This is a genomic window from Pseudomonas sp. PF05 (assembly GCF_056521845.1).
Genome location: NZ_JBWLPW010000006.1, coordinates 115,343 through 170,576, shown reverse-complemented (window position 1 = coordinate 170,576; position 55,234 = coordinate 115,343). Strand labels below are relative to the sequence as shown.

At 58.7% G+C, this 55,234-nt stretch carries 57 protein-coding genes, 2 tRNA genes and 3 pseudogenes (2 of these 62 cut by a window edge); 38 read left to right on the top strand and 24 right to left on the bottom strand.

The features are described 5' to 3' along the window. On the bottom strand, positions 1-1,156 hold the 5' portion of the coding sequence (thiI, locus tag AC09SL_RS12655) for a tRNA uracil 4-sulfurtransferase ThiI (protein ID WP_058546243.1). It extends 299 nt beyond the left edge of the window; 1,156 of the gene's 1,455 nt are visible here — the first part of the coding sequence; it begins with the start codon at positions 1,154-1,156; the stop codon falls past the left edge of the window. A 328-nt stretch (positions 1,157-1,484) separates the two neighbouring features. On the opposite strand from thiI, the gene glnA reads away from it, so the two are divergent. The 6 genes from glnA to ntrC all read left to right on the top strand — a co-directional run bounded on the left by glnA (position 1,485) and on the right by ntrC (position 7,668). Beyond that, complete coding sequence (gene glnA / locus AC09SL_RS12650) at positions 1,485-2,891, top strand: type I glutamate--ammonia ligase (RefSeq protein ID WP_057449143.1); 1,407 nt, start codon at positions 1,485-1,487, stop codon at positions 2,889-2,891. Between the two features lie 121 nt (positions 2,892-3,012). Next, the gene (locus tag AC09SL_RS12645; protein WP_058546242.1) at positions 3,013-3,576 is read left to right on the top strand and encodes a chorismate mutase; all 564 of its coding nucleotides are present in this window, start codon (positions 3,013-3,015) and stop codon (positions 3,574-3,576) included. A 181-nt stretch (positions 3,577-3,757) separates the two neighbouring features. Beyond that, the gene (locus AC09SL_RS12640; RefSeq protein WP_058546241.1) at positions 3,758-4,276 is read left to right on the top strand and encodes a DUF4124 domain-containing protein; all 519 of its coding nucleotides are present in this window, start codon (positions 3,758-3,760) and stop codon (positions 4,274-4,276) included. Then, positions 4,273-4,896 carry a DUF4124 domain-containing protein gene (locus AC09SL_RS12635; RefSeq protein ID WP_058546240.1) on the top strand — a complete coding sequence of 208 codons (624 nt, stop codon included), beginning with the start codon at positions 4,273-4,275 and terminating at the stop codon, positions 4,894-4,896. Before AC09SL_RS12640 ends, AC09SL_RS12635 begins: the two co-directional genes overlap by 4 nt. A gap of 253 nt (positions 4,897-5,149) precedes the next feature. Next, the gene (glnL, locus tag AC09SL_RS12630) at positions 5,150-6,235 is read left to right on the top strand and encodes a nitrogen regulation protein NR(II) (protein ID WP_058546239.1); all 1,086 of its coding nucleotides are present in this window, start codon (positions 5,150-5,152) and stop codon (positions 6,233-6,235) included. Beyond that, positions 6,232-7,668: a nitrogen regulation protein NR(I) gene (gene ntrC / locus AC09SL_RS12625; RefSeq protein ID WP_058546238.1), complete on the top strand. Its 1,437-nt coding sequence runs from the start codon at positions 6,232-6,234 to the stop codon at positions 7,666-7,668. The genes glnL and ntrC overlap by 4 nt, the downstream gene beginning before the upstream one ends. A gap of 535 nt (positions 7,669-8,203) precedes the next feature. Here ntrC and AC09SL_RS12620 read toward each other — a convergent pair. Continuing rightward, positions 8,204-8,644 (bottom strand): hypothetical protein, encoded by a 441-nt coding sequence (locus AC09SL_RS12620; protein WP_058546237.1) that lies wholly within the window; start codon positions 8,642-8,644, stop codon positions 8,204-8,206. Between AC09SL_RS12620 and trmL the strand changes: the two genes are divergently transcribed. After that, positions 8,643-9,098, top strand: a complete 456-nt coding sequence (gene trmL / locus AC09SL_RS12615) for a tRNA (uridine(34)/cytosine(34)/5-carboxymethylaminomethyluridine(34)-2'-O)-methyltransferase TrmL (protein WP_058546236.1) — start codon at positions 8,643-8,645, stop codon at positions 9,096-9,098. The two genes, AC09SL_RS12620 and trmL, sit on opposite strands and share 2 nt — an antisense overlap. Before the next feature lie 170 nt (positions 9,099-9,268). Here the strand turns inward: trmL and secB are convergent, their stop codons facing one another. The 3 genes from secB to AC09SL_RS12600 are packed head-to-tail and all read right to left on the bottom strand — an operon-like array spanning position 9,269 to position 10,461. After that, complete coding sequence (gene secB, locus AC09SL_RS12610; protein ID WP_058546235.1) at positions 9,269-9,751, bottom strand: protein-export chaperone SecB; 483 nt, start codon at positions 9,749-9,751, stop codon at positions 9,269-9,271. A 40-nt stretch (positions 9,752-9,791) separates the two neighbouring features. Continuing rightward, a complete protein-coding gene (gene grxC / locus AC09SL_RS12605; protein ID WP_003186737.1) occupies positions 9,792-10,046 on the bottom strand; it encodes a glutaredoxin 3 in 255 nt (84 codons plus the stop codon). Position 10,047: 1 nt separating this feature from the next. Further along, on the bottom strand, positions 10,048-10,461 hold the full coding sequence (locus AC09SL_RS12600) for a rhodanese-like domain-containing protein (protein ID WP_058546234.1): 414 nt from the start codon (positions 10,459-10,461) through the stop codon (positions 10,048-10,050). 152 nt (positions 10,462-10,613) lie between these two features. Here AC09SL_RS12600 and gpmI point away from each other — a divergent pair, with 152 nt between their 5' ends. The 4 genes from gpmI to AC09SL_RS12580 all read left to right on the top strand — a co-directional run bounded on the left by gpmI (position 10,614) and on the right by AC09SL_RS12580 (position 15,807). Continuing rightward, the gene (gpmI, locus tag AC09SL_RS12595) at positions 10,614-12,143 is read left to right on the top strand and encodes a 2,3-bisphosphoglycerate-independent phosphoglycerate mutase (protein WP_058546233.1); all 1,530 of its coding nucleotides are present in this window, start codon (positions 10,614-10,616) and stop codon (positions 12,141-12,143) included. 241 nt (positions 12,144-12,384) lie between these two features. Beyond that, positions 12,385-13,677 (top strand): murein hydrolase activator EnvC family protein, encoded by a 1,293-nt coding sequence (locus AC09SL_RS12590; protein ID WP_058546232.1) that lies wholly within the window; start codon positions 12,385-12,387, stop codon positions 13,675-13,677. A gap of 32 nt (positions 13,678-13,709) precedes the next feature. Beyond that, the gene (locus AC09SL_RS12585; protein WP_058546231.1) at positions 13,710-15,026 is read left to right on the top strand and encodes a S41 family peptidase; all 1,317 of its coding nucleotides are present in this window, start codon (positions 13,710-13,712) and stop codon (positions 15,024-15,026) included. 1 nt (position 15,027) lies between these two features. Further along, the gene (locus tag AC09SL_RS12580; RefSeq protein WP_058546230.1) at positions 15,028-15,807 is read left to right on the top strand and encodes a divergent polysaccharide deacetylase family protein; all 780 of its coding nucleotides are present in this window, start codon (positions 15,028-15,030) and stop codon (positions 15,805-15,807) included. Positions 15,808-15,886: 79 nt separating this feature from the next. Here AC09SL_RS12580 and AC09SL_RS12575 read toward each other — a convergent pair whose 3' ends face one another. From AC09SL_RS12575 to AC09SL_RS12545, 7 genes are all read right to left on the bottom strand, one after another. After that, positions 15,887-16,633 carry a substrate-binding periplasmic protein gene (locus AC09SL_RS12575; protein ID WP_058546229.1) on the bottom strand — a complete coding sequence of 249 codons (747 nt, stop codon included), beginning with the start codon at positions 16,631-16,633 and terminating at the stop codon, positions 15,887-15,889. Positions 16,634-16,696: 63 nt separating this feature from the next. Continuing rightward, a complete protein-coding gene (gene hisF / locus AC09SL_RS12570) occupies positions 16,697-17,467 on the bottom strand; it encodes an imidazole glycerol phosphate synthase subunit HisF (RefSeq protein ID WP_003186747.1) in 771 nt (256 codons plus the stop codon). Positions 17,468-17,476: 9 nt separating this feature from the next. Further along, positions 17,477-18,214 (bottom strand): 1-(5-phosphoribosyl)-5-[(5-phosphoribosylamino)methylideneamino]imidazole-4-carboxamide isomerase, encoded by a 738-nt coding sequence (gene hisA, locus AC09SL_RS12565; RefSeq protein WP_058546228.1) that lies wholly within the window; start codon positions 18,212-18,214, stop codon positions 17,477-17,479. Between the two features lie 42 nt (positions 18,215-18,256). Beyond that, on the bottom strand, positions 18,257-18,511 hold the full coding sequence (locus AC09SL_RS12560) for a DUF2164 domain-containing protein (protein WP_058546227.1): 255 nt from the start codon (positions 18,509-18,511) through the stop codon (positions 18,257-18,259). After that, the gene (gene hisH, locus AC09SL_RS12555) at positions 18,511-19,149 is read right to left on the bottom strand and encodes an imidazole glycerol phosphate synthase subunit HisH (RefSeq protein WP_058546226.1); all 639 of its coding nucleotides are present in this window, start codon (positions 19,147-19,149) and stop codon (positions 18,511-18,513) included. Before hisH ends, AC09SL_RS12560 begins: the two co-directional genes overlap by 1 nt. After that, entirely contained in the window at positions 19,149-19,742 is a 594-nt protein-coding gene (gene hisB / locus AC09SL_RS12550) for an imidazoleglycerol-phosphate dehydratase HisB (RefSeq protein WP_003186751.1), read from the bottom strand. Before hisB ends, hisH begins: the two co-directional genes overlap by 1 nt. Positions 19,743-20,022: 280 nt before the next feature. Further along, positions 20,023-21,684 carry an OFA family MFS transporter gene (locus tag AC09SL_RS12545; protein WP_058546224.1) on the bottom strand — a complete coding sequence of 554 codons (1,662 nt, stop codon included), beginning with the start codon at positions 21,682-21,684 and terminating at the stop codon, positions 20,023-20,025. A gap of 261 nt (positions 21,685-21,945) precedes the next feature. On the opposite strand from AC09SL_RS12545, the gene panM reads away from it, so the two are divergent. From panM to AC09SL_RS12490, 11 genes and pseudogenes are all read left to right on the top strand, one after another. Further along, a complete protein-coding gene (panM, locus tag AC09SL_RS12540; RefSeq protein WP_058546223.1) occupies positions 21,946-22,344 on the top strand; it encodes an aspartate 1-decarboxylase autocleavage activator PanM in 399 nt (132 codons plus the stop codon). A 377-nt stretch (positions 22,345-22,721) separates the two neighbouring features. Further along, positions 22,722-24,953 carry an AsmA family protein gene (locus AC09SL_RS12535; protein WP_058546222.1) on the top strand — a complete coding sequence of 744 codons (2,232 nt, stop codon included), beginning with the start codon at positions 22,722-22,724 and terminating at the stop codon, positions 24,951-24,953. Then, positions 24,950-26,017, top strand: a complete 1,068-nt coding sequence (mutY, locus tag AC09SL_RS12530; protein ID WP_058546221.1) for an A/G-specific adenine glycosylase — start codon at positions 24,950-24,952, stop codon at positions 26,015-26,017. The genes AC09SL_RS12535 and mutY overlap by 4 nt, the downstream gene beginning before the upstream one ends. Beyond that, positions 26,014-26,286: an oxidative damage protection protein gene (locus AC09SL_RS12525; protein WP_003196814.1), complete on the top strand. Its 273-nt coding sequence runs from the start codon at positions 26,014-26,016 to the stop codon at positions 26,284-26,286. Before mutY ends, AC09SL_RS12525 begins: the two co-directional genes overlap by 4 nt. A gap of 102 nt (positions 26,287-26,388) precedes the next feature. Continuing rightward, positions 26,389-26,464: transfer RNA gene (locus AC09SL_RS12520), tRNA-Phe, on the top strand. Positions 26,465-26,580: 116 nt separating this feature from the next. Next, positions 26,581-26,910, top strand: coding sequence for a DHCW motif cupin fold protein (locus tag AC09SL_RS12515; protein ID WP_014336091.1), 330 nt, complete (start codon positions 26,581-26,583; stop codon positions 26,908-26,910). A gap of 61 nt (positions 26,911-26,971) precedes the next feature. Then, positions 26,972-27,379, top strand: a complete 408-nt coding sequence (locus AC09SL_RS12510; protein WP_058546220.1) for a hypothetical protein — start codon at positions 26,972-26,974, stop codon at positions 27,377-27,379. 298 nt (positions 27,380-27,677) lie between these two features. Then, a pseudogene (locus AC09SL_RS12505) lies at positions 27,678-28,250 on the top strand (PDDEXK nuclease domain-containing protein); the annotation flags it as partial. A gap of 94 nt (positions 28,251-28,344) precedes the next feature. After that, positions 28,345-28,950 (top strand): biliverdin-producing heme oxygenase, encoded by a 606-nt coding sequence (locus AC09SL_RS12500; RefSeq protein ID WP_058546218.1) that lies wholly within the window; start codon positions 28,345-28,347, stop codon positions 28,948-28,950. After that, the gene (locus AC09SL_RS12495) at positions 28,947-31,181 is read left to right on the top strand and encodes an ATP-binding protein (RefSeq protein ID WP_058546217.1); all 2,235 of its coding nucleotides are present in this window, start codon (positions 28,947-28,949) and stop codon (positions 31,179-31,181) included. Before AC09SL_RS12500 ends, AC09SL_RS12495 begins: the two co-directional genes overlap by 4 nt. Positions 31,182-31,221: 40 nt before the next feature. After that, on the top strand, positions 31,222-31,668 hold the full coding sequence (locus tag AC09SL_RS12490; protein WP_058546216.1) for a hypothetical protein: 447 nt from the start codon (positions 31,222-31,224) through the stop codon (positions 31,666-31,668). Between the two features lie 9 nt (positions 31,669-31,677). Here AC09SL_RS12490 and AC09SL_RS12485 read toward each other — a convergent pair whose 3' ends face one another. Further along, positions 31,678-32,127 carry a peptidase associated/transthyretin-like domain-containing protein gene (locus AC09SL_RS12485; RefSeq protein ID WP_058546215.1) on the bottom strand — a complete coding sequence of 150 codons (450 nt, stop codon included), beginning with the start codon at positions 32,125-32,127 and terminating at the stop codon, positions 31,678-31,680. Between the two features lie 184 nt (positions 32,128-32,311). Between AC09SL_RS12485 and vapB the strand changes: the two genes are divergently transcribed. The 11 genes from vapB (at position 32,312) to AC09SL_RS12430 (ending at position 41,700) form a co-directional block, all read left to right on the top strand. Continuing rightward, positions 32,312-32,542: a type II toxin-antitoxin system VapB family antitoxin gene (gene vapB, locus AC09SL_RS12480; protein ID WP_058546214.1), complete on the top strand. Its 231-nt coding sequence runs from the start codon at positions 32,312-32,314 to the stop codon at positions 32,540-32,542. Further along, entirely contained in the window at positions 32,542-32,961 is a 420-nt protein-coding gene (vapC, locus tag AC09SL_RS12475; protein ID WP_058546213.1) for a type II toxin-antitoxin system tRNA(fMet)-specific endonuclease VapC, read from the top strand. The genes vapB and vapC overlap by 1 nt, the downstream gene beginning before the upstream one ends. 574 nt (positions 32,962-33,535) lie before the next feature. Further along, a complete protein-coding gene (locus tag AC09SL_RS12470) occupies positions 33,536-34,309 on the top strand; it encodes an ABC transporter ATP-binding protein (RefSeq protein ID WP_003196795.1) in 774 nt (257 codons plus the stop codon). A gap of 13 nt (positions 34,310-34,322) precedes the next feature. After that, on the top strand, positions 34,323-35,090 hold the full coding sequence (locus AC09SL_RS12465; protein ID WP_058546212.1) for an ABC transporter substrate-binding protein: 768 nt from the start codon (positions 34,323-34,325) through the stop codon (positions 35,088-35,090). Between the two features lie 78 nt (positions 35,091-35,168). After that, positions 35,169-35,864 (top strand): ABC transporter permease, encoded by a 696-nt coding sequence (locus AC09SL_RS12460; protein ID WP_064106967.1) that lies wholly within the window; start codon positions 35,169-35,171, stop codon positions 35,862-35,864. Then, entirely contained in the window at positions 35,861-36,550 is a 690-nt protein-coding gene (locus AC09SL_RS12455; protein ID WP_058544989.1) for an ABC transporter permease, read from the top strand. Before AC09SL_RS12460 ends, AC09SL_RS12455 begins: the two co-directional genes overlap by 4 nt. After that, complete coding sequence (locus AC09SL_RS12450) at positions 36,531-37,763, top strand: methyltransferase (RefSeq protein ID WP_058544988.1); 1,233 nt, start codon at positions 36,531-36,533, stop codon at positions 37,761-37,763. Before AC09SL_RS12455 ends, AC09SL_RS12450 begins: the two co-directional genes overlap by 20 nt. Positions 37,764-38,094: 331 nt before the next feature. Next, positions 38,095-38,919, top strand: coding sequence for an FkbM family methyltransferase (locus AC09SL_RS12445; protein WP_058544987.1), 825 nt, complete (start codon positions 38,095-38,097; stop codon positions 38,917-38,919). A 75-nt stretch (positions 38,920-38,994) separates the two neighbouring features. Next, a tRNA-Thr gene (locus tag AC09SL_RS12440) sits at positions 38,995-39,070 on the top strand. Positions 39,071-39,216: 146 nt separating this feature from the next. Next, entirely contained in the window at positions 39,217-40,014 is a 798-nt protein-coding gene (locus AC09SL_RS12435; protein ID WP_058544986.1) for a hypothetical protein, read from the top strand. A gap of 1,119 nt (positions 40,015-41,133) precedes the next feature. Beyond that, entirely contained in the window at positions 41,134-41,700 is a 567-nt protein-coding gene (locus AC09SL_RS12430) for a Panacea domain-containing protein (RefSeq protein ID WP_231139245.1), read from the top strand. A 676-nt stretch (positions 41,701-42,376) separates the two neighbouring features. On the opposite strand, the pseudogene AC09SL_RS12425 reads toward AC09SL_RS12430, so the two are convergent. Then, positions 42,377-42,911: pseudogene (locus tag AC09SL_RS12425) on the bottom strand (BRCT domain-containing protein); the annotation flags it as partial. Between the two features lie 261 nt (positions 42,912-43,172). Between AC09SL_RS12425 and AC09SL_RS12420 the strand changes: the two are divergent. Further along, positions 43,173-44,873 carry an AIPR family protein gene (locus AC09SL_RS12420; protein WP_058544984.1) on the top strand — a complete coding sequence of 567 codons (1,701 nt, stop codon included), beginning with the start codon at positions 43,173-43,175 and terminating at the stop codon, positions 44,871-44,873. Positions 44,874-45,243: 370 nt separating this feature from the next. Here AC09SL_RS12420 and AC09SL_RS12415 read toward each other — a convergent pair. Next, positions 45,244-45,456 (bottom strand): annotated as a pseudogene (locus AC09SL_RS12415) (CopG family transcriptional regulator). Between the two features lie 158 nt (positions 45,457-45,614). After that, entirely contained in the window at positions 45,615-45,824 is a 210-nt protein-coding gene (locus AC09SL_RS12410; protein ID WP_058544983.1) for a hypothetical protein, read from the bottom strand. A 396-nt stretch (positions 45,825-46,220) separates the two neighbouring features. Here AC09SL_RS12410 and AC09SL_RS12405 point away from each other — a divergent pair, with 396 nt between their 5' ends. Next, positions 46,221-46,499, top strand: coding sequence for a DUF3077 domain-containing protein (locus AC09SL_RS12405; RefSeq protein ID WP_053181104.1), 279 nt, complete (start codon positions 46,221-46,223; stop codon positions 46,497-46,499). 229 nt (positions 46,500-46,728) lie between these two features. Further along, positions 46,729-48,336 carry a methyl-accepting chemotaxis protein gene (locus AC09SL_RS12400; protein WP_058544982.1) on the top strand — a complete coding sequence of 536 codons (1,608 nt, stop codon included), beginning with the start codon at positions 46,729-46,731 and terminating at the stop codon, positions 48,334-48,336. Positions 48,337-48,740: 404 nt separating this feature from the next. Here the strand turns inward: AC09SL_RS12400 and AC09SL_RS12395 are convergent, their stop codons facing one another. The 4 genes from AC09SL_RS12395 to AC09SL_RS12380 form a co-directional block, all read right to left on the bottom strand. Continuing rightward, entirely contained in the window at positions 48,741-49,418 is a 678-nt protein-coding gene (locus AC09SL_RS12395; RefSeq protein WP_058544981.1) for an RES family NAD+ phosphorylase, read from the bottom strand. Beyond that, a complete protein-coding gene (locus AC09SL_RS12390) occupies positions 49,418-49,828 on the bottom strand; it encodes an MbcA/ParS/Xre antitoxin family protein (protein ID WP_003196771.1) in 411 nt (136 codons plus the stop codon). Before AC09SL_RS12390 ends, AC09SL_RS12395 begins: the two co-directional genes overlap by 1 nt. A 96-nt stretch (positions 49,829-49,924) precedes the next feature. Then, entirely contained in the window at positions 49,925-50,239 is a 315-nt protein-coding gene (locus AC09SL_RS12385; protein ID WP_058544980.1) for a type II toxin-antitoxin system YafQ family toxin, read from the bottom strand. Continuing rightward, the gene (locus AC09SL_RS12380) at positions 50,205-50,495 is read right to left on the bottom strand and encodes a type II toxin-antitoxin system RelB/DinJ family antitoxin (protein WP_041475661.1); all 291 of its coding nucleotides are present in this window, start codon (positions 50,493-50,495) and stop codon (positions 50,205-50,207) included. The genes AC09SL_RS12385 and AC09SL_RS12380 overlap by 35 nt, the downstream gene beginning before the upstream one ends. 450 nt (positions 50,496-50,945) lie before the next feature. Between AC09SL_RS12380 and AC09SL_RS12375 the strand changes: the two genes are divergently transcribed. Beyond that, on the top strand, positions 50,946-51,872 hold the full coding sequence (locus AC09SL_RS12375; protein ID WP_058544979.1) for a LysR family transcriptional regulator: 927 nt from the start codon (positions 50,946-50,948) through the stop codon (positions 51,870-51,872). Here AC09SL_RS12375 and AC09SL_RS12370 read toward each other — a convergent pair. Genes AC09SL_RS12370 through AC09SL_RS12355 form a run of 4 tightly spaced genes read right to left on the bottom strand, consistent with a single transcriptional unit; the run spans position 51,789 to position 53,992 of the window. Continuing rightward, complete coding sequence (locus tag AC09SL_RS12370; RefSeq protein WP_058544978.1) at positions 51,789-52,106, bottom strand: AzlD domain-containing protein; 318 nt, start codon at positions 52,104-52,106, stop codon at positions 51,789-51,791. The two genes, AC09SL_RS12375 and AC09SL_RS12370, sit on opposite strands and share 84 nt — an antisense overlap. Continuing rightward, the gene (locus AC09SL_RS12365) at positions 52,085-52,798 is read right to left on the bottom strand and encodes an AzlC family ABC transporter permease (protein WP_003196767.1); all 714 of its coding nucleotides are present in this window, start codon (positions 52,796-52,798) and stop codon (positions 52,085-52,087) included. The genes AC09SL_RS12370 and AC09SL_RS12365 overlap by 22 nt, the downstream gene beginning before the upstream one ends. Continuing rightward, complete coding sequence (locus AC09SL_RS12360) at positions 52,795-53,232, bottom strand: GNAT family N-acetyltransferase (protein WP_175360550.1); 438 nt, start codon at positions 53,230-53,232, stop codon at positions 52,795-52,797. The genes AC09SL_RS12365 and AC09SL_RS12360 overlap by 4 nt, the downstream gene beginning before the upstream one ends. Positions 53,233-53,245: 13 nt before the next feature. Beyond that, the gene (locus tag AC09SL_RS12355) at positions 53,246-53,992 is read right to left on the bottom strand and encodes a 2OG-Fe dioxygenase family protein (RefSeq protein ID WP_058544977.1); all 747 of its coding nucleotides are present in this window, start codon (positions 53,990-53,992) and stop codon (positions 53,246-53,248) included. A gap of 534 nt (positions 53,993-54,526) precedes the next feature. Between AC09SL_RS12355 and AC09SL_RS12350 the strand changes: the two genes are divergently transcribed. Then, on the top strand, positions 54,527-55,234 hold the 5' portion of the coding sequence (locus tag AC09SL_RS12350; RefSeq protein WP_419555148.1) for a DUF4123 domain-containing protein. The gene runs 39 nt beyond the window's last position; the window shows 708 of its 747 coding nt (coding positions 1-708); it begins with the start codon at positions 54,527-54,529; its stop codon lies off the right edge, out of view.

The window sequence follows — 55,234 nt, the reverse complement described above, 5'->3', positions numbered from 1 at the left end:
TTGGCACCAGCCTGGCGTTTTCGAGCGCACGCTCGAGCACCGCCATGTCGAATTCTTTCTCTTCGTGCTCCACCCGCCCGCGCTTGGCCGCCGTCTTCGGATTGACCGAGATGACGCCGCAGTACTCCGGCATGTGCCGGGCAAATTCGGCGGTGCCGATTTCATTGGCCTGGTCGATGATGTCCTGCTTGTGGCTGGCAATCAGCGGCCGCAAGACCAGTTTCTCGGTCACGCAATCGATCACCGACAGGTTCGGCAGCGTCTGGCTCGACACCTGGGAGATCGCCTCGCCGGTCACCAGCGCGTCGATTTGCAGGCGGTCGGCAATTCGTGAAGCGGCGCGCAACATCATACGCTTCAAAATGACGCCCATATGACTGTTATCGACTTTGCCGAGAATCTCGCCCAGAACTTCCTCGAACGGCACACTCACAAATAACACGCGCTGGGAGCTGCCGTACTTCTTCCAGATGAAGTGCGCCACTTCCATCACGCCCAGTTCATGGGCACGCCCACCGAGGTTGAAGAAGCAGAAATGGCTCATCAACCCGCGACGCATGATCTGGTAGGCGGCCACCGTGGAGTCGAAACCGCCGGACATCAGCACCAGGGTCTGCTCCAGCGAACCCAGCGGATAACCGCCGATGCTGTTGTGCTGGCTGTGGATCACGAACAGCCGCTGGTCGCGAATTTCGATGCGCACTTCGATCTGCGGGTCTTTCAAGGAAATACCGGCCGCGCCGCACTGCCGGCGCAACTGGCTGCCGACGTACTTCTCCACATCCATCGAACTGAATGGGTGCTTGCCGGCACGCTTGCAGCGCACCGAAAAAATCTTGCCGGCCAGCGCATCACCATAATGGAGCATGCATTTGGCGAGGATGTCGTCGAAGTCCCCCAGCGGGTATTCATCGACTTGCAGGAAATGCGCGATGCCCGGCATGCAGCTCAGGCGCTCGGTCATTTCCTTCAGGGCCTTGGGTTCGCTGACACGGGTTTCCAGCTCGAGGTTGTCCCACACGCCGTTCACCACCACGGCCGGGTCCAGGTCTCGGAGCACGGCACGGATGTTCTTGGCCAACTGGCGGATGAAACGCATCCGTACCGGGCGGCTCTTGATGGTGATCTCGGGGAAGACTTTTACGATTAGTTTCATGAAAACAGCGCGCGAACGGCCAGCCGAAAAAGGGGGGCGCGGATTATAGCGGAAATTGCTCAAGGTTTAACCAGTTTATGTGCAGATGGTTTTGCATGCACCAAAACAGGTCATTATCCATTGACGACGCCACATTGCAGTGCGTTATTGTCTGACAATCTTTGATTGATGCCTTTAAAAGCGTGGATTTGGTGCAAAAAACCCATGCTGGGGCACTGGCATGCAATTTGCTCCCTTGTGAGGCAGGTTGCCTTGGCAGAGTATTCGCGCCGGCATCACCCATATCTAAGGGCACTCCACTACCCGCCCGAAGCCACCCGGAGGACATATGTCGAAGTCGGTTCAACTCATCAAAGATCATGACGTCAAGTGGATTGATCTGCGCTTCACTGACACCAAAGGTACTCAACATCACGTGACCATGCCGGCCCGTGATGCGCTGGACGACGAATTCTTTGAAATCGGGAAAATGTTCGACGGCTCCTCCATCTCCGGCTGGAAAGGCATCGAAGCCTCCGACATGATCCTGATGCCGGACGACGAAACGGCCGTCCTGGACCCGTTCACCGAAGAGCCGACCCTGATCCTGGTCTGCGACATCATCGAACCTTCGACCATGCAAGGCTATGACCGCGACCCACGCGCCATCGCCCACCGCGCCGAGGAATACCTGAAGTCCACCGGTATCGGCGATACCGCTTTCTTCGGTCCTGAGCCTGAGTTCTTCATCTTCGACTCGGTCAAGTTCAAGTCCGATATCTCCGGCTCCATGTTCAAGATCTTCTCCGAACAAGGTTCGTGGATGTCCGACCAGGACGTGGAAGGCGGCAACAAAGGCCACCGCCCAGGTATCAAGGGCGGCTACTTCCCGGTTCCACCGTTCGATTTCGACCACGAAATCCGTACCTCCATGTGCAACGCACTGGAAGAAATGGGCCAGACCGTCGAAGTTCACCACCACGAAGTGGCAACTGCCGGCCAGAACGAAATCGGCGTGAAATTCAACACGCTGGTCAAGAAGGCTGACGAAGTCCAGACCCTGAAGTACTGCGTACACAACGTTGCCGATGCCTTCGGCCGCACCGCGACCTTCATGCCCAAGCCTCTGTATGGCGACAACGGTTCGGGCATGCACGTTCACATGTCGATCTCCAAAGACGGCAAGAACACCTTCGCAGGCGAAGGCTATGCCGGCCTGTCGGACACCGCCCTGTACTTCATCGGCGGTATCATCAAGCACGGTAAGGCCCTGAACGGCTTCACCAACCCGTCGACCAACTCCTACAAGCGTCTGGTACCTGGCTTCGAAGCCCCGGTCATGCTGGCCTACTCGGCTCGCAACCGTTCCGCCTCGATCCGTATTCCTTACGTGAACAGCCCTAAAGCCCGCCGTATCGAAGCGCGTTTCCCGGATCCGGCTGCCAACCCGTACCTGGCCTTCGCCGCACTGATGATGGCCGGTCTGGACGGTATCCAGAACAAGATCCACCCTGGCGATGCCGCTGACAAAAACCTGTATGACCTGCCGCCTGAAGAGGCCAAGGAAATCCCACAGGTGTGCGGCAGCCTGAAAGAAGCCCTGGAAGAGCTGGACAAGGGCCGCGCCTTCCTGACCAAGGGCGGCGTATTCAGCGATGACTTCATCGACGCTTACATCGCACTGAAAAGCGAAGAAGAAATCAAGGTTCGCACCTTCGTTCACCCACTGGAATACGAGCTGTACTACAGCTGCTGATCCAGTAAACGCCGCCACGCACGGCGTGAATAAAAAGAGGCCTCCTTCGGGAGGCCTTTTTTATGCGCGCAGGTTACGTGCATGATGCCTCGTTGCTCCTCCACTGAAGACGAGACTGCCCATGACTTCACGCTTCAAGCTCTGCCTTGCCCTGTCCGCCGCGCTGCTGGCCCCCACCGCCGAAGCCGCCTCGACGCCCGCCCCTGAGGCCCTTACCCCGCTGCTTAACGCCATTGGCGAACGCCTGGCCCTCGCCGATCAAGTGGCGCTGAGCAAATGGGACAGCCATAAAGCGGTAGAAGACCGTCAGCGCGAGCGAGAAGTCATTGCCGCCGCCGTTGCCCAGGCGCCGACCTACAAGCTCAGTGGCGAAACCGTGGAAGCTTTTTTCGCCGCCCAAATTGAAGCCAACAAAATGGTGCAGTACATCAACCTGTCCGACTGGGCCCTGGACGGCAAGGCCCCGGACCTCCCACGCCCGGACCTGGTGGGACAGATCCGCCCGCAACTCGATCGACTGCAAAAACGCCTGCTGCAACAACTGGCCGACTTCGCCCCCTACCGCACCGACCCGCAGTGCCCGCAATGGCTGGCCCAGGCAACCCACCACAACAAGCAGCACCCGGTGCACCGGCTCGCCCTGATCCGGGCGACCGGAGAGCTGTGCATCTCCACAAAATCCTGAGGCCCCCTGTGGGCGAGCTTGCTCGCGATGAGGCCAGCACATTCAACACCTCAGCGACTGGCACCCCGCCTTCTCGAGCAAGCCCGCTCCCACAGGAGGCGCATGCAACACAACAACTGGGCCAACCCTCCGCCCTGGCCTATGCTGCAACCCATCACTTTTCGTTTTCGGTCGATTTTCCATGGGTCGTGGTTTTTCAATCATTCTGTTGCTGCTGCTGGCACTGCCAGCCGCCGCGCAGATCTACAAGTACACCGACGCTGACGGCAACACCGCCTACAGCAACCAGCCACCCCAAGGCGTACCGGCCCAGACGGTGGAGTTGCCGCCACTCAACAGCATCGAACGCCAATCCCCCGCCAGCCCGGACACACCACCAGCCCCCGCGAACAGCGACGAGCCGCGCGATGCCTACGAGATACTCGAACTGACGGACATCCCCACTGAGCAAGCCCTGCGTGCCAACAATGGCACCTTCACCGTCGGCGTGCGGGCTCAACCGCGCCTGCGCAGCCCGCATCTGTTCCGGCTGCTGCTGGATGGCCAACCCTACGGCCAGCCGTCCAACGTGCCGCGCCTGCAATTGGTGAACATCGATCGGGGCGAGCACAGCCTGGCGGTTCAAGTCATCGACGGGGACACGCTCGTGCAACAGAGCGAAACCGTGACCTTCACCGTGCAGCGGGTGCACCAGCCATGATCCGCTGGTTGCTCGCGCTTAGCCTGACGCTGGCGGCGCTGCCTGGGGTGGCGCAGGTCTACACCTACATCGATGCCCAGGGTAATCGCGTCTTCACCGATCAACCGCGCCCCGGCAATGCGAAGAAAGTCCAACTGCCGCCCAGCAACCGGATGCCGGCGCCGCCCCTGGACACAACCTCGGCGCCCACGACCGAAACCCGGCCCGAGCCCCTGTTTCATTACGAAATGCTCCGACTGTTGATACCCGAGCCGGACGCCACGATTCGCAGCACCGCAGGCGAACTGATCGTCAGCGTCACCAGCGAACCCGGCCTGAAAAAAGGCCACCGCTACCGCCTGCTGCTCGACGGCCAGCCGACGGGCGAGGCGGGGCCGAGCCCGGTGTTTGCCTTGAACAACATTGATCGAGGCACCCATCACCTGGCGGCAGAAATCCTCGATGAGCAGGACCGGATCGTCGAACGCACCGCCAACCAGCCCTTCCATATGCAACGCATGTCCCTGGCGCAAAAGCGCCGCATCAAACCCTGCGCCACGGCCGATTACGGTCAACGCCCCGAGTGCCCCCTCGCCGAAAAGCCTGAAGAAGAAAAAAGCAGCATCTTGCCGTTCTTCTGATGTCGCTCAGGCTGGCGCACTATATTGGTGCAAAGCCTTGCACGCTACTCAGTTTCCAAACCCATTTTGGTTCGAAAGTACCCGAAAAAGCTGGCAGAACGCCACGCGACAGGGCGAAAAACACCCTTTTGAGGCTCTAAACGCTTCTTTTCGGAGCCTTGGTTTGGTTTTTGCATTTTCCTAGCAACAGCGCATCAATCGCGCGCGCAATTTGGGACCGATCCCCAGTTGCTACGCTCCAAAAGAGGTCCTGATGACCATTAGCGACGCACTACACCGCTTGCTGCTCGACAACCTCACCACCGCGACCATCCTGCTCGATGCCGAACTGCGCCTCGAGTACATGAACCCGGCGGCAGAGATGCTCCTGGCCGTCAGTGGCCAGCGCAGCCACGGGCAGTTCATCAGCGAGTTGTTCACCGAATCCGCTGAAGCGCTCAACTCCTTGCGCCAGGCGGTGGAACAAGCCCATCCGTTCACCAAGCGCGAAGCGATGCTCACCGCGCTGACCGGCCAGACCCTGACCGTGGATTACGCGGTTACACCGATCCTGAACAACGGCGCCACCCTGCTGCTGCTGGAAGTCCACCCGCGTGATCGCCTGCTGAGGATCACCAAGGAAGAAGCGCAATTGTCCAAGCAGGAAACCAGCAAGATGCTGGTGCGCGGCCTGGCCCACGAGATCAAGAACCCCCTCGGCGGGATTCGTGGCGCGGCGCAATTGCTGGCCCGCGAACTGCCGGAAGAAAGCCTCAAGGACTACACCAACGTCATCATCGAAGAAGCCGACCGCCTACGGAACCTGGTGGACCGCATGCTCGGCTCGAACAAGCTGCCATCGCTGGCGATGTGCAACGTCCACGAAGTGCTGGAGCGTGTCGGCAGCCTCGTGGAAGCCGAAAGCCAGGGTTGCATCTCGTTGGTGCGCGACTATGACCCGAGCATTCCCGATGTCTTGATCGACCGCGAACAGATGATCCAGGCCGTGCTGAACATCGTGCGCAACGCGATGCAAGCCATCAGCAGCCAGAACGAGCTGCGCCTGGGCCGCATCAGCCTGCGCACCCGCGCCATGCGCCAGTTCACCATCGGCCATGTTCGCCATCGCCTGGTGACCAAGATCGAAATCATCGACAACGGCCCGGGCATCCCTGCCGAACTGCAGGAAACCATTTTCTTTCCCATGGTCAGCGGCCGCCCGGACGGTACCGGGCTGGGCCTGGCCATTACCCAGAACATCATTAGTCAGCATCAGGGCTTGATCGAATGTGAAAGCCACCCCGGCCACACCACTTTCTCGATCTTCCTGCCACTGGAACAAGGAGCCACATCGACATGAGCCGTAGTGAAACCGTGTGGATCGTCGATGACGACCGTTCTATCCGTTGGGTCCTGGAAAAAGCCTTGCAACAGGAAGGCATGACCACCCAGAGCTTCGACAGCGCCGATGGGGTGATGAGTCGCCTGGCGCGTCAGCAACCGGACGTCATCATCTCCGACATCCGCATGCCTGGCGCCAGCGGCCTGGACCTGCTGGCGCGGATTCGCGAACAGCATCCGCGGCTGCCGGTGATCATCATGACCGCCCATTCCGACCTGGACAGCGCCGTGGCGTCCTACCAGGGCGGCGCTTTCGAATACCTGCCCAAGCCCTTCGACGTCGATGAAGCGGTGTCGCTGGTCAAGCGCGCCAATCAACATGCCCAGGAACAACAGGGCATGGAAGAGGTGCCAGCCCTGGCCCGCACCCCGGAAATCATCGGTGAAGCGCCGGCGATGCAGGAAGTGTTTCGCGCCATCGGGCGCCTGAGCCACTCCAACATCACCGTGCTGATCAACGGCGAGTCGGGCACCGGTAAAGAACTGGTGGCCCACGCCCTGCACCGCCACAGCCCACGGGCGGCATCGCCGTTCATCGCGCTGAACATGGCGGCGATTCCCAAGGACCTGATGGAGTCCGAGCTGTTCGGCCACGAAAAAGGTGCGTTCACCGGCGCGGCCAACCTGCGGCGCGGGCGTTTCGAGCAAGCCGACGGCGGCACGTTGTTCCTCGACGAAATCGGCGACATGCCGGCGGACACCCAGACCCGCTTGCTGCGCGTGCTGGCCGATGGCGAGTTCTACCGGGTGGGCGGTCATACGCCGGTCAAAGTGGACGTGCGCATCATCGCCGCGACCCACCAGAACCTGGAAACCCTGGTCCACGCCGGCAAATTCCGTGAGGACTTGTTCCATCGCCTGAACGTGATCCGCATTCATATCCCACGCCTGGCGGACCGTCGCGAAGACATCCCGACCCTGGCCCGGCACTTCCTCAGCCGCGCGGCCCAGGAACTGGCGGTCGAGCCCAAGTTGCTCAAGAGCGAAACCGAGGAATACCTCAAGAACCTGCCGTGGCCGGGCAACGTGCGTCAGCTGGAGAACACCTGCCGCTGGATCACGGTGATGGCTTCGGGTCGCGAAGTGCACATCAGCGACCTGCCGCCAGAGCTGTTGAGCCTGCCGCAGGATTCGGCCCCGGTGACCAACTGGGAGCAAGCCCTGCGCCAGTGGGCCGACCAGGCCCTGTCCCGCGGCCAGTCGAGCCTTTTGGACAGCGCCGTGCCGGCCTTCGAGCGGATCATGATCGAAACCGCCCTCAAGCACACCGCCGGCCGCCGCCGCGACGCGGCGGTACTGCTGGGCTGGGGCCGCAATACCTTGACCCGCAAGATCAAGGAATTGGGGATGAAGGTCGACGGTGGGGATGATGATGACGGGGATGAGGGCTGATCGGCCTTTAGCCCTTGGCTGAATTTGAAGGCCCCATCGCGAGCAAGCTCCCACACAATGGATTTTCAGTGTTCGCGAGCGCGTGAACACCACTGAACCCTGTGGGAGCGAGCTTGCTCCGGGCGGCGGTCCGACGATGCTTTTAAAGGCTCCATGCACCGCTTCAATGCACGGCGAACCGCAATTGCTCATGCGCCCAAGTCCGGCCCCATCGGCCCGCCACGCAAAAACCAGCCCACATAAAAGCAAAAGCCCCGAAATACGGGGCTTTTCGCATAACCGGCAGATTATTTGTGACAAGCCATTTAAAACTGGCACGCCCCCTGCAATAACTCAATCACTACCCAGTTTCGGGGACCTTGGTACAGGCAGGCCGGGGATTCCCCTCTTTTATACCGGGCTCATCGAGCCCACTGTTTTGGGGGCCTTGATACAGGCAGGTCAAGGTTTCCCTTCTTTACACCAGGGCTGAACCTTCGCGGTGAGCCCTCCCGTTTTGGGGACCTTGGTACAGGCAGGCCGGGGATTCCCTCTTTTATTGCTCCTGGAGACGGACCTCCAGCCGCCAGCGGTCATCGACCTCGCTGCCGGTCCACTCTCCTCGCAACGGACGCGCCGCCACCAGCATCAACAACAACCCCTTGTCACTCAAGCGCACCCGCCAGTTCACGTCTTTGCCGTTGAGCTTGAGCTGGCCCTTCTGCGGCCGACCTTCTGCCTGGAACAGCAGCGCCACTGAGCCGTCGACGATTTCCCCATGGAGCTTGGGTTCATTGTTGAACCAAGCGACAAGCACGCCATCAGCCACCTCGACCTGCTGCAGCTCGCTCGGTTCAGGCGTGGTCAGGCGGCCGATCATCAAGCCAACCATCATCCCGAAGATCGCCAACGAGCCCATCACCCGAGGCATTAGCTTCGAACGCCGGTCGGTTTGCAGCGTAGAATGCCGCTCATCTTTATCTGCGGAGCCGTGCATGTTTCACGTCATCCTTTTTCAACCGGAAATTCCGCCGAATACCGGCAATGTCATCAGGTTGTGCGCCAACAGCGGCTGCCACCTGCATTTGATCGAACCGCTGGGCTTCGAAATGGACGACAAGCGCCTGCGCCGAGCTGGCCTCGACTACCACGAGTATGCCACCTTGCAGCGTCACGCCGACCTTGCTAGTTGTCTGGAAAGCCTCGGGCATCCGCGCCTGTTCGCGTTCACCACCAAGGGTTCGCGGCCGTTCCATGACGCCAGCTTCGTCGCTGGCGATGCGTTCCTGTTCGGCCCGGAAAGCCGTGGCCTGCCGGCCGAGGTGCTGGATGCCCTGCCCGCCGACCAGCGCTTGCGCCTGCCGATGCGCGAAGGCTGCCGCAGCCTGAACCTGTCCAACACCGTGGCGGTGGCGGTTTATGAAGCGTGGCGGCAGAACGGCTTCGCCTGAACCCTGCCTGTCAGCCAGAAACACCTGTGGGAGCGAGCCTGTGGGAGCAAAGCCTGCTCGCGATGAGGTCGACACGGTTCAACTGCAAAACCGCGTCATCGTTCATCGCGAGCAGGCTTTGCTCCCACAGGGCTCGCTCCCACAGTTTTGTGCCGGGCTGGCAGCGCCGTTTACTGAACGGTCGCGCCGCCTTCTTGCTGCATGCGCTGCAGTTCTTGCGCATACAGGGCATCGAAGTTCACCGGAGCCAGCATCAGGGCCGGGAACGAACCGCGGGTCACCAGGCTGTCCAGGGTTTCGCGGGCGTACGGGAACAGGATGTTCGGGCAGAACGCGCCGAGGGTGTGGCTCATCGAAGCGGCATCCAGGTTCTTGATCAGGAAGATCCCGGCCTGTTGCACTTCGGCGATGAACGCCACTTCGTCACCGTTCTTCACGGTAACAGACAGGGTCAGCACCACTTCGTGGAAGTCATCTTCCAGGGCTTTCTGGCGTGTGTTCAGGTCCAGGCCTACGCTCGGCTCCCACTGCTGACGAAAGATCGCCGGGCTTTTCGGGGCTTCGAAGGACAGGTCACGGACATAAATGCGCTGCAAGGAGAATTGCGGTGCGGCTTCTTCTTCAGTGGCAGCTGTGTTCTGTTGGTCAGTCATCGCAGATCCTTCTTACTTTCAGGTTCTATTAATAGGAAATTCAGGCCTTGAGCATCGCGTCGAGCTTGCCGGCGCGCTCCAGGGCGAACAGATCATCGCAACCGCCCACGTGGGTGCTGCCGATCCAGATCTGCGGCACGGACGTGCGCCCGGCCTTCTGGGTCATTTCGGCGCGCAGTTGCGGCTTGCCGTCGACCTTGATCTCTTCGAAAGCCACGCCTTTGTTCTGGAGCAGGAACTTGGCTCTGGAGCAATAGGGGCAGTAATCGCTGGAATAGACAACAACGTGGGGCATTTCACTTCACCAGGGGCAGGTTGTCGGCTTTCCAGCTCGCAACGCCGCCGGACAGCTTGGCGGCGGTGAAACCGGACTTCATCAGCTCGCGGGCGTGGGTGCCGGCGTGCTGGCCTTGGGCATCTACCAGGATCAGTGTCTTGGCCTTGTGCTTTTCCAGCTCGCCGATACGGGCGATCAGTTTGTCCTGGGGAATATTCACCGCCCCGACAATGTGGCCGGCGGCGTAATCCTTGTTTGGGCGGATGTCCACCACCAGGCCGGCATCCTTGTTGACCAGCGCCGTCAGCTCGCCGGTACTGAGGCTGCGGCCGCCGCCCTGCATCGTATGGACTACCAGCAACGCCAGCAGTACGACGAAGATACCGACGAGAATGTAGTGGTTAGTGGCAAATTCAATCAGGTGAGCAACCATCGAAGGAGGTTCCAGGGCGTTAAAATGTCGGCCAGTATACACAGCACACAAGGTGGGCCAAACCCCGCCCGGCGGTGACGCCGTCGGAACTTACCTTTAAACTGCCCGTCCCTTTTCCATCGTCTTCTTTTAACCAGCCACGAGTGGATTCCATGACTACCACGCCTAAACCTTTGGTCCTGATGATTCTCGACGGCTTCGGTCACAGTGACAGCCACGAATCCAACGCCGTGTATTCGGCCAAAAAGCCTGTGCTGGACCGCTTGTGGGCCACCGTGCCCAACGGCCTGATCTCCGGCAGCGGCATGGACGTCGGCCTGCCGGACGGGCAGATGGGCAACTCCGAAGTCGGCCACATGAACCTCGGCGCCGGCCGCGTGGTGTACCAGGACTTCACTCGCGTGACCAAATCGATCCGCGACGGTGAGTTCTTCGAAAACCCGACCATCTGCGCCGCCGTGGATAAAGCCGTGGCTGCCGGCAAGGCCGTGCACTTCATGGGCCTGCTGTCCGACGGTGGGGTGCACAGCCACCAGGATCACCTGATCGCCATGGCCGAACTGGCCGTCAAGCGCGGTGCCGAGAAGATCTATCTGCACGCGTTCCTCGATGGCCGCGACACCCCGCCGAAAAGCGCCACTTCGTCGATCGAACTGCTGGACGCCGCCTTCCAGGCACTCGGCAAGGGGCGCATCGCCAGCCTCATTGGTCGCTACTACGCCATGGACCGTGACAACCGTTGGGACCGCGTGTCCCAGGCCTACAACCTGATCGTCGACGGCAGCGCCGATTTCAACGCTGCCACCGCCCAGCAAGGCCTGCAAGCCGCCTACGAGCGCGGCGAAAGCGACGAATTCGTCAAGGCCACCACCATCGGTGAGCCGGTCAAGGTAGAAGACGGCGACGCCGTGGTCTTCATGAACTTCCGAGCCGACCGCGCCCGCGAACTGACCCGCGTGTTTGTCGAAGACGATTTCAAGGAGTTCGAACGCGCTCGCCAGCCAAAACTGGCCGGTTTCGTGATGTTGACGCAATACGCCGCCAGCATCCCCGCGCCATCGGCTTTCGCCGCCGGCAGCCTGGAAAACGTGCTGGGCGACTACCTGGCGAAGAATGGCAAGACCCAACTGCGCATCGCCGAGACCGAAAAATACGCCCACGTGACGTTCTTTTTCTCCGGCGGCCGTGAAGAGCCTTTCCCGGGCGAGGAACGCATCCTGATCCCTTCGCCGAAAGTCGCCACCTACGACCTGCAACCGGAGATGAGCGCCCCGGAAGTGACCGACCGCATCGTCGACGCCATTGAAAACCAGCGTTACGACGTGATCGTGGTCAACTACGCCAACGGCGACATGGTGGGCCACAGCGGCGTGTTCGAGGCAGCGGTCAAGGCTGTGGAATGCCTGGACACCTGCGTTGGCCGCATCGTCGAAGCCCTGGAAAAGGTCGGCGGCGAAGCACTGATCACGGCCGACCACGGCAACGTCGAGCAGATGTCCGACGAATCCACCGGCCAGGCCCACACCGCCCACACCACCGAGCCGGTGCCGTTCATCTATGTTGGCAAGCGCAACTTCAAGGTCCGCGACGGTGGCGTGCTGGCTGACGTGGCGCCGACCATGCTGATGTTGCTGGGCATGGAGAAGCCGGCGGAGATGACCGGGACGTCGATCCTGGTCTGATTGATCCATCAATCACCGTAAATCCTGTGGGAGCAAAGCTTGCTCGCGATAGCAATCTAACAATCTACATTTACGTTGGATGTGCTGACGTCATCGCGAGCAAGCTTTGCTCCCACAGGGGTTTGGCGGGAAATAAGTGCCCTGCACCCCTCCAGTTATCACACAGCCCCAAATGGGCGTTTTTTTTGCAGCGTGGGGCGGGCATACTAGGCCGTCCCTTTCCCTGGTGTCGCCCGCCTCTATGCTTCGCGTCCTGATAGCCCTCGCTCTGACCTGCCTGCTCCAACCGGCCTTTGCCGACGAGCGCGCGCAAACCCAACAACAGTTGGAAGCCACGCGCCAGGACATTGCCGAGCTGAAGAAACTGCTGGGCAAGTTGCAGGAAGAGAAATCCAGCGTGCAGAAAGACCTGCGCGGCACCGAGACCGAGATGGGCAAGCTGGAGAAGCAGGTCGACGCCCTGCAAAAAGAGCTGAAGAAAAGCGAATCCGAGCTGCAGCGACTCGATGGAGAGAAAAAAAAACTCCAGAGCGCGCGCACTGAACAGCAAAAACTGATCGCCATCCAGGCCCGGGCCGCCTACCAGAACGGTCGCCAGGAATATCTCAAGCTGCTGCTCAACCAGCAAAACCCCGAGAAATTCGCCCGCACCCTCACTTATTACGATTACCTGAGCCAGGCACGCCTGGAACAGCTCAAGAACTTCAACGAAACCCTGCGCCAACTGGCCAATGTCGAAAAAGACATCGAACTGCAGCAAGCCCAGTTGCTGGTGCAGAAAAGCAGCCTCGACAGCCAGCGCGAAGAACTCGAGAAGGTCCGCAAGGAACGCCAGGTGGCCCTGGCCAAGCTCAATGACGACGTGAAGGCTCGCGACAGCAAGCTCAAGGCCCGCGAGCAGGACCAGGCCGAACTGGCCAAGGTACTGAAAACCATTGAAGAAACCCTGGCCCGACAGGCCCGAGAGGCAGAAGAAGCGCGTCAGAAAGCGCTGATCGCCCAGCAGGAAGCCGAAAAAAAGCGCTTGCGTGAGGCCCAGGCCGACGCGGACGACGGCGCCGCGCCGCGCAAACCGGTGAAATCGAGCCCCGGCGCGCTGGTTTCCAGTGATGGCGAAACCTTCGGCGGCGCTTTTGCTTTGGCGCGGGGCAAACTTCCATGGCCGGTCAATGGTCGATTACTTGCGCGCTTCGGCCAAACCCGCGGCGACGACACCCGGGCCAAGTGGGACGGCGTGATGATCAGCGCTTCCGCCGGCAGCCAGGTACATGCCGTGCATGGCGGGCGTGTGGTCTTCGCCGACTGGTTGCGCGGCGCCGGCCTGCTGGTAATCCTGGATCACGGCAACGGCTACTTGAGCCTGTACGGCCACAACCAGACGCTGCTCAAGGCTGCGGGGGATGTGGTCAAGGCCGGTGAATCCATCTCCACGGTCGGTAACAGTGGCGGGCAGGACACGCCAGCACTGTATTTCGCTATTCGTCAGCAGGGTCGCCCCAGTGACCCGGCCCAATGGTGTCGTGCGCAAGGATAAGCGCGCCCATCCTATTAAGGAGTTCGTTCGACATGCTGCATTTGTCCCGCCTTACCTCGCTGGCCCTGACGATCGCCCTCGTGATCGGAGCGCCCCTGGCTTTCGCCGCCGAACCGGTCCCGTCGGCACCCGCCGCCACAGCCGCGACCACCAAGGCCCCGCTGCCGCTGGACGAACTGCGCACCTTTGCCGAGGTCATGGACCGGATCAAGGCCGCCTACGTGGAACCGGTGGATGACAAGATGCTGCTGGAGAATGCCATCAAAGGCATGCTCAGCAACCTTGACCCGCACTCGGCCTACCTGGGGCCGGACGACTTTGCCGAGCTGCAGGAAAGCACCAGCGGCGAATTCGGCGGCCTGGGCATTGAGGTCGGCAGCGAAGACGGTTTCGTCAAAGTGGTTTCGCCCATCGACGACACCCCTGCTTCCAAGGCCGGCATCCAGGCCGGTGATTTCATCGTCAAGATCAACGGTCAGCCGACGCGCGGCCAGAGCATGACCGAAGCCGTGGACAAGATGCGCGGCAAGATCGGCCAGAAGATCACCCTGACCCTGGTACGCGACGGTGGCACGCCGTTCGACGTGACCCTCACGCGGGCGATCATCCAGGTCAAGAGTGTGAAGAGCCAGTTGCTGGAGTCGGGCTACGGTTATATCCGTATTACCCAATTCCAGGTCAAGACTGGCGAAGAAGTCGCCAAGGCCCTGGCCAAGCTGCGCAAGGACAACGGCAAGAAGCTCAACGGCCTGGTCCTGGACATGCGCAACAACCCCGGCGGCGTGCTGCAATCGGCGGTGGAAGTGGTGGATCACTTCATCACCAAGGGCCTGATCGTCTACACCAAGGGGCGTATCGCCAATTCCGAGCTGCGCTTCTCGGCCACCGGCAACGACCTGAGCGAAGCCGTGCCATTGGTCGTGCTGATCAACGGCGGCAGCGCCTCGGCATCGGAAATCGTCGCCGGCGCCCTGCAGGACCAAAAGCGTGGCGTGGTCATGGGCACCACCAGTTTCGGCAAGGGCTCGGTGCAAACCGTATTGCCACTGAACAACGACCGCGCCCTGAAAATCACCACCGCGCTGTACTTCACGCCCAACGGTCGCTCCATCCAGGCCCAGGGCATCGTCCCGGACATCGAGGTGCGCAAGGCCAAGATCACCAGCGAGCAGGACAGCGAGTACTTCAAGGAAGCCGACCTGCAAGGTCACCTGGGCAATGGCAACGGCGGCGCCGACAAACCAACGGGCTCCGGCGCCAAGGCCAAGCCAATGCCACAGGATGACGACTACCAGTTGGCCCAGGCCCTGAGCCTGCTCAAAGGGTTGAACATCACGTCCGGCCGCTGAGATGGGCCTGCGTTTCATCTTCGTCCTGCTGTGCCTGCTGGCGGGAGCCGTTAACGCAGCGCCCGCCACACCCTCTTCGCCGCACAAGGCCTACCTGAGCCTGATCATCGACGACCTGGGGCAAAACCTGCCTCGGGATCGCCGGGTTCTGGCCCTCCCCGGCCCGGTCACCGCCGCGATCATGCCTGACACCCCCCACGCCGCCGAATTCGCCCGTGAGGCTCATCGCGCTGGCAAGCTGGTCATGCTGCACATGCCCATGGACCCGGCCACCGGGCCATTCGCCTGGCACCCCGAACTGCCCATCGAAGAGCTGGGCAAGCGCCTCGACGCCGCATTCGCTGCCGTGCCCTATACCAGCGGGATCAACAACCACATGGGCAGCCGTATGACCGCCCAGCCCCAGGCCATGGCATGGCTGATGGCGAACTTGCAGCAGCGACACAAGTTTTTCGTCGACAGCCGCACCAGCGCCCAGACCGTCGCCGCCGCCGAGGCGCAAAAGATCGGCCTCGCCAGTGTGTCGCGGGACGTGTTCCTGGACGACGAGCGCACCGAAGCCGCCATCACCCACCAGCTCCAGATCGCCATCGACCTGGCCCGCCGGCAAGGCTCGGCCGTGATGATCGGCCATCCCTACCCACAGACCCTGGCAGTGCTCGAACGCGAGCTACCGCGGCTCAAGGCCCAGGGCATCGAATGGATCGACATCAAGTTGATGATCAGCCTGCGCAGCAATCGGGCGATGCTCGGGCATGGGAAAGATGGGGTTTATCGGTAGCGGGAAACGCGTTGCCTTCATCGCGAGCTTGCTCCGGGCGGCGATCCGACGATGGCGGCGGCACAGTCCTGCACAGCGGTCAGAGATACCGCGCCATGATCGCGTCCACTTCACCTTCCTTGCGCAATTCATCCAGGGCCTTTTGAAGCCGGGCGACCACATCGTCAGGCACGTCCTTGTTCAACGCCAGGTACAACTCGGCGCTGTTGAAACGCAGCACGGTCTTGAGATCGGTCACCCCTTCCTGACGCGCCAGGTAACGCCCGGCAGGATCGCCGGTGGCCCATAGATCAATCTGGCCGTTAACCAGTTTTCGGGCGTTATCCTGATCACGCAACGCGACGATCGGGTTCAACCCTTGTCTGGCCAAGGTCTCGGCAATCGCGTCGCCCTTGTAGGCACCGATCTTGTATTGGCGCGCCTGCTCCAGCGAACCGAGGGCGATCTTGCTATCGGTCTTGGCGAGCATGATCCAGTCATCCGGGCCGATCGGGCCAACCCATTTGAAAAGCTTTTCACGCTCCGGCAACCGCGCCATGACAAACACACCGTAGCCTGGGTTTTCCAGCGCGAGCTTGTAGATCCGCTCCCAGGGGAAACGCAGCGTCAGGCTGTAGGAGATATCGGCACGCTTGAATATTTCGCGGACAATGTCCACGGCAATGCCATGGATGTTCTCGTCCTGGGCAAAGTTCTTGCCGTTCTTGGCCATGTTGTACGGCGGGAAATTTTCCGTCAGCAACACCAGCGATGTATCAGCGGCGCGGACGGTGCCTGCGAGCAGCAGTGTGGCACCGGCAAAGGCAAGAACGAGGCGTTTGAGCATGTCGGGCTACCGCAATCCATGGTGTGCCCAAGAGTGCCTTGGGCCCGCCATGGTGTCCAGCGGTCAGCGAACGCAGATACCGCGATGCGCCATGTAGGCCTTGGCTTCCGGCACGGTGTATTCGCCAAAGTGGAAGATGCTCGCCGCCAGCACCGCGCTGGCATGGCCCTCGATAATCCCGTCGGCCAGGTGTTGCAGGTTGCCGACGCCGCCGGAAGCGATCACCGGAATGCCCAGGGCATCGCTGATGGCGCGGGTCACACCGAGGTCGAAGCCGTTTTTCATGCCGTCCTGGTCCATGCTGGTCAGCAGGATTTCACCGGCGCCCAGGCCCTCCATCTTCTTCGCCCACTCGACGGCGTCGAGGCCCGTGGGTTTGCGACCGCCGTGGGTGAAGATCTCCCAGCGCGGGGTTTCGCCAGGGCCGGAGACCTTCTTCGCGTCAATGGCCACGACGATGCACTGCGAACCGAAGTGCTGGGCCGCTTCGCCGACGAATTCCGGGTTGAACACCGCTGCGGTGTTGATCGACACCTTGTCGGCACCGGCATTGAGCAGGTTGCGGATGTCCTGCACGGTGCGCACGCCGCCGCCCACGGTCAGTGGGATGAACACCTGGCTGGCCATGCGCTCGACGGTATGGAGCGTGGTATCGCGGCCATCGACGCTGGCCGTGATGTCGAGGAAGGTAATCTCGTCCGCACCCTGTTCGTCGTAGCGACGGGCGATTTCCACCGGGTCGCCGGCATCACGGATGTTCTCGAACTTGACGCCCTTGACCACCCGGCCGTTGTCCACGTCCAGGCAAGGGATGATGCGTTTGGCCAGCGCCATGGTGAGTCCTCAGCCGTTGTAGGCGTCGCAGAAGGCCTGGGCCTCGGCGACGTCCAGGGTGCCTTCATAGATCGCGCGACCGGTGATCGCACCAATAATGCCCGGCGCCTTGGCGTCGAGCAGTGCCTTGATGTCACCCAGGTTGTGGATACCGCCGGAGGCGATCACCGGGATCTTCGTCGCGGCAGCCAGGGCAGCGGTGAACGGGACGTTGCAGCCCTGCATCATGCCGTCTTTGGCGATGTCGGTGTAGACGATGGCTGATACGCCGTCGGCTTCGAAACGCTTGGCCAGGTCGATCACCTGCACGGTGCTGACTTCAGCCCAACCGTCGGTGGCGACGAACCCATCCTTTGCGTCCAGGCCAACGATGACCTTGCCCGGGAAGGCGCGGCAGGCTTGAGCCACGAACTCAGGCTCCTTCACGGCCTTGGTGCCGATGATCACGTAGCTCACGCCAGCCTTGACGTAGTGCTCGATGGTTTCCAGCGAGCGAATGCCGCCGCCGATCTGGATCGGCAGGTTCGGGTAGCGCTTGGCGATGGCCGTGACCACCTCACCGTTGACTGGCTGCCCTTCGAAAGCGCCGTTCAGGTCGACCAGATGCAGGCGACGGCAGCCGCCCTCCACCCACTTGGCGGCCATGCTCACCGGGTCATCGGAAAACACCGTGGAGTCTTCCATGCGGCCCTGGCGCAGACGTACGCAAGCGCCGTCCTTGAGATCGATAGCGGGGATAATCAGCATCTGGCAAACCTTCAAATACGAATATTCAGCTTGGCTCGAAAATCAGTTTTTCTCGAGCGCCCACAAGTCGCTTTCTATGCTTTCGAACCTTTCTTTAAGGTGCGTCTGCACATCGAAAATCGCCCTGTTGTAATAATGCGGAGCAATTTCGCGGGTAAACAGGTCAAGAATTTCCGCCGCTTCGAACGAACCCAGGTCCAGCTCGAAACGTTCCTCCATGAACCGCTGGATCTTGCGGTTCGCTTCACTCTCCTGCTCGGATGTGAGGGTGAGGATCGGCGGTTTCTTGCGGGCCATTACCAGCGCCCGTCCCACGCTGCGAAGTTCTGCAACAGTTGCAGGCCATGGGTATGGCTCTTCTCGGGGTGGAACTGCACGGCGAAGCGCGAACCATCGGCCAGGGCCGCAGCGAAATCGACACCATAGTGCCCGCTGCCCACCACCTGCCGCGCATTGCCGGCGGCGATGTAGTAGCTGTGCACGAAGTAGAAGCGCGCCAGGTCCGGGATGTTGTGCCACAGCGGGTGATCCACCGTCTGCTTCACTTCGTTCCAGCCCATGTGCGGAACCTTCAGGTGCTCGCCGTCTTCATGCAGGCCCTTGCCGAAGAACTTTACCTGGCCTGGGAACATGGCAATGCAATCGACGCCTTCGTTCTCCTCGCTGCGTTCGAGCAAGGCTTGCATGCCCACGCAGATGCCGAGGAACGGACGATCCTGGCTGACTTCGAGCACCAGCTTGTCGAAGCCCAGGCGACGAATCTCGGCCATGCAATCGCGAATCGCACCGACACCGGGGAACACCACTCGGTCGGCTTCGCGAATCACGTCGGCATCGCTGGTGATCAGCACCTTGCCAGCGCCCACGTGCTCGAGCGCCTTGGCCACCGAGTGCAGGTTGCCCATGCCATAGTCGATAACAGCGACCGTCTGCATTACAGGACGCCCTTGGTCGAAGGCATCTGCCCGGCCATGCGGTCATCGAGCTCGACGGCCATGCGCAGGGCGCGGCCGAAAGCCTTGAACACGGTTTCGATCTGGTGGTGGGTGTTGTGCCCGCGCAGGTTGTCGATGTGCAGGGTCACGTTGGCGTGGTTGACGAAGCCCTGGAAGAATTCCTGGAACAGGTCAACGTCGAAGCCGCCGACGGTGGCACGGGTGTACGGCACATGCATCTGCAGGCCCGGACGGCCGGAGAAATCGATGACCACGCGCGACAGCGCTTCATCGAGCGGCACGTAGGCATGGCCGTAGCGACGGATGCCCTTCTTGTCGCCGATGGCTTTGGTAAACGCCTGGCCCAAGGTGATACCGACGTCTTCCACCGTGTGGTGGTCGTCGATGTGCAGGTCGCCCTTGCTGACGATGTCCAGGTCGATCAGCCCGTGACGGGCGATCTGGTCCAGCATGTGCTCAAGAAAAGGTACACCGATATCAAACCGGGCCTTTCCGGTGCCATCCAGGTTGATCGAGGCTTTGATCTGGGTTTCCAGAGTGTCGCGCTCGACAGACGCCTTACGTTCGGCCATCACCAGCTCCGCAAAATCATTGGGCGAAAAAGGCAGCCATTATAGGGGCGCGAGCGGCAAACAGAAACACGAGAGGTGATATCCCTGACGGGTTGTCTCCCGCGCTGTCGGCGATAGACATGTCCATACAAGTCTTTGCCATCGCCCAAAACAACTGTGGGAGCGGGCTTGCTCGCGAAGAGGGAGTGTCAGCTGACATATATGCCTGCTGACCCACCGCATTCGCGAGCAAGCCCGCCCCCACAAATTTGCCCTTACCCTGATGGGTTCGGGCTACTCCTTAGTGGAACAACACCGCCGTCTTCTGCAGGGTCACCCACACACCCCACGCCAACGGAATGCCTACCACCAGCCAGGCGGCGATCGCCAGGGGCTTGGTGCCCGGCGCGGCTTTCCACTCCAGCGAAGTGCTGCCGTCGGCGCCTTTGTCATGGCCCAGCGCCTGTTCGGCGGCCAGTTCGGCGTCGGTCATGAAGTACTTGTCGGCAACCGGACGGACCAGCAGGTTGCACAGCAAGCCCAGCACCAGCAGGCCGGCGAGGATGTACAAGGTGATGTCATAGGCCGCGGCACGTTCAACGCCGATGCTCAATTGATACTCACGCAGGTAGTTCACCAGTACCGGACCCAGCACGCCTGCCGCTGCCCAGGCGGTCAGCAGGCGACCGTGGATTGCACCGACCATTTGCGTACCGAACAGGTCCGCCAGGTAGGCCGGCACCGTGGCGAAACCGCCGCCGTACATCGACAGGATGATGCAGAACGCCGCTACGAACAGCGCGACGCTGCCCAGGTGACCCAGGTTCGGGATCAGCGCGTACAAGGCAATGCCCAGGGCGAAGAACACGAAATAGGTGTTCTTGCGACCCAGGTAATCCGAGCAGGATGCCCAGAAGAACCGCCCACCGATGTTGAACAGGCTCAGCAGACCAGTGAAACCGGCCGCAATGGCCGCGATCTGACCCAGTTGCGCAGCATCCAACTGACCGAAAGGCAAGTCATTGCCGAGCAACTTGCCGCCGAACACTTCCTGCAACAGTGGCGATGCCATGCCGATGATGCCGATACCGGCGGATACGTTCAGGCACAGCACCAGCCATACCAGACGGAACTGCGGGGTTTTCCAGGCCACATTCACGTGAACGTGACGATGGGTGATCATCGCGTTCGCGGCTTTCTTCGGTGCCGGGGTCCAGCCTTCAGGCTTCCAGCCGGTCGGCGGGACGCGGTACGCCAAGGCGCCACCGATCATGAACACGAAGTAGATCGCAGCCATGACCAGGAAGCTCTGCCATACGCCCACGCTGGTTGGCGAAGCGAAATGGCTCATCAGCGCCGCGGCCAGCGGAGCACCGACCATCGCACCACCGCCGAAGCCCATGATCGCCATGCCGGTCGCCATGCCGCGCTTGTCCGGGAACCACTTGATCAAGGTCGACACCGGGGAAATGTAGCCCAACCCCAGGCCGATACCGCCGATCACGCCGGAACCGAGCCACATCAGCCAGATCTGGTGGGTATAGATACCCAGCGCAGAAATCACCAGGCCACCGCACCAGCACAATGCCGATACAACACCGGCCTTGCGCGGCCCGGCGTGTTCCAGCCAGCCGCCCCAGATGGCTGCCGAGCAACCCAGGAAGATGAAGAACAGGGTGTAGATCCAGCCGAGCATCGAGATCGGCCAGTCACATTGGGACGAAAAGACTTGCGAGATGAAGCTCATATCCGGTGCACAGGCCACAGGCTTGGTGATACCCAAGGCTTTGGACAGTGGCAACCAGAACACCGAGAAGCCGTAGGCCATGCCGATGCATAGGTGAATGGCCAGTGCGGCCGGTGGAACCAGCCACCGGTTGAAACCGGGTTTGGCGATGATACGTTCCTTGGAGAGGAACGCTGGCTGGTCGGCGATGCCGCCTGCCGTGATGCTCGTGCTCATTGTGTATCCCCCAATTATTGGAATGGTCCGTCAGCCACGCATCACCCTCAGCCTTCATCGCACGCAGGCATGGCTGTATTTTCTGGTGAAGCTCCATAGTGTGCGACATCAAGTCGCAGAAGGACGGACGAACGGGCAAAGGTTACCATTTGCTCGTGACAGAAAAACCAAAGTGATATCACCTTTTTCGTGCCATCTGTCTTATCGCACGCTTGCTCGCTTTCTGTAGGGGGCTAACGATTTATTTTTTCAGGAATTTTCATGCCCATCGTTGTCCAGCTCATTTGCGACGCCAACTGTCAGGACCAACAGGACCTGCAGAAAATCTACCAGGATGCCCCGGGCTGGCTGTTCGCCCCCTTTGGCGATGCCACGCAACTGATCGCGCAATGCCTTGAGGAAGGTGCATTGATCGCGGCACGGTTCAATGACCGCCTGCTCGGTGCAGCACGCCTGCAACGGCACCAGAACGCTTGGCGCTTGTCCCACCTGTGCGTACGAAACGTTACCCGCCGCCGTGGCGTGGCTGAACGGCTGGTGAGCGAGGCCCGGCGAATGGCTGCGCAGAACGGTGCCGAGCTGCACTTGTTGGCCCCGGCCGGGCAACTGCAAGCCCAGGCCCTGGCGGCCAAGCTGAAGATGCCGCTTAATGAAAGCTAATCGATGGCTGCAGACAAATCCCGTGGTGAGGAGGCTTGCACTGTAGGAGCTGCTGAAGGCTGCGATCTTTTGATCTTTTGATCTTTTGATCTTTTGATCTTTTGATCTTTTGATCTTTTGATCTTTCGCTTGAGACTCAAGGGTTGGAGGAAAGATCGCAGCCTCGTTGCACTCGACAGCTCCTACACAGCTCCTACACAGCTCCTACACGGTTGCTACACGGTTGCTACACGGCATTTACGGCGCTGCGAGTGCAAGCTCCCTCGCCACGGGGGGACAGCGCGGCGGCGAATCGAGAAACGATCCCCCAACGCGCCGCCAACTCAGGACGTTATACTCCCGGCTAAATTTTGAACTCAACCTACAAGGATTCGCCCATGAAAGCGTTCGGCAAAATCCTGGGTCTGGTACTTCTCGGGCTGTTGCTGATCATTGTGGCCCTGGGCTTTGCCCTGACCCACCTGTTCGACCCCAACGACTACAAAGAAGAGATCCGCCAGATAGCCCGCGACAAGGCCCACATCGAGCTGACCCTCAATGGCGACATCGGCTGGAGCCTGTTTCCATGGCTGGGTCTTGAGTTGCACGACGCCAGCGTCGCGACCCTGGCCAGCCCGACCCAGCCTTTCGCCGACCTGCAGATGCTCGGCCTTTCGGTCCGGGTAATACCCCTGCTGCGCCGGGAAGTACAAATGAGCGATGTGCGGGTCGAAGGCCTGAACCTGCGGCTCAACCGTGACAAGAACGGGCACGGTAACTGGGAAGACATCGGCAAGGTGCCGGCCTCTGCGTCGACGGCGAACGCGCCAGCCCCCGTGCCGGCCGAACAACCGACCCCGCCCGTCGGCACCCCGGCAGAAAAACCTGCCCAGCCGACCCGCCTGGATATCGACAGCCTGACCGTGAACAACGCGCGGGTCCAATACACCGACGAGCAGACCGGCAAGCTGTTCACGGCCGAGAGCATCCAACTGAGCACCGGCCCGGTCCACGACTCCACCAACATCCCGGTCACCCTGACCGCCTTCCTGTCCAGCAACCAGCCAGCCGTACGCGTACGCACCGAAGTGACGGGTGAACTGCGCTTCGAACGTGCCCTGCAACGCTACAAGTTCGAAGACCTGAAATTGTCCGGCGAAGCCACGGGCGACCCCTTGCAGGGCAAGACCCTGAACTTCGCCGCCCAAGGCCAACTGTTCCTGGACAAGGCGGCAAACGTCGCCGAATGGACCGGCATCAAGCTGTCGCTCAATCAACTGCGCGCCCTGGGTGAACTGAAGGTCAACGACCTCGACAAGACCCCGCAATTGAATGGCGGGGTGTCGATCGCTCAGTTCGATCTGGCGAAGTTCGTCGACAGCGTCGGCCAGCAACTCCCGGCCATGGCCGAAGGCAGCCTGAGCAAGGTCGAACTGGTCAGCCGCATTGCCGGCACGCCGAGCAGCGTCGAATTCAACAACATCAACCTGAAGGTCGACGACAGCAATTTCAGCGGTCGCATCGCCGTGGAAGACTTTGCCAAACAGTCCCTGCGCGTACAGCTCAAGGCCGACACGTTCAACGTCGACCGTTACCTGCCGCCAAAGTCCGCCGAAGCCGACAGCTCCAAGGCAGCCCGCGAGGCCGAAGTCAGTAACACCGAAGCCAGCGCGATGGCCGGTGCCGGCAGTACACCGCTGCCGAGTGCTCCGACCCAGGGCGCCTGGAGTAGCGACCGGCTGTTTCCGGTGGAACGCCTGAGCAAGCTGGACGTCGATGCCGACCTGACCTTCGGGCAACTGACCCTCGATAAACTGCCGATCCAGAACGCTGCGCTCAAGGCCACCGGCCTGGGCGGCCTGCTGACCCTGGAGAACCTGCGAGGCGACCTGTACAGCGGCAACTTCGAAACCAAGGGCACCTTGGACGTGCGCCAGGCTACGCCACGCCTGAGCCTGCAAACGCGCATCAACCGGGTCCCTGCCGAGAAAATCATCGAAAGCCAAGGCAAGAATCCGCCGGTCAAAGGCCTGGTCACGCTCAACAGCGCGATCACCGCCAGCGGCAATAGCCAGAAAGCCCTGATCGACAGCCTCAACGGCACCGCCGGGTTCGTCATCAACGATGGCGTGCTGCTCAATGCCAACCTCGAACAGCAATTGTGCAAAGGCATCGCCACCCTCAATCGCAAGACCCTCAGCGGCGAACCCCGGGGCAAGGACACGCCATTCCAACAACTCAACGGCAATCTCACCTTCAACAATGGCGTCGCCAACAACCCGGACCTGAAAGTGCGCATTCCCGGTATGACCGTCAACGGCAACGGTGATATCGACCTGCGGGTGCTGGGCATGGACTACCGTGTCGGCATCATCGTCGAAGGTGACAAGAGCGACATGCCCGACCCCGCCTGCCAGGTCAACGAACGCTACGTCGGCATCGAATGGCCGTTGCGCTGCCGCGGCCCGCTGGAGCTGGGCGCCAAGGCCTGCCGCCTGGACAACGAAGGGATGGGCAAGGTCGCGGCAAAACTGGCCGGCGATCGCCTCAGCGACAAGATCGATGAGAAGCTGGGCGACAAGGTCAGCCCCGAACTCAAAGACGCGCTCAAGGGGCTGTTCAAGCGATGAGAGCCGAGCAGTTTTCCACCGCTGTCCTGGACTGGTTCGACCGCCACGGGCGCCACGATTTGCCCTGGCAACAAGCCATCTCACCCTATCGGGTGTGGGTCTCGGAAATCATGTTGCAGCAGACCCAGGTCAGCACCGTGCTCAACTACTTCGACCGGTTCATGGCCTCGCTGCCCACCGTTCAAGCCCTGGCCGCCGCGCCGGAGGACGAAGTGCTGCACCTGTGGACCGGGCTGGGCTATTACACCCGCGCGCGCAACTTGCAGAAAACCGCGAAAATCGTCGTTGAACAGTACGGCGGCGAATTTCCCCGGGACGTGGAAAAACTCACCGAGTTGCCGGGGATCGGCCTGTCCACCGCCGGCGCCATCGCCAGCATCAGCATGGGCCTGCGGGCGCCGATTCTCGATGGCAACGTCAAGCGGGTGCTGGCGCGCTTCACCGCCCAGGAAGGTTACCCGGGCGAACCCAAGGTCGCCAAACAGCTGTGGGCCACCGCCGAGCGCTTCACGCCCCAGGACCGCGTCAACGCCTACACCCAGGCAATGATGGACCTGGGCGCCACACTCTGCACCCGCAGCAAACCCAGCTGCCTGCTCTGCCCGCTGAAAAACGGTTGCGAGGCGCACATGCTGGGCCTGGAAACCCGCTACCCGATTCCCAAGCCTCGCAAGGAAGTGCCCAAAAAGCGCACCTTGATGCCGATGCTGGCCAACCACGAAGGCGCAATCCTGCTTTACCGTCGCCCTTCCACGGGGCTGTGGGGCGGTCTGTGGAGCCTGCCGGAACTCGGCGACCTCGACGACCTGCAACACCTGGCCCTGCAACACTCGCTGGAATTGGGCAGCCAACAGGAAATGCCAAGCCTGGTGCACACCTTCAGCCACTTCCAGTTGGCGATCGAACCCTGGCTGGTCCGGGTCCGGGAAACCGGCCATCACGTGGCCGAGGCCGACTGGCTCTGGTATAACCTCGCCACCCCGCCGCGCCTGGGCCTTGCCGCCCCGGTCAAAACCTTGCTCGAACGCGCGGCCGCCGTAATGAACGCAGGAGAGTTGCAATGACCCGCACCATCATGTGCCGCAAGTACAAAGAAGAACTCGAAGGCCTGGAACGTGCACCGTTCCCGGGCGCCAAGGGCCAGGACATCTACGACCACGTCTCGGCCAAGGCCTGGGCCGACTGGCAGAAACACCAGACCCTGCTGATCAACGAAAAACGCCTGAACATGATGAACGCCGAAGATCGCAAATACCTTCAGGGCGAGATGGACAAGTACTTTTCCGGCGAAGATTACGCCAAGGCCGAAGGCTACGTACCGCCGTCCGAATAAGCTGTTCAGCGCGGGGGCGGATCGTAAGCGACGGTAATAATTAAATATTTTTTGAAAACGTGCTTGACGCCCCCCTGAAAAACCCGTTTAATGCGCCCCGTTGCCCAGATAGCTCAGTCGGTAGAGCAGGGGATTGAAAATCCCCGTGTCGGCGGTTCGATTCCGTCTCTGGGCACCAAATACCGAAAACCCCGATCAAGAAATTGATCGGGGTTTTTTATTGCCCGGGATTTTCTTCCTCCGCCTTATCGACTCGGCTACATTCTTGCGCTCCCCTCTAGCAAGCGAGTCGACATGGACATCACCGGCATCCCCTTTGGCACCACCGACTGGTCAACCATCGAACCCACCGAGCACAAAGGCGTCACCGGAACCGCTTATTGGCGCACCCAACAGTTCGGGAACATTCGCGTGCGGATGGTGGAATATACGCCCGGGTACCTGGCCGACCATTGGTGCACCAAGGGCCACATCCTGTTTTGCCTCAAGGGCGAGCTCAATACTGAACTCGAAGATGGCCGGCAATTTTTGCTCAAGCCCGGCATGAGCTATCAGGTAGCCGACCAGGCCGAGCCCCATCGTTCCTCCACTTCATCGGGGGCTACGCTCTTCATAGTCGATTGAGATTCGAAGCGCCCCCACTGAAGCTGTAGGATAGATGGCCTTATCCATCAGGAATCCGACCATGTCATCGGCGAACAAACAGCACAAGCGCAGCCAGCGCGCCAAGGCGAAAGCCAAGCAGAACCGTACTAAGCGTGCTGCTGCACCGAACGACTTCCTCGACCCGAACGACGAGCGCATCGACCTGGAAACCGTGGACCTATCGGACATGTTCCGACTCATGGGCGCGGCCGAAAAGATCAGCCAACAGGCCATGTGCACGGTCTTCCTCGGGCATCCACTGCTGGAGTTGGTGCTGGAGCAGGAAGGTGAGGAAGAAGCCACTGACTTCATCATTACGGCCCTGATCGAATATCGCCGCCTGACCACGGGTGTCGATGAGCAGACCGCGCTGGATTGGGTGGAAAGCGAGCAGTTCCAGGCCGATTATGTGGCCGCATCCCAGGCTCTGGCGCAAGTTAAGGCCTGACTTTCGCCCGCCAAGCGCTTTGTGCCGAAGGGGTTCGCGGTGGCTGACAGGCTGTGGAGATAGCTCCTACAACCCAAGGTCAACCAACGGGGGGCGGCGTCATACCCGTCCTGCATAAATCCGTTATTTTTCCGCCCAAGCAATCAGCCCCGTCCGGCATCATCGAAACGTCGCCTGGAGCATCCTTGCGGTCCGCCCCTCTCAATGGCTGGACACTGCGATGACGCCACTGCTGCCCCAAGACGACCCAAAGCTCGCCCCCTTGATCAACGAACTCGGCGAGCTGATTCGCCAGGCTCGCCAGGAGGCCATCACCCATATCAGGGAGATGATCCTCGGCACCGGGGACATCGTCGGGGACCCGGCTGTCCTGAAACTCCTCGGGCTGCCCAACGCCGGCACGCTACAGGAAACGGACCTGGAACAGGCCTTGATCGACCAGCTACAAGGCTTCCTTCTCGAACTGGGCAAGGGCTTCGCCTTTATCGCCCGTCAGCAGCGCATCAGCACCGAAAGCAAAGACTTCTACATCGACCTGGTCTTCTACAACTACCTGCTCAAGTGCTTTGTGATCGTCGATCTCAAGCGTGGCGAGCTCAGCCACCAGGACATCGGCCAGATGGATATGTATGTGCGTCTCTACGATGATCTCAAGCGCGGCCCTGACGACAAACCCACCGTCGGCATCATTCTCTGCGCTCAAAAGGATGAGTCGGTGGTGCGTTATTCCGTGCTGCAGGGCAATGAACAGCTATTCGCCAGCCAGTATCAGTTGGTGCTCCCCACCGAAGAAGAGCTGCGCAACGCGCTGGATCGCGAACAGGCGCGCCTCGAGGAAGGGGCAATCAGGCGCAGCGACTTGAAGGAATAAAAGCCGATACCCGATGAATGCGCACTCAAAAAACCCATGTAAGATTGGCGCGCTTTTTTTCCAGCAATGCTTCAGTCAACGAGCTTCATCCTGCATGTCACCGGTCGCGCCCCACCCTTCCCTGATCCAGGCATTGCGGACCGAAACCGCTGAACTGCACGTCGCCCTGGAAAAGCGCCTGCCGTTTTTCTCACAACGGCTGGACCTGGATCTGTACCGACGCCTGATGGCGGCCTACTACGGTTTTTATCAACCGCTGGAACAACGGCTGCATGTGCTGGCGCTGATTCCGGCCGGGTTGGACCAGTCACTGCGCATCAAACTTCCGGTATTGCGGGCCGACCTCACGGCACTGGGCCTGGATGAAGCCGCTATCGAGGCGTTGCCCACCTGCCAGGCGCTGCCGCGGATCGACTCCCGAGCCGCCGCCCTCGGCGTTTCCTATGTGTTGGAAGGTGCGACTCTCGGCGGGCAGATCCTGCGGCGCAGGGTGGCCGAGCAGCTCGGTCTTGATGCTTGCAGCGGCGCTGCCTTCCTCAATGTGTATGGCGAACTCACCGGCCGACGCTGGAAGGATTTCCTCCAATACCTGGACGACAGGAACCTTGGCCAGGCCCAGACGCTCGAAGTCACACGCGCCGCCAAAGCGACGTTCACTCATTTCGAACACTGGCTGGACAGCCAAAAGGTACTGCTATGACCCCGGAAAACCAGGAAGCCTTCGAAGAGCTGCTGGCCAATTGCGCAGATGAACCGATTCGCTTCCCCGGGGCCATCCAGCCTCATGGCGTGCTGTTGATGCTGTCCGAACCCGACTTCGTGATCCGTCAGGTCAGTGCCAACGCATTGCAATTGATGGGGCAGGATCCTCACAGACTGTTGGGCCAGACGCTGGACACATTGTTGGGGCTGGAACAGGCCGAGGCGATCCTGGTCGCCTGTCGCGCCGCCCCGCAAAGCGACAACGCGCCCGTGGCCATTGTCGTGAACCAGCAGCGCTTTGACGCCTTGGTGCATCGCCATCAGGGCGCCCTGATCGTCGAACTGGAACAGCACCTGAGCGACTATCGCCCCGAAGGCGTCAGCGGCGAGGCCAACCTGGGCCGCATGCTGCAACGCCTGCAAAGTGCGAAAACCCTCCAGGCCCTGTACGAAATCAGCGTGCGGGAGATCCAGGCCATGACCGGCTACGACCGGGTGCTGATCTACCGCTTCGAGGAAGAAGGCCACGGCCAAGTGATCGCCGAGGCCAGCGCGCCGTCGATGGAACTCTACAAGGGCCTGTTTTTCCCGGCGTCGGATATTCCCGAACAGGCCCGCGAGCTGTATCGCACCAACTGGCTGCGGATCATCCCTAACGCCGACTACGCGCCGGTACCGCTTGTCCCGCAACTGCGCCCCGACACCCAGGCGCCCCTAGACCTGAGTTTTGCCACACTGCGCAGCGTCTCGCCGATCCACCGCCAGTACATGAAAAACATGGGCGTGCTGTCCTCCATGAGCATCTCGTTGATGGAAGGCGAGCGCTTGTGGGGGCTGATCAGTTGCGGCAATCGCCAGCCGCTGCTGGTCCCCCATGAAATGCGCATGGCCTGCCAGACCATCGGCCAGGTGCTGTCGTTGCAGATCAGCGCCATGCAAGCCCTGGAACTGACCCGGCAACGGGACGCCAAGCTCGAAGACCTCAAAATCCTCGCCACCGTCATGGCCGAGTCCAGCGAAAACGTCTTCGATGGCCTGTCCCATGAGCCACAACGGCTCATGGACCTGACCGGCGCCAGCGGCGTGGCGATTTTCGAAGACAACAAGCTGCATCGCCACGGCCAATGCCCGGAGCCCGAGCAGATCCGCGAACTGCACAAATGGATCCTGGAAACCTGCAAACCGGTGTTCTCCCAGCACAACCTGAGCAGCGTTTTCGCGCCTGCCCAGGCTTATCAGGACGTGGCGAGCGGCGTGCTGGCGATCCACTTGCCCAAGCCAGTGGAAAACGGCGTGCTGTGGTTCCGTCCCGAGGTGAAGCAAACCCTCCAATGGAGCGGCGACCCGCAAAAGCCCCTGGACCTGGAAAACAGCGAGACCGGCCTGCGCCTGCGGCCCCGGACGTCTTTCGATATCTGGAAAGTCGAAATGGCCGGCATCAGCACCAAATGGACCCATGGCGACCTGTTCGCCGCCAACGACCTGCGGCGCTCGGCCCTGGAAAACGACCTGGCGCGCCAGGTGCGCAAGGAGCGCCAGGCCGTACAGGCCCGCGATGAACTGGTGGCCGTGGTGTCCCATGACCTGCGCAGCCCGATGACGGTCATTTCCATGCTCTGCGGCATGATGCAAAAGGCCTTCAGCTCCGACGGCTCCCACAGTTCCAAGCGAATCGCTTCAGCCATCGACACCATGCAACAGGCCACCAGCCGCATGAACTCGCTGCTCGAAGACCTGCTCGACACCTCGCGCATCGATGCCGGGCGCTACACCATCAATCCCCAGCCGATGGACGTCAGCCAGATCTTCGAAGACGCCTGCTCGCTGCTGACGCCGCTGGCCACTGCCAAGGCCATCGACATGTCCTTCCACGCCGAACCCAACCTGAAGATCAACGCCGACCCCGAGCGGCTGTTCCAAGTGCTGTCGAACCTGATTGGCAACGCCATCAAGTTCACACCGCAACAAGGCTCCGTAGGCATCAGTGCGATGTCCGTCGGCGATGAGATCGTGTTCAGCGTCCGCGACACTGGCGAAGGGATTGCGCCAGAGCAGTTGCCTCATGTTTTCGAGCGCTACTGGACGACCAAGGAAGGCAACCCGAACGGCACCGGGTTGGGGTTGTACATTTCCAAGGGGATTGTCCAGGCCCATGGCGGTAAACTGCACGCCGAAAGCCAGCCAGGCCAGGGCAGCGAATTCCGCTTTAGCGTGCCGAAAATCGACTGAGCCGGGCACCGTCCCCTAACGAATTGGAAACCGAAGCCCAATGGCCTCACTGAACAAACAGCAAAAACGCGCCAAGCGCGCCAAAGACAAAGCCAAGCAGATCCGCATGACCGGGCGCAAATCGATCCCGATGTATGGCGACCCGGCCCACGCCACCGCCCAACCACCGGTCTACGTGCTGGAACTGTTCGCCAAGCTGCGCGAAGCCGAGGCCGTCAGCCGCAATCAAATGCTCGATACGCTGCTCGCATCCCTGAGCGTCATGATCAGTGAACGCCCAGGCCTGCTCGACCTGAAAAACGCCGAAAACGAAAGCATGGCGGCGACCAACCTGGCCGCCGACATGCTGGTGGACTACCGCATGTGGATCGATGACATGGACCGCGAGACCGCCCAACGCTGGCTCAGCACACCGGAGTTCATCAAGGACTTCAGCGAAGCGCTGGACCGTTATCGCCAGTCGATGGAAGAGCCCGCCAGCGAATAAACCGGCCGGCTATTCGTCACCGTTCCAATGGAACACCAGGTTGCGCGCGGCCCCGCTGCCTACCTCAGCAGTGTCGCGCCGCGCCTCACCGTTGCGCGTCGCCACCACGCTGTACTTGCCCGGCGGCAGTTGCACATAAACCAGCGGCCCCGCATCGCTGAGCGTCAGCAGCGTTTGCCCCGACGCGTTCTGGACGGTGACCTCCACATCCGGGATGTATTTGTTTTCCGGGCCAACCGCGAATGTCATGTGCAGGCCGTAACCCTGGGCCTGCCCGATGGCCCGGGCTTCATCCTCACCGATACCGCCCGACAGATAAGTGATGCCGTTCTGCTGCATGGGTTGGACCTGGACGCCGGTGTTGTCGATGGGCGCGAGGTTGGTGGCGTTGAGAGCGATGGGGAACAGCAGGATGCTGATGGCGATGAAGGGCAACACAAAGTAATGAATAAGCTTCATGGCGAGGACTCCAGGTTCTGGAAATAACTCACATGCGTTCTTTTTTTGATCACAGTTGCTCGTTAAGGTTTAGATCGATTGGGAGTACCGATTAGGACGAGATCATTCTCGCAGCCGGTATATCCCATTGACATATCCCTGCATTGTCCTATGCTTCCAACTGCATTTAGTTGAGGACTTGCACATGGAACAAACCACCCTTTTCATGAGCAACCGCAGCCAAGCGGTCCGGCTACCCAAAGCAGTGGCGATGCCAAGCGACGTAAAGCGTGTAGACGTGATCGCCATAGGCAGAGCCCGCATCATCACGCCGGCGGGCGAAGCGTGGGATAGCTGGTTCGATGGCGATAGCGCGACAGCAGATTTTATGGCAGAGCGTGAGCAACCTGCCGATCAGGAGCGCGAGTCTTTCTGATGATCAAATTCATGCTCGATACCAACATCTGTATTTTCACCATCAAGAATAAACCCCAGATCGTTAGAGAGGCTTTCAACCTTCATCACGGCCAGCTTTGCATTAGTGCAGTCACGCTGATGGAACTGATCTATGGAGCAGAAAAGTCATCCGCCCCGGAGAAAAATCTCGGAGTCATCGAAGGATTCTGTGCCCGACTTGAGGTTTTACCTTTTGGTTATGACGCTGCAGCACATACCGGAATGATCCGGGCAGAACTGGCAAAGATAGGCAAGCCAATAGGCCCCTACGACCAGATGATTGCCGGCCATGCCCGTTCCCTCGGGCTGATCGTAGTCACTAATAACCTGAAAGAGTTCGAAAGAGTCCCCGGACTGCGCATTGAGGATTGGACCACTGTGACGACGACAGGGTTGTAACTTCGGTGGCTTGAAGTTAAAAAACAGCTCAATCGAGGCCCAATGCGGGAGTGAGCCTGCTCACGATGAGGCCATCAACCTCACATCTCCGTTGGCTTCTCTACCGCTATCGCGAGCAAGCTCGCTCCCACAGGTTTACGACTACTTTCTCGCTCAGGAAACTACGGAGTATTGCTTCACAGCCCTGAAGTACAGGCGGATTTCGAAACTGCATGGGCCAGCTTCAAAGAGGTTCTCAAAATACTGTGGGATCTCAAGGACGCGCCCGAATAATCCAACAGACTTTTGATTGCGGCAACGCTCATCCGGTTAACCCTTCCAACCCCCGCCCAAAGCTGGCACCATCGCGCCTTTTTTTACGCGACTCCCCGGACTTTTCACCGGTAAACAAGGTTCAAACAGCCGTTCGGTTGTTGATGGCGCGACAGTCTGCTGCGTCGATGCGACAAACTGCCGCACATCACCGGTTTACCGCCCGTAGCGCTGTTGGCTGCCATTCGGACGCATGCTAGCTTGGCCGCCTCGCCAAGGAAGGCAGCCAACAGCAAGGGAGCACATACCATGAGGACCGCACATGGCCCAGGCCACGCCCGCGCTTGAAATCCGCAACCTGCACAAACGCTACGGACAGTTGGAGGTGCTCAAAGGCGTCTCGCTGACCGCCCGCGACGGCGATGTGATCTCGATCCTCGGATCCTCCGGGTCCGGCAAGTCCACGTTCCTGCGTTGCATCAACCTGCTGGAAAACCCCAACCAGGGCCAGATCCTGGTGGCCGGCGAAGAGCTCAAGCTCAAGGCCGCAAAGAACGGTGAACTGGTGGCCGCCGACGGTAAACAGATCAACCGCATGCGCAGCGAGATCGGTTTTGTCTTCCAGAACTTCAACCTTTGGCCGCACATGAGCGTGCTCGATAACATCATCGAAGCGCCGCGCCGGGTGCTTGGCCAGAGCAAGGCCGAAGCCGTCGAAGTGGCCGAAGCCCTGCTGGCTAAAGTCGGTATCGCCGACAAGCGCCACGCCTACCCGGCCGAACTGTCCGGCGGCCAGCAACAACGCGCCGCCATCGCCCGCACACTGGCGATGCAACCCAAGGTGATTCTGTTCGACGAACCCACCTCCGCCCTTGACCCGGAAATGGTCCAGGAAGTACTTAGTGTGATCCGCGCCCTGGCCGAAGAAGGACGCACCATGCTGCTGGTCACCCACGAAATGGGATTCGCCCGTCAGGTTTCCAGCGAAGTCGTGTTCCTTCATCAAGGCCTGGTCGAGGAGCAAGGATCGCCACAGCAGGTCTTCGAGAACCCGCTTTCGGCGCGCTGTAAACAATTCATGTCCAGCAACCGCTAACGGAGCAGTACACATGCAGACCTACAAGAAATTCCTCCTGGCCGCAGCGGCCAGCCTGGTCTTCTCGGCCAGTGCCATGGCGGCCGACAAACTGAAGATGGGCATCGAAGCGGCGTATCCGCCATTCAATAACAAAGATGCCAGCGGCAACGTGGTCGGCTTCGACAAGGATATTGGCGACGCCCTGTGCGCCAAGATGAAAGTCGAATGCGAAGTGGTCACTTCCGACTGGGACGGCATCATTCCGGCCTTGAACGCCAAGAAGTTCGACTTCCTGATCTCCTCGCTGTCGATTACCGAGGAACGCAAGCAGGCCGTGGACTTCACCGAGCCGTACTATTCCAACAAGCTGCAATTCATCGCGCCGAAGACCACCACCGATTTCAAGACCGACAAGGCGTACCTGAGCGGCAAGACCATTGGCGCACAACGCGCGACGCTGGCTGGTACCTGGCTGGACGATCGCAACATGGAAGATGACTACAACGTAAAGGTCACGCTCTACGACACTCAGGAAAACGCCTACCTGGACCTACTCTCGGGCCGCGTTGACGCCATCCTGGCGGACAAATACGTGCAATACGAATGGCTCAAGAGCAAAGACGGCGGCGCCTACGAATTCAAAGGCGAGCCAGTGGTGGAAAGCGACAAGATCGGTATCGCCGTGCGCAAGGGTGACGACGATCTGCGCAACAAGCTGAACGCCGCGCTCAAGGAAATCGTTGCCGACGGCACCTATAAAAAGATCAACGACAAGTACTTCCCGTTCAGCATCTATTGATACTGACGTGCCTGGCCGGCACCGCTTTATTGCGGCGCCGGCCCTTAGCCAAGCCTGCCGCGATATGAACAAACACCCATGATGATCGATCTCTACGGATTCGGTCCGGCGCTCGCCGCCGGCGCGCTGATGACCGTCAAGCTGGCACTGTCGGCCCTGAGCCTGGGGCTGGTGCTCGGCCTGCTCGGCGCCTTGGCCAAGACCTCGCCGTACAAGCCGCTGCAATGGCTGGGCGGCACCTATTCGACACTGGTTCGCGGCATCCCGGAATTACTCTGGGTGCTGTTGATCTATTTCGGCACCGTCAACCTGATGCGTGCCCTGGGCGAGTATTTCGGCAAACCCGACCTCGCCCTCGACGCCTTCGCCGCCGGGGTCATTGCCCTGGGCCTGTGCTTTGGCGCCTACGCCACCGAAGTGTTTCGCGGCGCGATCCTGGCGATCCCCAAGGGCCACCGTGAGGCTGGCGTTGCCCTGGGCCTGTCGAAGTGGCGGATCTTCACCCGGCTGATCATGCCGCAGATGTGGCGCATCGCCCTGCCTGGCCTGGGCAACCTGTTCATGATCCTGATGAAGGACACCGCGCTGGTCTCGGTGATCGGCCTGGAAGAGATCATGCGCCATGCGCAAATCGGCGTGACCGTGTCCAAGCAACCGTTCACCTTCTATACGGTTGCAGCGTTCATGTACCTGGGCCTGACAGTGCTCGCCATGATCGGCATGCACCTGCTGGAACGACGCGCCGCCCGTGGATTTACCAGGAGCACCCAATGAACTGGGACGTCATCATCAAGTGGCTGCCGAAGCTGGCCCAAGGCGCGACACTGACCCTGGAGCTGGTGGCCATCGCCGTGATCGCCGGCCTGCTGCTGGCAATTCCACTGGGCATCGCCCGCTCTTCGCGCCTGTGGTACGTGCGGGCATTTCCCTACGCCTACATCTTCTTTTTCCGTGGCACACCGCTCCTGGTCCAGCTGTTCTTGGTTTACTACGGCCTGGCGCAGTTCGATGCCGTGCGCAGCAGTGCAATGTGGCCGTACCTGCGGGACCCGTTCTGGTGCGCCACGGCCACCATGACCCTGCACACCGCCGCCTATATCGCCGAAATCCTGCGCGGCGCAATCCAGGCCATCCCCCGGGGCGAGATCGAAGCCGCGCGGGCCCTGGGCATGTCCCGGCCAAAGGCGTTGCTCTACATCACGCTGCCCCGCGCCGCGCGCATTGGCCTGCCGGCCTACAGCAACGAAGTGATCCTGATGCTCAAGGCCAGCGCCCTGGCGAGCACCGTGACCTTGCTGGAACTCACCGGCATGGCCCGCACCATCATCGCCCGGACCTACTTGCCGGTGGAGATCTTCTTCGCGGCCGGCATGTTCTACCTGCTGATGTCCTTCCTGTTGGTGCAAGGCTTCAAGCAGCTGGAGCGCTGGTTGCGCGTCGATGCCTGCCAAGGGCGCTGACAGCGGCGTGCTGACGGGCGAGGCCCTGCTCGCCCGCTTTGCCGCGCTGGACGTTTTTCTCACGGCGCACCAGGCGCTGTGGAAACCGCGTCCGTTCACCCATCTGCAACTGCCCTGGGAAACGTCCCACCCGAAATTATCCCAATGGCTACGCCAGCGTTCGCTGGAAGCTGCAGAAAACGACCATCATCAGCCGTGGTTGATGGAAGACGCGCCAACGCCATTCCCGGAACTGGCCGCTATCTCCCGTGCATTGAGCGCTGTTGCACAATTGCCGGCCAGCACGCTCCAAGCACCAAGCCATCGCCTCAACGTCGACGTGCCCGGACGCAAATGGCAGCAGATCGAAGCCTTCGCCAGCCGCCTGCACTTCACCACCCAACCGACCCATTGGCTGGATTGGTGCGCCGGCAAAGGCCACCTCGGGCGACGCCTATTGCACGCTGAGCAGCAACTGACCTGCCTGGAGTACGACCCCGCACTGGTCGCCAACGGCCAACACCTGAGCCAGCGCCATCACCTGTCCGCCACGCACCTGCAACAAGACGTGCTGGCGGCGGACGCCGCCCAAGCGCTCCACCGCGAGCACACGCCTGTAGCCCTGCACGCCTGCGGCGACCTGCATGTGCGCTTGATGCACCTGGCCAGCGCCGCGGGTTGTGCACAACTGGCTATCGCGCCGTGCTGCTACAACCGCATCAGCAGCGAGCATTATCAAGCGCTGTCCGACGCGGCCAAGGGCTCTGCCCTACAGCTGTCGCTCGACGATCTCAGCCTGCCGCTGACCGAAACCGTCACCGCTGGCGCGCGCGTCAGAAGACAACGGGACCAATCCATGGCCCGGCGCCTGGGCTTCGACCTGCTGCAACGACAAATCAGAGGGCGCGACGACTACTTGCCCACCCCCTCGCTGCCCAGCGCCTGGTTGGAAAAATCCTTCGCCCAATACTGTACCGACCTGGCGGCCCTCAAAGACTTATCCACAGTCGGCGCGCCTGATTGGGTCGCCTTGGAAGCAGCAGGCCATCAGCGCCTGTCCGAGGTGCGCAACCTGGAGTTGCTGCGAGGCCTTTTCCGGCGCCCCCTGGAACTTTGGCTGGTACTGGACCGAGCGCTTTTCCTTTCTCAAAAAGGCTACGAGGTTCGCCTCGGCACCTTCTGCGAAACACCGCTGACGCCGCGCAATCTGCTGTTGCTGGCAGAACGTTGCTGAGACGAAACACCCTGTGGATAACTCTGTTGATGAAATAAACCTGGATCCAAGAAATTCGCCATTTCCTGACCCAATCAACGCTGGTCATTTTTTGTTCACATGGATAAAAAACCATGAAAACAGGGATTTGCGACGAAACGCGAAAGCGGTCACAAAATCGCAAGGTTCCACCGGCCCCATCCTGCCCGTTGTGCATAAGCGTCTAAGCAAAACGACATAACCGCCGAATTCAGTGCTGTGCCGCGCCAATAATTGCGTCCACCACGCCCGTGCTATACAACAGCCCCACGTATCGTGATTGACATAATGCCGACACACGCAAGGACTGGCCGTGACGTTCATTTCCTACGCACAGAACTTCGAAGACATACGCCTGTGGCGCGCCCTTCAATCGGTGGAAAACGGCTTTTACCTCGACGTCGGCGCCAACCATCCGACAGATGATTCGGTTACCCGAGCGTTCTACGACCGCGGCTGGCGCGGCATCAACATCGAACCGGTGCCGGCTTACTACGACGCCCTCTGCCAACAACGTCCTCACGACATCAACCTGCAATGCGTGGCCGGCGAAAACGCTGAAAGCCTGACCTTCTACACCATCGCCGACACGGGCCTTTCCACCGTAGAAGCCAGCGTCGCCCAACAACACCGCGACGCCGGCATGGACGTACGCAACCAGACCGTCCAATCCCGCACCCTGGTCTCCATCTGCGAGCAATACGCCCAGGACCGCCCCATCCACTTCCTGAAAATCGACGTCGAAGGCCACGAAGAAACCGTCCTGCGCGGCATGGACTTCAGCCGCTGGCGCCCCTGGATCATCCTCATCGAAACCCCATGGGCCCGCGACCAGAGCTGGGAAACCCTGGTGACCGGCGCCGGCTACCAGTCCATCCTGTTCGACGGCATCAACACCTACTACCTCGCCGAAGAACACCTGGCCCTCAAACCCGCCTTCGACATCCCCCCGTGCAACCTCGACGGCTTCCAACTCTGCAAAGGCCACAAATTCAGCCACCCCATCGACGACGCAGACCAACAGCTCAGCGCCGCCCTGCAACGGGCTGAACAGGCCGAAGCCCAACTCCAGGCCATGCAAAACAGCCGCACCTGGCGAGCCCTGAACAAACTGCGCAACCTGCTGCACCGCGCTTGAGTATGGGCAGTGCAAAAATAGTCAGAATTCAGGGGTTTACAGAACGCACCCAATCGCTATAATCGTCGCCCACACGCCGGTATAGCTCAGTTGGTAGAGCAACTGACTTGTAATCAGTAGGTCCCGGGTTCGACTCCTGGTGCCGGCACCATACAAAACGAAGCCCTCGCAGAAATGCGAGGGCTTTGTTGTTTCTGCTATACGTAATAAGCCACGTAACAACGATGGGTATCGATTGCACGGTCTGTAGCACAGATAACACGGAGATCCAATCATCAGCAGCCGACGGGGATAGGAATGAACTGGAAGGGCCTGGATTGGAAATTCTATGCAAGCATGATCGCGACGGTTGCGAGCATAGTGATCCCTGTATACGTATGGCAATCCGATCTCTCGGCGCATTCACTCGAATTGAAGCTGCGGTCAACCACCGCTCTGCAGCCGGCGTCAGATATTCAAGAATTGCAGATATTTCTGAACGGGGAAAAACTTGAATCCCCGTATCTGTCCTCCTTTGAACTAGTGAATACCGGCTCTAAGTCGATTTTAAGCTCAGACTTTGAGACGCCCATCCAGTTGACTGCGACGACTGGCCTGAAGGTCGTTAGCGCACAAATTACGAGCACGAACCCGAGAAGCATTCCGGTCAAGATAACTTTCGATGAACAACGGGCTGTGATCGCTCCATTCCTGTCGAATCCCAAAGACACCGTTACCTTCTCGATCATCACATCTGGTGATTGGCCGAGGTTTGAGCATCAAGCGCGTATTGCGGGCGTAAAAGAAGTCACGTTCCAGGATTCCTCAAACGGGGCATTACCATACTTTCCCGTGCTCCTTATTCTGTCGGGCCTCCTATTGGTTTCTGTGAACCTTATCTATACGCCAGCTGCGATTATGGGCATGGACATTTTAGTGACAAGGCGGCTTGCCACCTTCACTGGTGTGAGCAGCATGATTGGCTCATCAACTGCGATGTCTGCTGGGATTACTCAGTTGGACTCACTCTCCGAGGCTTGGCGAATTGGAATTGGCGCTATCGTTCTCGCGGTGGGCACTGCCATAGCCGTTAAAACGTTCCACAATATGCGCTAAAGACAGTCATCCTCACGCGCCCATTGTTTTCAAGGATTCCAGACGTATCAGCTTGAGTCTCAGCCTGGTTGATAACGGCTCCAGGACAGCGTGCACATAAGCGAGCAGCTGCGGGAGCGCAATCCTACCGCCACCCTCCCCGATAGCCATGCCCTTTTTATGTTGATCCACGGGAAACGGGTATTTCTAGTAAGATCTTTCCTGTTCACGCTAGAAGCTAGGAACCACGAGGCTTGTTGAGGATATGATGAGGTAACTTTAAAGTAACATTGAGTAAGGTCATTACTTTATACCTAAGTTAGAAATCACTAAAAAATATCATTATAATTCAACTAGTATAACAAAATCACTTTCCTCATTACTCAAAAAGCTAGTGCCAAGTAAGTGCTCACAAACCGCATCGCACGGGCTCCAGCTGATTCTTCACCTCTCTTATGCCTACATTACTTGCTTCCGTGGGTCACCTGAAAAAAGACCTTCACACATCTCTCTTGGGCGTTCATAACGCAGGAGGTGTGCGCAGGGTGCTGCGGTTTTTTTCAGCCCCTGCTTGCTCAGGAGAAGCCCGCCGGGCGCTACCGGGGAGTGGTTACAGGGCTGCAGAAATTAAGACCGGTTTGGACCGCAGACGTGGTGGGGGGATGACGGCGCGTGCCGCTCAAGAAACAGCCTTGTAGCACGTCGCTATCCCGAACAACCGAACGAATTTTGTGACTTCTCTGCTTCAGAAGTTAGGACCACCGTAAGCGCCAGCCGCCAGCCGCCAGCCGCCAGCCGCCAGCCGCCAGCTCACAATACTGTATGTACATACAGCAAAATTTGATGCAAACTGACGCGGTCGGTGCGAGATTACGCCGATCGATTTGTTGGGATCCAATCACCCACTGTGCGTTGACAATCCACTATCGAACGTAGACGGTAGCCGCCTGTCGAATAAAGTGTGGCTTAGATGCCTAGCGCCTTACAAAGGTATGTCATAAAGCCATAAATGATTGACAAGGGATTTGACTTGTTGATAATCGCCGTCCAGAGTTGTCCTAGGTTGTGGATAAGTTTCTTGACAACCTGTGCGTAACGTTCATGGATGATTGCTCCGCATGAACATGTCCGGAGAAAAAAATGGCCTTTAACGAAAGAAAAGCTGCCCAGATGGCTGCTTTTTTCCTTCATCAAGGTGGAGGAAAGCTCGAAGTATTGAAGCTGATGAAGCTTCTTTATCTTGCTGATCGCCAAGCGATGGATTGGTACGAGCAGCCAATTTCGGGGGATCGGATGGTTTCCATGCCCAATGGACCTGTCCTGTCCCGAACCTTGGATTTGATGAACGGTAGTCGCCCCACGGTCGAAGACGGCTGGCAATGCTGGGTCGCGGACCGAGAATCCTACGAGGTTGCCCTACAGCCTTGTCATTTAGAAAATGGCAAGCTGTATTTAGGTGCGCTCAGCCAAGCCGAAATTGAGGTTCTCAATGCGGTTTGGGCTGACTTCGGTGGGATGGGTAAATACGATTTGGTGGATTACACACATGATCGTTGTGCCGAATGGAAGGATCCTTGCGGATCATCACGCCCAATAAGCTACGCGGACGTGTTTTTGGCTCTTGGCCGTGATGGGGTGGAAGCAGAAGAAGCAGCTCAAACCCTGGAAGGCCAAGACACAGTGGATAGGATATTCGCGAGCCTTTAATGTTTATAGCTACCCGTAGAGCCACCGTTTTGGTTCCCAGTGGGACCCCTCAAAGGCCAGACCTGAAACACCTGTTTATCCTCCTCAACGACCCTTTTGGGGAGGATCAATTGGTTTTGATAGTAAGTATCTCTACTGTCAAGGCGGGTGGTAGGCACGATCAAACATGTCTCCTATATCCGGGAGATCATCCCTTTATACAAGTACCGAGCTTCGTTATGTACGGGATGAGTAGGCTTGAGCCAGCGAAAAAATTGATCAAAGCTGTTGACCAAGGCATTTTTGTCCCTAAAGACCCGATAGATGGCGGTATTTTTGCCCGAATCTGCAACGGTGTTCTCGACTCAGCATTTACAGCAGCCGAATTCAAAGCTTTTTTCTCAAAGATTTGGACCCGATGAGAGAAGCCGAGCCCACTCGCTATGCTTTTCTTTCAGACTCCCAGTTCACGACGAACCTATGTTGACGCACCGGTTCGTTGCATCGTTTGCTGCGCGGGACTTTTACGCCTCCCCGCCCACCTCATAAGGTTTGAATCTCATAATCTCTTCATCCAACCATTCGTTTAGCTGGGTCATCCGCGTCTGAATGGGTTCCAGCTCATTGGCAGCATAGATCTGCGCCGCCTCCCTGATCGACCGAAACCCACCCGCATGCCCTGCACCTGGTAGAACTGCCCCACGCTGCCGACCACCAGGTAATGCACCTTTTTACTCACCCCGCCAACAATCAAACCGCCACGCTCCTCGACCAATGCCTGGCAATCTTTGCGTGGTCCAAAAGCCATGACGCCTGTAAATACAAACAATCGGCCATCCCACACCAAATCAGGGGCAGGGGCAGGGGAATTGAATGGAAGGTCCGTCTGAGCAAAGGCAACAGCTATGCCGTCCTTCGGTTTCTCAATACTCACTCCAGAAAAACCACGCAGGATGTTAAGCAGCTCAAGAGACTCGTCCGGGTCCAGAGCATCGTCCTGAAGCATGGACGCCAAACGCGAATAGAGCAGATTGATCACAGGGTCATTCAAATGCGCGAGGTTGTTTTCTAACCATTGCTTTAGAAAGATCGCTTCGTTGGTGCTCACGATACCGTCCGCCGTAAAGCCAGCAGCCAACCCAACTAAGGCATCAGCGGCGCGGCGATCGATGCGGGGGCGGTGCGGTGCGGTGGAAGAATTTACTGTTTTCGAATTCGTTGCGTAGGTCCATTCCGGGTTCCTTAGGATGGGCATCGGCTCAACGCTAAAGCATTATCGGTTGGGGAAATGTTGTGTTCAAACCGAGCACTCCTGCGTGCCCCCCTTTTTTTGATCGATAAATAAATCCGTCCCTTTTTACAGAGAGCCCTGCAGATCATATCAACCGCCACGCATAGGCGTAGCAAATCCTTCCATCGTGTAGTAGCATTTTGACATGCGGCGGAGTACCGCGCCCCGCCTCTTTGAAGATCTATAGTGGAAAGGAGAGAGCATGAAGGATCAAATTCTTGGCGGATATATCGAAAATTTTAAAAAAACCAATAGCCTTGAGAAATTAGACGAAGCAGTTCTATTTGAGCACTTCGTTAATTTTTGTATCGTCTCCAAACAGTATCCGAGGGACTTTGAGTATAGCTCGATCCATGTCGGCGGCTCAAATGATATCGGTTTAGATGGTGCCGCTTTTCTCGTCAATGGAAACATAATAAGAAACCAGGAAGACATTCCTTATTTCCTAGATAAAAATGGATATCTAGACGTATCCTTTACGTTCATACAAACGAAAAAATCACCAAAATTCAATGGCGATCAAATTGGCAACTTAATATTTGGAATAAAAAGTTTTTTTGACTCAACTCCCGCAATCCCAGAAAACGACGAAATAAAAAACCTTAGGTCAATTAAAGAAGAAATATATCGTAGTTCATTAAACTTCCAAGACGCGCCCGTTCTAGATCTATATTTTGTGACCACTGGCGAATGGAACAGTCCAGAACAGATAACTGGGCGCGTCAAAAGGGAGCTAAAAGAGCTTGAAAACAATAGTTTATTCTCTAACATAAAATTCAACTTCATTGACGCAACCATCTTAAAACAAATATACCGAGAAATAAATAGAAAAACCATCAAAGAAATAGAGTTTAGCAACCACGTATCACTACCGGAAATACCGGGTGCTCGGCAAGCTTGGATTGGCAGCATAAGGGCAAAAGATTACGTTAGCCTTATATCGGACTCAGAAGGAAAGCTTCAAAAATATTTATTCGAGGATAACGTTCGAGATTTTCAAGGAGGAAACAAAGTAAACGCTGGAATAAAGTCAACCATCTCAAACCAGGCTGACCAGGGCAATCTTCCGGTATTCAACAACGGAGTAACAATTATATCAAAAAAAGTCGACCTAATTAACAAAAAGGCAAAGCTCACCGACTTCCAAATAGTAAATGGATGCCAAACCAGTTATGTGCTACACGAAAACGCCAAGGCCTTACTAGACGACACGCATATCGTTATAAAGATCATCGAAACAACTGACTATGAATTTGCTAGCAAAGTAGTCAAAGCGACTAACCGTCAGACTGAAGTAAGGGACGAAGCTTTTGAATCACTTTCACAGTTCCACCGTGATCTCGAAGAGTTCTACAAAGCAAAGTCTCACACTACAAAAAACCCTATCTACTATGAGCGACGCTCTAAGCAATATGGCGGAGAACCGACTGTCCAGTCCAGCCAAATTGTAACCCTTCCCATACAGATAGCTGCTTATGTTGCTGCGCAGTTTGCACAACCACAAAGCACTCATCGTTATTACGGCGAACTTTTGAACAGCAACAGAACCAAAATGTTCAAGGCAAATGAAAAGTTTGAGCCATACTATATTTCTGCCTTAATACTAAAGAGAGCAGAAAATCTTTTCAAATTAGAGACACTGCATGGCGACTTACGCCAACTAAAGTATCATCTAGTATATTTAGTTTACCAATTTTACGAAAAAAAACGCAAACTCGTAAAAGGGTATGATTACTCCAACATGATTGAAGAACTAGACAACTCAGACATCTATATCCCCACACTCCAAGCTGCAGCAGAATCGATAAAAAGGACGATGAACTCCTTAAAAATGCAAGGGCATGAGGCTGCAAGGAGCAAAGTTTTTACTGATAGAATACGAGAAGATCTCGATACCATATAGACGCTTATTTTTCATCACGCGTTACGAGAATGAGCCGCAGCTACTTTTAGATCAGCACGTGCGGCTAATTCTTTTTAAGAATTAGCCGCCATCTTAAAACCATGAGTTTTAGCGTGCCCTCCCCCAGAGCAGCCTTAGTAATAACCCAGATTCGATTCCATTGAACGTCAGAACTAGCTGATTTACCTATAACTAGTGTTTGAGGTACACCAGATTTCCCACCCAATTCCGGACACGTGGAAAATCTGGCGCTGTTGACCGCGACCATTCGTCTGGGCCCCAAACAACCTCTTCACAGAAATAACATTATTACTTCAGGGGCGGTACTGCGCTTGATCCCGGTGCATTTCACGCTGTGCGCTCGCTCCGATCATATTCGTCCCCAGCGCCGGACACGGATCGCCACCGCCGAATCCTCGGAGGCAAATTTACCTTGATCGGCCTCGTCTACTGCAATTTCAATCTTTGCAGCCAACTCCTTCTAGTGCTCGGTGCAGGCGCGAAGGATGTCATCGTTAACTCCATTCGTCCTAGACAGGTCAGCGGGAGAGTTCGAAAGGTGTTCCGGCAGGTTTAGAGATATTTGCTCATAAACACCTGAATGATGAAGGTTTCGGGCCGGCCCGCTTTTCAACGTTTGATTAGAGAGTTGCGACGACATGAGCAAGCATTGTCCTCACCATTAATCATGGCAAGTATCCTTCGGGCTGCGCCATTTCGACCTGCCCACCAAACTCATGGCTATAGATCATCCATTGAAACTTTAACTCGTTGGGGAGCAGCAAGCCGCTCTCGCGCCTTATGGATCAAGACCACATCATCCTCGTCCATCAGGACTGCCATGGAGGGCAATTGGTTCTGGTTGGGCACAATCTGCGAGGTTTCTCCCGATGTCATTTGATGCGCGGACTCGAACACGTCCTGCTGAAATTGCTCACATTCATCATCCATTGGATATTTCCTCCAATCGCTTATCTTCGCGCGTCGATAGCCGGCTCTTACGACAGCAACGCAAATTATTGCCCATCCATAAAATTACCTAAACCTCACCCGCCAGCATCGCGCCATGATTGCAGCCTCTCCCATCGCCCGCTACTCTCTGACCGTCGCTGCCAATTCAGCGACCGGGCGTAGGAAACCCGAAGTAAATCAAGGCGCATCAGCTGCGCCTCGCTTACTATTGCAGGCGCTTTTTTTGTGTCTGCGATATGCGTTATGGCGGCTGTGCGCGGGACACCTTCGGGTGTGCCGGGTGCCTTGATTCCCGGTTTTCCTACCCCGTGCATGGCCGCCACCCAATCCCGTAGGAAAGGACGGTTGCGGCTCTCACAGTCAAGGAGCCAGACAATGCCAAATCCGCAAGACCTCAAAACCCCAGGCCTAACCCCCTTCTCCTACCACTCCGACCGCCCGCTATTCCGCGTCAACAGCGGCATACCCATCGGCGAAGCCCTGTCCCACGCTTCCGACCTGCTCCACGTTGCCAAGGTCCTGGCCGAGGACGCGGCGATGATTCGCAGCACGGATCGGTATGCCTGGGCGTCATGTTATTTGCAGGATATGAGCAAGGCCGTCATCGATGACGTGGTGAAGGTGCTGGAGGCGCCGGGGAGTAATCCGGCTTAAGAGCTGCAAGCCCAATGCTGCTCACGAGCGGGGCAGCATTGGATTTTATCTGCCGGAGCAGCTTAAAAAAGGGCTGCTTCGCACCCCAGCGGGAGCAAGCTCCCTCGCCACAGGCTCATCTAATTCCTCCCTGCGCCGATAGCCTCGAATAAGAACATGGCCTGTGCCAGGGCTCTGCTGGCACTCGACTACACTTTCCCAGAATCCCCCGCTCCAGGAGCAGTACGCGATGAAGATCCGCACCAAGGTCATAGGCTCGGGGTTGGTTAGTCTTTCTTTTGCGCTGTTGCTCGGCGGTATCGGGTTGTGGGGTTATCACTCCATGACCAAGGCCCTGGTGCAGAACGAGACCAGTATTTCGGCCATGCGCAAGCACATGGAGGCGGACATGATGCACGATGCCATTCGTGCCGATGTGCTCGCCGCTCTGCTGGTGAAGCCGGGGGATGCCCAGGGGGCGAAGGAAGTGCTGGAGGCGTTCGATGAGCATACGCAGCGGATGCGCAAGGTCATCGCCGAAAATGCCGAGGCCAAGTTGCCAGGGGATGTCGCCAAGGCGATTGTCGAGCTCAAGCCACAGGTTGAAACCTACATCGATAAAGCCAAGCAAATCATTGGCAAGGCACTGAGTGGTTCCCAGGATGGCCATGCGTTGCGCGCAGAGTTCGACACGGCGTTTTCAGCGCTGGAGGAACGCAACGAGGCCGTGAGCGAGTTGATCGAGAACCAGGCGCAGTCGTCTCGTGAGCATCAAGACAGCAGCATTCACACCTCGGAACGCTGGCTGATCGTGACGTTGCTGGCCACCTGCGTGGCGCTTGCGCTGTTGTCGTGGAGCCTGCTCAAGGCGGTGCTGACACCGCTGAACAAGATCATCCTCAATACCCAGGCGATTTCCCAAGGGGATTTGCAGCGCTCGATGGGGGCTCAAAGCAAGGATGAGCTGGGTCAGTTACAAGGTGTGATCGAGCAGATGCAGACCAATCTGCGGCAGATGATCGCGACGATCCGCGGCCAGAGCGATGAGTTGCATGGCACGTCCCGGAATTTGGGCGATACGGCGCGGCAAATTGTGTCCAGCGCCGATCAGCAAGCCCATAGCGCGACGAGCATGGCGGCCAGCATGGAACAGATGATGGCGAACATCAGCCAGATCCATCAGCACGCCGACAGCGCCCGCACGATCTCGGCGCAGTCCGAGCAGTTGGCGAGCAGCGGCGGCCAGGTGATTCTCGGGGTGGTGGAAGGCATGAACCGGATCGCCGAGGTGGTCAACCAGTCGTCCAGCAAGATCACGGCACTGGACGCGTCGTCTGAAGACATTCATTCCATCATCCAGGTGATCAAGAGCATCGCCGAACAGACCAACTTGCTGGCCCTCAACGCCGCCATCGAAGCCGCCCGTGCCGGTGAGGCGGGGCGTGGTTTTGCGGTGGTGGCCGATGAGGTGCGCAACCTGGCGGCGCGCACCACGCAGTCCACCCAGGAAATCACCGCGATGATCGAGCGCATCCAGTCCAGCGCGCGGGATGCGGTGGCGAACATGCAGGCGTGTGTCAGCCGCGTGGACGAAGGCGTCAACCTGGCCCAGCAGGCCGGGGTGTCCATCAGTGAAATTCGCACCGGTGCCCGGCATGCGGCCGAAGTGGTGGAGGAAATTTCCCAGACCATTGCCGAGCAATCCAAGGCCAGTGATGAAATGGCCCAGCGAGTGGAGTCGATTGCCGAGCAGTCCCGTGAGAACACCCGTTCGATTCACACCCTGACGCAAACCGCGGATCAATTGAACGATGCGGCGGGGTCGATGCAGGCTTCGGTGCAGCAGTTCAAGATTTGATCAGCCGGCACTTTTGTGGCGAGGGAGTCCCCGCCGCGTCGCCGACGCTGAGCTGTCGCGCAGGGAACCAGGCCCTGTGGCGAGGGGATTTATCCCCGCTGGGGCGCGAAGCGGCCCCCAACCCAGGCAACTCGGTGTGCCAGTAAGATCAAGGTCCTTGCTTTTGGGGCTGCTGCGCAGCCCAGCGGGGATAAATCCCCTCGCCACACGGGAATAGCGGTCCAACTGAGTCACATTGCAGCTTGTTGAAAAGTACTTTAAAAACATGGGGTTGCAATTTGCTCCATGAGAGCTTGCTCCCGCTGGGCTGCATAGCAGCCTCTGCTTTCAATACTCGCGAATTATTGAAAATTATGGCTGGGCAATAATTATTGCCCAGCCATAAAACACCGTAGAAACCTGACTCACACCTCGCTCACCTCAAACACAAACGAAATCTCCCGCTTCTGGGCACTCCAGACGTACCGAATGTGCTTGCCCTGCGCCGGAATCGAAACCGCCGGCGGGCGAAACGCGGCCACGCATTCATGGCCGGGCAGGCGGACGCTGTTGTACAGCAGCCCCCAGGACAAGGTTTCACGCAGCTGCCGGGCAAACACTTGGGACGGGCCGTAGGCGGTAGGGTCCGGGTTGTGGAGGTGGGGGTGGTCGTGGCGGATGTCGTGCAGCGGTTTGACGACCTTGTTGACGTAGGTGCGCATGGTCAACTCCAGGTCTGGCTCGTTGGTTGCGCCAAGGAATCGCGCCTGGTGGTAACAGGTCTCGGCAATGGCGGCTTCCTGGCTGCTGGCCGCGTAGTAGACGCCGAAGGTGCCGTCGCTGAAGCGGCTGCTTTTGCCGATGTGGGTGAACGCCGCCATTACCGGCGAAGAGCCGGGCCCGGAAATACGGTCTTCGGGGCGTACCCGGGACAGCACGCCGGCTTGCTCCATCAGCCGATCGTTAGTCAACGCTTCCAGGGCATAGGCCGTGGGCAAATCTTCAGGGTCGAGTACGTCTTCAAACAGCGAAATCGGTGGGAAGCTGCTGTTGACGATGCGATAGGCCCGTTTCCATTGCGGGTCCGCCAATGGTGGCACCATCAACCGCGTACTCCGTCGAGGTATCGCCGCACATCGGCGATGTCCACTACCCGTCCGGTCAGCATGTAGGACAGCGCCGACTGGCCATTGAACGGCGCCGCAGTGTTCGGGCTGCTGACCCATTGATACGCACGGTCCCGGCTATTGCTGAAAATAATGCTCAGCGCCTTGTGGATACCCATGAGGTAGGAAATGCGCTCCAGCGTATCGCGAGGCAGCTTCACGTTTTCCGGCAGCTGTTTGTATTTGTAGAAGGTCGTGTTTCCCACCTTGCCCAGCAATGTGCGCTGCTGCTCGACGCTGCAGCCCCAGAGCGCCATGAGATTGAAGAAAAATTTCAACGCGACTCGACCCGCATCCGGGGAATCCAATTGTTGCTGTGCGTTGAGGGTGATGGAGGAAGTCGCCATGGGTGAGGGCTCCTTTGTCGCGGGGTGGTGCTTAGAGGATAGTACAGATGTGGATTATTTTTAAGTTTTTATTCGCAAGTGGAATCCACAGACGTCCTATTTGAACAATTCGGCATGACTTCCCAAGTCAACAAACGTAACCAGGTTCGGGCGTGAATGCTCATAAATCAACAGAAAGTCACCGCCAATATGGCACTCTCGAAATCCAACCCAGTTACCCGTCAAGGCATGATCCATGTATTCGCTCGGTAGCTGCTCACCCAAAAAAAGCATGACCATCACGTGACGCACTTCATTCATATCGCGCCGCCCTGCCCGTTTGTAACGCTCCCAGGACTTTTTGAATTCAGACGTATATGCACATTGCTTCGGCAATTCAGCGCGTTTTTGCTTTTCTCCCGGTTTCGCCATCAGCCTCTCTCAGCATGTCGTCTATCGAGTTGAATCGTTGACGGATATCCCGTGCCTCAATCATGGCCCGGGCGGTCTTGTCCGAAGGCACTCGTATCTCGAATGGAAGCCCCTGAGTCTCAACAACCTGGCGCAGGAAAAGACGCATCGCGTCGCTAACACTCAATCCGCAGGCGTTCAAAACCTCGGTGGCACGAGCCTTCAAGTCCTCATCAATGCGGCAACGCACATCGGTGGTTTTTAATAATGCACCCATGAAATAAACCTCATCGCTAAATTTGTAGCTACATTGGCGCTACCTCAAAAACATTGTGGTGGGACTGCCGCCATGGGTCAACGTCAGGTGGATAAGCGGCCTTGCATGGATAACGGCAGGTTTGGCATCTCTTGTATTAAGGGGCGTATTTCAACCTGAGTTTCCAAGGACGGATATCAGAGCGATCAGCCATGATGTTGGGAGTGTTCCGAAACTCACGCAGGATTTTTCGCAAGACAGTCCACCTATGACCCTGCTAACTGATCCCGGCCAGCATTGACTGGGCAAAATCCCCAAATCCCGCATAAGCTCAACCATCGCCTCCCGGCGCTTTTCGGCACAAAATCGCGACAAGCGTGGCAAGGTGCATGATGATAGCCAGCATGCACTGCCTGGCACGGGCCAGGTGCACAAAAATAGCGAGCCCACTTAAGTAGAGGGCATTACCTCATGGATAGCAGAATCCTACGCAACCTCATGCGTATCGTGCAGACCGGCTCGTTGTCGGCAGCGGCCGAGCATTCGTGCCTCACGGTGCAGGCGTTGGCGGCGCAGTTGAACAAGGTCGAGGAACAGTTCGGTTTCCGGTTGTTCCGGCGCTCAAACAAGGGCCTGACGTTGACGAGCCAAGGTTCGGAACTGACGCCTTTCATGGATCAGGTGCTGGTGGCCACCCGCCAGTTGGAGGAGAAGGTGGCAGCGCTCAAGACGCCGCGACAGCGCACCCTCAGAGTGGCGCTCAATACCACCCTGCCGGCGGATTTCAACCGGCGGATGATCGACCGGTTGATTGCCGTGTTCCCTCAGTATCAGCTGGAATTCAGCTACGCCGAGTCGATGGAGAACCTGAGCAAGCTCAGGAATGAAGACTTTGACCTGGCGATCCTGATCGGGCAGCAACAGGGCGGCTTTACCAGCATCACCATGCCGGATGTGCAGGTGCGGGTGGTCGGCGCCCATTGTGGCGACGCAGACGATTCCCTTGGCTTGCTCGGTGACAAGTTTCAGGTGCGTCCGGCAGAAGAATGTCCGTATTCCCACAGCTTCCTGCGCTTTCTCGACGCCGGCCTGGGTGAATACGGGTCGAGCCAGCGCATGGTGTATTCCTGCAGTGAAACGCTGACGTTGTCGTTGATCACTCAGCTCGATGGCTTGGGGCTGGTGTCTCGGGAAGCCGCGCTGCGCAACGGCCTGGCGATTTTCCCGGACTTCGAGGATTTCCTTGAGGTCCGCCTGGCGGTGAACAATCCGGAGTTGCCCGGCCAGGCGCTGCACGATGTGGTGGACCTGACGCTACAGGAACGAGCCGAGCGCGATGTACGCCGCCGTGCCCACCGCCACACTGAGAAACAGGTTGCGGCTGAAATACGCACATAACAGCGTCGGAATCGCGGCATAAAGCTCAGGGCGATCGAGCTGTATCTGCTGGTCCTTGATCAGCAAGGGGGTCAGGCTGATGGCAGCGACGATCGCCACTGGCAGGTATTCCAGGGCGCGGGCGACGAAGGGCGGCCAATGGTCGGTATTGATCTGCAACGGCAGCGCGCGCGGCAGGAAGGTCACGGCCATCATCAGGGCCACGACCAGGATCAGGAACGTTTGGTCAGGCATACGCCCACCCCGCAGCCTACGAACGTGGCAATGAAGACATTGAATGGCGAGCTGCCCAGCAGGCTCAGCCCGCCCATGCAGACGACAGCCGCCAGGGCGGCGATCAGTTTGTTACGGGTATTGCACAATGAAACCAGCACATAGAGCATCATCGCCGTCAGGGCATAGTCGAGCTGGTATTTGATGAGGTGCGCCGCGTATTGCGCGCACACGGCGCCCAACAAGCCACCGAGTACCCAAGATGTGTGGCAGAACAGATTGAAACCGACCAGGTAGCGCACGCTCACCGGTGCCCCGCTGCCGAGCTTGACGCTGTGGAACGCGAACGACTCGTCTGTCAGCCCCGCCGCGTAGCACCAGCGCTCGAAACGACTGAGCCCCAGCGCGCGCAGGGCCTTGGCCATGTAGACCGACATCAGCATGTGCCGGGCATTGATCAGGAACGTGGTGAGCACGATGGTGGTCAGCGACGCGCCACTGGAAATCAACGCCAGCGCCGCGAATTGCGAAGCGCCCGCGTAGACGAACAGGCACATCGCCACCGGCAACCACAGGGGCAACCCGGCGTTGACCGCCATCAGACCGAACACAAACGAAACCGTGAAATAACCCGCTACCACCGGACTGGCTTCAGCAAAGGTACGCGAGGCTTGTGGTTCGACCGCCAGCGGCTGGCTGGAAGTCTTGTTCATAAATCTCTCTCGAAGGTGATTTCACCCCGGGGCTCACAGAACCCCTGGGCCGCCCAGAAGCGCTTGCCGGCCAGATTAGCATCGTCGACGAAAAGGAACATGCGCAGCACGCCGACCCGCTTCATGTCCGCCGATGCGGCTTCAACCAGGCGCTGGCCCAGGCCTTTGGTGCGATGCTGCGGGCTGACCGCCAAGTGATTGATCGTGCCACGGGTACCGAGCATGCCGCCGATCACGGCGCCCACCACGTCACCGCTCTCATCGATGGCCAGGTACGCGGTGGTGGTGTCCTGCAACAACACACCGCGCAAGAATCGGGCATCCTGCCATTCGCAGAACGACACTTCGTCGAAACCGCGAAAGAACCGCTCCAGTCGCTCGGCGTCCCGGACCATGGCCCGGCGCAACAGGACCTGCTGCGTCGGGTCGTCCATGGGTTCGAGCCGTTCAGCGAACAATGTCGAAAGCGGTCCCGGGCCGCGAGAAGGAAATGGCCAGGATCTGCCGATACGCCATGTCATGGCTATGGGTGTTGCGCGCCGGGGTCACGTAATGGCGCATGTCGCGATCCAGGAAAAACGTGGTGTCGAGGATGTCCTCGTAGGTCGTCGCCGCCAGTTGCTCTTCCTGGGCGCTGTACAAGCGACTTTCGGCACCTGCCACATTATGGCGACCCCAGAAATGCACGCCGCTGAACGGATAGCCGTCGCAGTGGATCCCTTCGGGGGTGATTTCCAACTGCTTGCCGGGCTTGATCTCGATGCGGATCTGATGAATCTGGCACTGCCAGATTTCATCGTGCAGCTCCTGCGGCAGGACGTTCTTGTAAACCTCGAAATCCGTGTCGATCAGGCTGCGCATCACCGGCGAATTGATCACTTCGTTGGAGAAGTCCTGGAAGTGCCGTTCCAGCCCGCCGACATAGCTGTTGTTGGCCTTGGACTGAATGTAGGCCCGGTGTTCGAGCTGGCTGAGCTCACGGGTCGTAGGGTTGTATTGGAAGTCGCTGTAGCGGCGAAAACGCATGCCTGACTCGGCCTGGCCGTAGTAACTGTCGGGCTCCATGTTTTCCCAGCTTTTGGTCAGCCGGACAAAATCGCCGAAATGACCGTAGAGGTTGAAGTCCCCACCGCGAACGTTGACGTATTTGTCACGTCTTAGCGCTTCGCCCACTTCCCTGTTCAGAACGATCATTTTTCATAGGTCTCCACTGCATTGAGCGGCCTAATCTAGTAGTTGCAGGATTTACGTCCATGAGAAAGTATTTGAGGCATTTCAAGCGGCGCTTGAAACGGTGGTTGAAGTTTCATTAGTAGGACTTTTTCCCGGGAAAACGGCCTTTGAATATGACTTTTTTGGCGCTCAACATCCAAAAAGGCATTGTTCCCTGAAGGCATCACCGCACTTCAAACAGGCGCGATACCTCCTACACATCAGTCGGCAAGACTTGCGCGCTGCTGATTGCAATCTTGTCGACCACCCCCTCTGAAAGCCTCTAACTGTGAGGCCTCCAGTCAAGTGCACAACAATTGGTGCTGAATTGTTGTATTTCTTGCGCGTTTTTTTGCCTAAAAGTCCAAAGCTCCTAGCCAAAGCAGTCCAAAAAGCGCTCGGAACCCCACCGTAAAGGGCGTTGAAAAAACCTGGCTCACTCCTTGATAGAAGTGCGGCACTCACCGGGGCGAGCAACCTCCCGGGCACTCGCACTTTTTGGCAAGGAGAGCCTGTATGGCAACACCGGCGCATATGCCCCTCAGTCCCAAGGCATGGCTGGCGCAACAGCCGCTGCAAAAACACGAGCGCCTGTACTTGGTCATCAGCGCGGCGAGCGATGCCGATGCGCTGAGAAACCTTCGTATGTCTGACCGCACCCACACTCTGATGCCGATCTGGAGCGACACCCCTTACGCCACTTGGCATCCGGTAATGCCCTATATCACCGAGCTCCAATCCAACTCGACGTTCCTGTCGTGGATTGCTGAAACCGAGGCCCTCGAATGGGGCTGGCTGGCCGTGTCGCGCTGCGAACCTAACGAGGTACTGGGGCATCTGCGCAGCCTCACCCAGGTAAAAATGCCGAGTGGAGGCAATGTATTTTTCCGATTTTGGGATGGACGACATATCCATCCGATCCTTGAAGGGCTTGGGGACGCGGCTGGAAATATGCTGCCGGTGTTCGAACGCTACCTGATCAATGGAAAGTGCTTGGAAGTCAGCCCCAGAAGGATACCAACGGTGAGGGATTGGCCATGGTGGGAAGTGCCCAAGGACCTGCTCGATAGCCTGGCCAGACAAGACCCGTCCACAATGATTGGCAGCCTGATGCAGTGGTTGGAAGAAGAACGCCTGGATATCTATACCGCTTGGCCCGAGAGCAATTTGAAGCTGAAGGTCGCCCGTTTCATAAGCCGCGCAAACGCGTCGGACAATCTTCAT

Coding starts and splice junctions, on each gene's coding strand:
- glnA (WP_057449143.1), top strand. CDS start 1,485: ATGTCGAAGTCGGTTCAACTCATCAAAGATCATGACGTCAAGTGGATT.
- AC09SL_RS12645 (WP_058546242.1), top strand. CDS start 3,013: ATGACTTCACGCTTCAAGCTCTGCCTTGCCCTGTCCGCCGCGCTGCTG.
- AC09SL_RS12640 (WP_058546241.1), top strand. CDS start 3,758: ATGGGTCGTGGTTTTTCAATCATTCTGTTGCTGCTGCTGGCACTGCCA.
- AC09SL_RS12635 (WP_058546240.1), top strand. CDS start 4,273: ATGATCCGCTGGTTGCTCGCGCTTAGCCTGACGCTGGCGGCGCTGCCT.
- glnL (WP_058546239.1), top strand. CDS start 5,150: ATGACCATTAGCGACGCACTACACCGCTTGCTGCTCGACAACCTCACC.
- ntrC (WP_058546238.1), top strand. CDS start 6,232: ATGAGCCGTAGTGAAACCGTGTGGATCGTCGATGACGACCGTTCTATC.
- trmL (WP_058546236.1), top strand. CDS start 8,643: ATGTTTCACGTCATCCTTTTTCAACCGGAAATTCCGCCGAATACCGGC.
- AC09SL_RS12620 (WP_058546237.1), bottom strand. CDS start 8,644: ATGCACGGCTCCGCAGATAAAGATGAGCGGCATTCTACGCTGCAAACC.
- secB (WP_058546235.1), bottom strand. CDS start 9,751: ATGACTGACCAACAGAACACAGCTGCCACTGAAGAAGAAGCCGCACCG.
- grxC (WP_003186737.1), bottom strand. CDS start 10,046: ATGCCCCACGTTGTTGTCTATTCCAGCGATTACTGCCCCTATTGCTCC.
- AC09SL_RS12600 (WP_058546234.1), bottom strand. CDS start 10,461: ATGGTTGCTCACCTGATTGAATTTGCCACTAACCACTACATTCTCGTC.
- gpmI (WP_058546233.1), top strand. CDS start 10,614: ATGACTACCACGCCTAAACCTTTGGTCCTGATGATTCTCGACGGCTTC.
- AC09SL_RS12590 (WP_058546232.1), top strand. CDS start 12,385: ATGCTTCGCGTCCTGATAGCCCTCGCTCTGACCTGCCTGCTCCAACCG.
- AC09SL_RS12585 (WP_058546231.1), top strand. CDS start 13,710: ATGCTGCATTTGTCCCGCCTTACCTCGCTGGCCCTGACGATCGCCCTC.
- AC09SL_RS12580 (WP_058546230.1), top strand. CDS start 15,028: ATGGGCCTGCGTTTCATCTTCGTCCTGCTGTGCCTGCTGGCGGGAGCC.
- AC09SL_RS12575 (WP_058546229.1), bottom strand. CDS start 16,633: ATGCTCAAACGCCTCGTTCTTGCCTTTGCCGGTGCCACACTGCTGCTC.
- hisF (WP_003186747.1), bottom strand. CDS start 17,467: ATGGCGCTGGCCAAACGCATCATCCCTTGCCTGGACGTGGACAACGGC.
- hisA (WP_058546228.1), bottom strand. CDS start 18,214: ATGCTGATTATCCCCGCTATCGATCTCAAGGACGGCGCTTGCGTACGT.
- AC09SL_RS12560 (WP_058546227.1), bottom strand. CDS start 18,511: ATGGCCCGCAAGAAACCGCCGATCCTCACCCTCACATCCGAGCAGGAG.
- hisH (WP_058546226.1), bottom strand. CDS start 19,149: ATGCAGACGGTCGCTGTTATCGACTATGGCATGGGCAACCTGCACTCG.
- hisB (WP_003186751.1), bottom strand. CDS start 19,742: ATGGCCGAACGTAAGGCGTCTGTCGAGCGCGACACTCTGGAAACCCAG.
- AC09SL_RS12545 (WP_058546224.1), bottom strand. CDS start 21,684: ATGAGCACGAGCATCACGGCAGGCGGCATCGCCGACCAGCCAGCGTTC.
- panM (WP_058546223.1), top strand. CDS start 21,946: ATGCCCATCGTTGTCCAGCTCATTTGCGACGCCAACTGTCAGGACCAA.
- AC09SL_RS12535 (WP_058546222.1), top strand. CDS start 22,722: ATGAAAGCGTTCGGCAAAATCCTGGGTCTGGTACTTCTCGGGCTGTTG.
- mutY (WP_058546221.1), top strand. CDS start 24,950: ATGAGAGCCGAGCAGTTTTCCACCGCTGTCCTGGACTGGTTCGACCGC.
- AC09SL_RS12525 (WP_003196814.1), top strand. CDS start 26,014: ATGACCCGCACCATCATGTGCCGCAAGTACAAAGAAGAACTCGAAGGC.
- AC09SL_RS12515 (WP_014336091.1), top strand. CDS start 26,581: ATGGACATCACCGGCATCCCCTTTGGCACCACCGACTGGTCAACCATC.
- AC09SL_RS12510 (WP_058546220.1), top strand. CDS start 26,972: ATGTCATCGGCGAACAAACAGCACAAGCGCAGCCAGCGCGCCAAGGCG.
- AC09SL_RS12500 (WP_058546218.1), top strand. CDS start 28,345: ATGTCACCGGTCGCGCCCCACCCTTCCCTGATCCAGGCATTGCGGACC.
- AC09SL_RS12495 (WP_058546217.1), top strand. CDS start 28,947: ATGACCCCGGAAAACCAGGAAGCCTTCGAAGAGCTGCTGGCCAATTGC.
- AC09SL_RS12490 (WP_058546216.1), top strand. CDS start 31,222: ATGGCCTCACTGAACAAACAGCAAAAACGCGCCAAGCGCGCCAAAGAC.
- AC09SL_RS12485 (WP_058546215.1), bottom strand. CDS start 32,127: ATGAAGCTTATTCATTACTTTGTGTTGCCCTTCATCGCCATCAGCATC.
- vapB (WP_058546214.1), top strand. CDS start 32,312: ATGGAACAAACCACCCTTTTCATGAGCAACCGCAGCCAAGCGGTCCGG.
- vapC (WP_058546213.1), top strand. CDS start 32,542: ATGATCAAATTCATGCTCGATACCAACATCTGTATTTTCACCATCAAG.
- AC09SL_RS12470 (WP_003196795.1), top strand. CDS start 33,536: ATGGCCCAGGCCACGCCCGCGCTTGAAATCCGCAACCTGCACAAACGC.
- AC09SL_RS12465 (WP_058546212.1), top strand. CDS start 34,323: ATGCAGACCTACAAGAAATTCCTCCTGGCCGCAGCGGCCAGCCTGGTC.
- AC09SL_RS12460 (WP_064106967.1), top strand. CDS start 35,169: ATGATGATCGATCTCTACGGATTCGGTCCGGCGCTCGCCGCCGGCGCG.
- AC09SL_RS12455 (WP_058544989.1), top strand. CDS start 35,861: ATGAACTGGGACGTCATCATCAAGTGGCTGCCGAAGCTGGCCCAAGGC.
- AC09SL_RS12450 (WP_058544988.1), top strand. CDS start 36,531: ATGCCTGCCAAGGGCGCTGACAGCGGCGTGCTGACGGGCGAGGCCCTG.
- AC09SL_RS12435 (WP_058544986.1), top strand. CDS start 39,217: ATGAACTGGAAGGGCCTGGATTGGAAATTCTATGCAAGCATGATCGCG.
- AC09SL_RS12430 (WP_231139245.1), top strand. CDS start 41,134: ATGGCCTTTAACGAAAGAAAAGCTGCCCAGATGGCTGCTTTTTTCCTT.
- AC09SL_RS12420 (WP_058544984.1), top strand. CDS start 43,173: ATGAAGGATCAAATTCTTGGCGGATATATCGAAAATTTTAAAAAAACC.
- AC09SL_RS12410 (WP_058544983.1), bottom strand. CDS start 45,824: ATGGATGATGAATGTGAGCAATTTCAGCAGGACGTGTTCGAGTCCGCG.
- AC09SL_RS12405 (WP_053181104.1), top strand. CDS start 46,221: ATGCCAAATCCGCAAGACCTCAAAACCCCAGGCCTAACCCCCTTCTCC.
- AC09SL_RS12400 (WP_058544982.1), top strand. CDS start 46,729: ATGAAGATCCGCACCAAGGTCATAGGCTCGGGGTTGGTTAGTCTTTCT.
- AC09SL_RS12395 (WP_058544981.1), bottom strand. CDS start 49,418: ATGGTGCCACCATTGGCGGACCCGCAATGGAAACGGGCCTATCGCATC.
- AC09SL_RS12390 (WP_003196771.1), bottom strand. CDS start 49,828: ATGGCGACTTCCTCCATCACCCTCAACGCACAGCAACAATTGGATTCC.
- AC09SL_RS12385 (WP_058544980.1), bottom strand. CDS start 50,239: ATGGCGAAACCGGGAGAAAAGCAAAAACGCGCTGAATTGCCGAAGCAA.
- AC09SL_RS12380 (WP_041475661.1), bottom strand. CDS start 50,495: ATGGGTGCATTATTAAAAACCACCGATGTGCGTTGCCGCATTGATGAG.
- AC09SL_RS12375 (WP_058544979.1), top strand. CDS start 50,946: ATGGATAGCAGAATCCTACGCAACCTCATGCGTATCGTGCAGACCGGC.
- AC09SL_RS12370 (WP_058544978.1), bottom strand. CDS start 52,106: ATGCCTGACCAAACGTTCCTGATCCTGGTCGTGGCCCTGATGATGGCC.
- AC09SL_RS12365 (WP_003196767.1), bottom strand. CDS start 52,798: ATGAACAAGACTTCCAGCCAGCCGCTGGCGGTCGAACCACAAGCCTCG.
- AC09SL_RS12360 (WP_175360550.1), bottom strand. CDS start 53,232: ATGGACGACCCGACGCAGCAGGTCCTGTTGCGCCGGGCCATGGTCCGG.
- AC09SL_RS12355 (WP_058544977.1), bottom strand. CDS start 53,992: ATGATCGTTCTGAACAGGGAAGTGGGCGAAGCGCTAAGACGTGACAAA.